Origin of the sequence: Salinibacterium sp. SWN167 (assembly GCF_015864665.1) — a bacterium.
In the GTDB taxonomy this organism is placed as follows: Bacteria; Actinomycetota; Actinomycetes; order Actinomycetales; family Microbacteriaceae; genus Rhodoglobus.
In genome coordinates, this window is record NZ_JADYWU010000001.1 from 1,197,219 (window position 1) to 1,254,889 (window position 57,671).

The 57,671-nt window shown below is 60.4% G+C and carries 48 protein-coding genes and 1 tRNA gene (2 of these 49 cut by a window edge); 36 read left to right on the plus strand and 13 right to left on the minus strand.

All coding sequences use genetic code 11. The features are described 5' to 3' along the window. Positions 1-756, minus strand: partial view of a sodium:proton antiporter gene (locus I6E60_RS05735; protein ID WP_197123860.1) — the 5' portion only. The gene continues 939 nt to the left of window position 1, outside the view; the window shows 756 of its 1,695 coding nt (coding positions 1-756); the start codon lies at positions 754-756; its stop codon lies beyond the left edge, outside the window. 150 nt (positions 757-906) lie between these two features. Here I6E60_RS05735 and I6E60_RS05740 point away from each other — a divergent pair, with 150 nt between their 5' ends. From I6E60_RS05740 to I6E60_RS05755, 4 genes are all read left to right on the plus strand, one after another. After that, positions 907-2,082 carry an ABC transporter substrate-binding protein gene (locus tag I6E60_RS05740; RefSeq protein ID WP_197123862.1) on the plus strand — a complete coding sequence of 392 codons (1,176 nt, stop codon included), beginning with the start codon at positions 907-909 and terminating at the stop codon, positions 2,080-2,082. A gap of 82 nt (positions 2,083-2,164) precedes the next feature. Continuing rightward, a complete protein-coding gene (locus I6E60_RS05745) occupies positions 2,165-3,040 on the plus strand; it encodes a branched-chain amino acid ABC transporter permease (protein ID WP_197123865.1) in 876 nt (291 codons plus the stop codon). Positions 3,041-3,042: 2 nt separating this feature from the next. Beyond that, positions 3,043-4,848 carry a branched-chain amino acid ABC transporter ATP-binding protein/permease gene (locus I6E60_RS05750; RefSeq protein ID WP_307784392.1) on the plus strand — a complete coding sequence of 602 codons (1,806 nt, stop codon included), beginning with the start codon at positions 3,043-3,045 and terminating at the stop codon, positions 4,846-4,848. Continuing rightward, positions 4,845-5,561, plus strand: a complete 717-nt coding sequence (locus I6E60_RS05755) for an ABC transporter ATP-binding protein (RefSeq protein WP_197123777.1) — start codon at positions 4,845-4,847, stop codon at positions 5,559-5,561. The genes I6E60_RS05750 and I6E60_RS05755 overlap by 4 nt, the downstream gene beginning before the upstream one ends. Before the next feature lie 104 nt (positions 5,562-5,665). Here the strand turns inward: I6E60_RS05755 and I6E60_RS05760 are convergent, their stop codons facing one another. The 3 genes from I6E60_RS05760 to I6E60_RS05770 all read right to left on the minus strand — a co-directional run bounded on the left by I6E60_RS05760 (position 5,666) and on the right by I6E60_RS05770 (position 8,693). After that, positions 5,666-7,360, minus strand: coding sequence for an MDR family MFS transporter (locus I6E60_RS05760; RefSeq protein WP_197123867.1), 1,695 nt, complete (start codon positions 7,358-7,360; stop codon positions 5,666-5,668). Continuing rightward, positions 7,357-7,983, minus strand: coding sequence for a TetR/AcrR family transcriptional regulator (locus I6E60_RS05765; protein WP_197123781.1), 627 nt, complete (start codon positions 7,981-7,983; stop codon positions 7,357-7,359). The genes I6E60_RS05760 and I6E60_RS05765 overlap by 4 nt, the downstream gene beginning before the upstream one ends. 74 nt (positions 7,984-8,057) lie before the next feature. Then, entirely contained in the window at positions 8,058-8,693 is a 636-nt protein-coding gene (locus tag I6E60_RS05770; RefSeq protein ID WP_197123869.1) for an MBL fold metallo-hydrolase, read from the minus strand. Positions 8,694-8,749: 56 nt separating this feature from the next. Between I6E60_RS05770 and I6E60_RS05775 the strand changes: the two genes are divergently transcribed. Continuing rightward, on the plus strand, positions 8,750-9,682 hold the full coding sequence (locus I6E60_RS05775) for a diacylglycerol kinase family protein (protein WP_197123871.1): 933 nt from the start codon (positions 8,750-8,752) through the stop codon (positions 9,680-9,682). Between the two features lie 21 nt (positions 9,683-9,703). Here the strand turns inward: I6E60_RS05775 and I6E60_RS05780 are convergent, their stop codons facing one another. Then, positions 9,704-10,171 carry a hypothetical protein gene (locus I6E60_RS05780; RefSeq protein WP_197123873.1) on the minus strand — a complete coding sequence of 156 codons (468 nt, stop codon included), beginning with the start codon at positions 10,169-10,171 and terminating at the stop codon, positions 9,704-9,706. Between the two features lie 79 nt (positions 10,172-10,250). Between I6E60_RS05780 and I6E60_RS05785 the strand changes: the two genes are divergently transcribed. After that, positions 10,251-10,323, plus strand: a tRNA-Glu gene (locus I6E60_RS05785). A gap of 459 nt (positions 10,324-10,782) precedes the next feature. On the opposite strand, the gene I6E60_RS05790 is transcribed toward I6E60_RS05785, so the two are convergent. After that, positions 10,783-11,604, minus strand: a complete 822-nt coding sequence (locus I6E60_RS05790; RefSeq protein WP_197123874.1) for an alpha/beta fold hydrolase — start codon at positions 11,602-11,604, stop codon at positions 10,783-10,785. A gap of 150 nt (positions 11,605-11,754) precedes the next feature. On the opposite strand from I6E60_RS05790, the gene I6E60_RS05795 reads away from it, so the two are divergent. Together I6E60_RS05795 and I6E60_RS05800 are read left to right on the plus strand one after the other, a co-directional pair. Further along, the gene (locus I6E60_RS05795) at positions 11,755-12,615 is read left to right on the plus strand and encodes a helix-turn-helix domain-containing protein (RefSeq protein ID WP_197123875.1); all 861 of its coding nucleotides are present in this window, start codon (positions 11,755-11,757) and stop codon (positions 12,613-12,615) included. Positions 12,616-12,680: 65 nt separating this feature from the next. Continuing rightward, positions 12,681-13,244, plus strand: a complete 564-nt coding sequence (locus I6E60_RS05800) for a hypothetical protein (protein ID WP_197123877.1) — start codon at positions 12,681-12,683, stop codon at positions 13,242-13,244. 22 nt (positions 13,245-13,266) lie between these two features. Here I6E60_RS05800 and I6E60_RS05805 read toward each other — a convergent pair whose 3' ends face one another. After that, positions 13,267-14,136, minus strand: a complete 870-nt coding sequence (locus I6E60_RS05805) for a helix-turn-helix transcriptional regulator (protein ID WP_197123879.1) — start codon at positions 14,134-14,136, stop codon at positions 13,267-13,269. 160 nt (positions 14,137-14,296) lie between these two features. Here I6E60_RS05805 and I6E60_RS05810 point away from each other — a divergent pair, with 160 nt between their 5' ends. Continuing rightward, positions 14,297-15,541 (plus strand): acyl-CoA dehydrogenase family protein, encoded by a 1,245-nt coding sequence (locus I6E60_RS05810; RefSeq protein WP_231601136.1) that lies wholly within the window; start codon positions 14,297-14,299, stop codon positions 15,539-15,541. A gap of 23 nt (positions 15,542-15,564) precedes the next feature. Here the strand turns inward: I6E60_RS05810 and I6E60_RS05815 are convergent, their stop codons facing one another. The 3 genes from I6E60_RS05815 to I6E60_RS05825 are packed head-to-tail and all read right to left on the minus strand — an operon-like array spanning position 15,565 to position 18,628. After that, positions 15,565-16,230 (minus strand): thioredoxin domain-containing protein, encoded by a 666-nt coding sequence (locus tag I6E60_RS05815; protein WP_197179260.1) that lies wholly within the window; start codon positions 16,228-16,230, stop codon positions 15,565-15,567. Then, positions 16,227-18,260, minus strand: coding sequence for a cation-translocating P-type ATPase (locus tag I6E60_RS05820; RefSeq protein WP_197179262.1), 2,034 nt, complete (start codon positions 18,258-18,260; stop codon positions 16,227-16,229). Before I6E60_RS05820 ends, I6E60_RS05815 begins: the two co-directional genes overlap by 4 nt. Further along, positions 18,257-18,628, minus strand: a complete 372-nt coding sequence (locus I6E60_RS05825) for a helix-turn-helix transcriptional regulator (RefSeq protein WP_197179264.1) — start codon at positions 18,626-18,628, stop codon at positions 18,257-18,259. The genes I6E60_RS05820 and I6E60_RS05825 overlap by 4 nt, the downstream gene beginning before the upstream one ends. Positions 18,629-18,902: 274 nt before the next feature. Between I6E60_RS05825 and I6E60_RS05830 the strand changes: the two genes are divergently transcribed. Next, entirely contained in the window at positions 18,903-19,868 is a 966-nt protein-coding gene (locus tag I6E60_RS05830) for a TerC/Alx family metal homeostasis membrane protein (RefSeq protein ID WP_231601343.1), read from the plus strand. 93 nt (positions 19,869-19,961) lie between these two features. Here I6E60_RS05830 and I6E60_RS05835 read toward each other — a convergent pair whose 3' ends face one another. Continuing rightward, positions 19,962-21,050 carry a Glu/Leu/Phe/Val dehydrogenase family protein gene (locus I6E60_RS05835; RefSeq protein ID WP_197179268.1) on the minus strand — a complete coding sequence of 363 codons (1,089 nt, stop codon included), beginning with the start codon at positions 21,048-21,050 and terminating at the stop codon, positions 19,962-19,964. A 210-nt stretch (positions 21,051-21,260) separates the two neighbouring features. Between I6E60_RS05835 and I6E60_RS05840 the strand changes: the two genes are divergently transcribed. From I6E60_RS05840 to I6E60_RS05960, 25 genes are all read left to right on the plus strand, one after another. Further along, positions 21,261-21,773, plus strand: coding sequence for a DUF3592 domain-containing protein (locus I6E60_RS05840; protein ID WP_197123892.1), 513 nt, complete (start codon positions 21,261-21,263; stop codon positions 21,771-21,773). 438 nt (positions 21,774-22,211) lie between these two features. Next, complete coding sequence (locus I6E60_RS05845; RefSeq protein ID WP_197123894.1) at positions 22,212-23,066, plus strand: PP2C family serine/threonine-protein phosphatase; 855 nt, start codon at positions 22,212-22,214, stop codon at positions 23,064-23,066. 6 nt (positions 23,067-23,072) lie between these two features. Continuing rightward, the gene (locus tag I6E60_RS14645; RefSeq protein ID WP_197123896.1) at positions 23,073-24,347 is read left to right on the plus strand and encodes an FHA domain-containing protein; all 1,275 of its coding nucleotides are present in this window, start codon (positions 23,073-23,075) and stop codon (positions 24,345-24,347) included. Next, positions 24,347-26,005, plus strand: a complete 1,659-nt coding sequence (locus I6E60_RS05855) for a serine/threonine-protein kinase (RefSeq protein WP_197179269.1) — start codon at positions 24,347-24,349, stop codon at positions 26,003-26,005. Before I6E60_RS14645 ends, I6E60_RS05855 begins: the two co-directional genes overlap by 1 nt. Then, a complete protein-coding gene (locus tag I6E60_RS05860; RefSeq protein WP_197123900.1) occupies positions 26,002-26,709 on the plus strand; it encodes a hypothetical protein in 708 nt (235 codons plus the stop codon). The genes I6E60_RS05855 and I6E60_RS05860 overlap by 4 nt, the downstream gene beginning before the upstream one ends. A 145-nt stretch (positions 26,710-26,854) precedes the next feature. Next, positions 26,855-32,455, plus strand: a complete 5,601-nt coding sequence (locus tag I6E60_RS05865; RefSeq protein ID WP_197179270.1) for an Ig-like domain-containing protein — start codon at positions 26,855-26,857, stop codon at positions 32,453-32,455. 41 nt (positions 32,456-32,496) lie between these two features. After that, positions 32,497-33,465: a MoxR family ATPase gene (locus I6E60_RS05870; RefSeq protein ID WP_197123904.1), complete on the plus strand. Its 969-nt coding sequence runs from the start codon at positions 32,497-32,499 to the stop codon at positions 33,463-33,465. Between the two features lie 18 nt (positions 33,466-33,483). Then, a complete protein-coding gene (locus I6E60_RS14650) occupies positions 33,484-34,863 on the plus strand; it encodes a DUF58 domain-containing protein (RefSeq protein WP_197123905.1) in 1,380 nt (459 codons plus the stop codon). 44 nt (positions 34,864-34,907) lie between these two features. Next, positions 34,908-37,205 (plus strand): transglutaminase domain-containing protein, encoded by a 2,298-nt coding sequence (locus I6E60_RS05880; protein WP_197179271.1) that lies wholly within the window; start codon positions 34,908-34,910, stop codon positions 37,203-37,205. Between the two features lie 25 nt (positions 37,206-37,230). Next, a complete protein-coding gene (locus I6E60_RS05885; protein WP_197179272.1) occupies positions 37,231-38,418 on the plus strand; it encodes an RDD family protein in 1,188 nt (395 codons plus the stop codon). Further along, positions 38,415-42,908, plus strand: coding sequence for an FtsK/SpoIIIE domain-containing protein (locus I6E60_RS05890; protein ID WP_197179273.1), 4,494 nt, complete (start codon positions 38,415-38,417; stop codon positions 42,906-42,908). The genes I6E60_RS05885 and I6E60_RS05890 overlap by 4 nt, the downstream gene beginning before the upstream one ends. A 141-nt stretch (positions 42,909-43,049) precedes the next feature. After that, the gene (locus tag I6E60_RS05895) at positions 43,050-43,337 is read left to right on the plus strand and encodes a WXG100 family type VII secretion target (protein ID WP_197179274.1); all 288 of its coding nucleotides are present in this window, start codon (positions 43,050-43,052) and stop codon (positions 43,335-43,337) included. Positions 43,338-43,433: 96 nt separating this feature from the next. Further along, positions 43,434-43,739 (plus strand): hypothetical protein, encoded by a 306-nt coding sequence (locus tag I6E60_RS05900; RefSeq protein ID WP_197131390.1) that lies wholly within the window; start codon positions 43,434-43,436, stop codon positions 43,737-43,739. A gap of 38 nt (positions 43,740-43,777) precedes the next feature. Beyond that, complete coding sequence (locus tag I6E60_RS05905) at positions 43,778-45,043, plus strand: hypothetical protein (RefSeq protein WP_197131393.1); 1,266 nt, start codon at positions 43,778-43,780, stop codon at positions 45,041-45,043. Between the two features lie 52 nt (positions 45,044-45,095). After that, positions 45,096-45,707, plus strand: coding sequence for a hypothetical protein (locus I6E60_RS05910; protein ID WP_197179275.1), 612 nt, complete (start codon positions 45,096-45,098; stop codon positions 45,705-45,707). Beyond that, entirely contained in the window at positions 45,704-46,354 is a 651-nt protein-coding gene (locus I6E60_RS05915) for a hypothetical protein (protein ID WP_197131399.1), read from the plus strand. The genes I6E60_RS05910 and I6E60_RS05915 overlap by 4 nt, the downstream gene beginning before the upstream one ends. Before the next feature lie 291 nt (positions 46,355-46,645). Then, a complete protein-coding gene (locus I6E60_RS05920) occupies positions 46,646-47,461 on the plus strand; it encodes a hypothetical protein (protein WP_197179276.1) in 816 nt (271 codons plus the stop codon). A gap of 163 nt (positions 47,462-47,624) precedes the next feature. Beyond that, positions 47,625-48,329: a hypothetical protein gene (locus I6E60_RS05925; protein ID WP_197179277.1), complete on the plus strand. Its 705-nt coding sequence runs from the start codon at positions 47,625-47,627 to the stop codon at positions 48,327-48,329. Positions 48,330-48,427: 98 nt separating this feature from the next. Further along, positions 48,428-49,183: an FHA domain-containing protein gene (locus I6E60_RS05930; protein ID WP_197179280.1), complete on the plus strand. Its 756-nt coding sequence runs from the start codon at positions 48,428-48,430 to the stop codon at positions 49,181-49,183. 97 nt (positions 49,184-49,280) lie between these two features. Continuing rightward, complete coding sequence (gene leuC / locus I6E60_RS05935) at positions 49,281-50,741, plus strand: 3-isopropylmalate dehydratase large subunit (protein ID WP_197179282.1); 1,461 nt, start codon at positions 49,281-49,283, stop codon at positions 50,739-50,741. After that, on the plus strand, positions 50,741-51,337 hold the full coding sequence (gene leuD / locus I6E60_RS05940; RefSeq protein ID WP_197123937.1) for a 3-isopropylmalate dehydratase small subunit: 597 nt from the start codon (positions 50,741-50,743) through the stop codon (positions 51,335-51,337). Before leuC ends, leuD begins: the two co-directional genes overlap by 1 nt. Positions 51,338-51,345: 8 nt before the next feature. Beyond that, positions 51,346-52,713: a UDP-N-acetylglucosamine 1-carboxyvinyltransferase gene (murA, locus tag I6E60_RS05945; protein ID WP_197125193.1), complete on the plus strand. Its 1,368-nt coding sequence runs from the start codon at positions 51,346-51,348 to the stop codon at positions 52,711-52,713. Positions 52,714-52,720: 7 nt separating this feature from the next. Beyond that, complete coding sequence (locus I6E60_RS05950; RefSeq protein WP_307784395.1) at positions 52,721-53,491, plus strand: lysophospholipid acyltransferase family protein; 771 nt, start codon at positions 52,721-52,723, stop codon at positions 53,489-53,491. Position 53,492: 1 nt separating this feature from the next. Then, positions 53,493-54,524, plus strand: coding sequence for an NAD(P)H-dependent glycerol-3-phosphate dehydrogenase (locus I6E60_RS05955; RefSeq protein ID WP_197123940.1), 1,032 nt, complete (start codon positions 53,493-53,495; stop codon positions 54,522-54,524). A 3-nt stretch (positions 54,525-54,527) separates the two neighbouring features. Next, complete coding sequence (locus I6E60_RS05960; protein ID WP_197123942.1) at positions 54,528-55,628, plus strand: D-alanine--D-alanine ligase family protein; 1,101 nt, start codon at positions 54,528-54,530, stop codon at positions 55,626-55,628. Between the two features lie 6 nt (positions 55,629-55,634). On the opposite strand, the gene I6E60_RS05965 is transcribed toward I6E60_RS05960, so the two are convergent. Further along, the gene (locus tag I6E60_RS05965) at positions 55,635-56,186 is read right to left on the minus strand and encodes a DUF3515 family protein (protein WP_197155011.1); all 552 of its coding nucleotides are present in this window, start codon (positions 56,184-56,186) and stop codon (positions 55,635-55,637) included. Between the two features lie 26 nt (positions 56,187-56,212). Between I6E60_RS05965 and thiL the strand changes: the two genes are divergently transcribed. Beyond that, positions 56,213-57,202 (plus strand): thiamine-phosphate kinase, encoded by a 990-nt coding sequence (gene thiL / locus I6E60_RS05970; protein WP_374189215.1) that lies wholly within the window; start codon positions 56,213-56,215, stop codon positions 57,200-57,202. 19 nt (positions 57,203-57,221) lie between these two features. Here the strand turns inward: thiL and rsmD are convergent, their stop codons facing one another. After that, a protein-coding gene (rsmD, locus tag I6E60_RS05975) for a 16S rRNA (guanine(966)-N(2))-methyltransferase RsmD (RefSeq protein ID WP_197179286.1) crosses the window boundary here: on the minus strand, positions 57,222-57,671 show its 3' portion. The gene runs 123 nt beyond the window's last position; the window shows 450 of its 573 coding nt (coding positions 124-573); its start codon lies off the right edge, out of view; it ends in the stop codon at positions 57,222-57,224.

The window sequence follows — 57,671 nt, forward strand, 5'->3', positions numbered from 1 at the left end:
CAGCCGAGGTGCCCAGATGCCCGTCACGATTCCGGCGACAACGGCCGCGACCAACCCTGAAGCACCCAACAGCTCCGCTGGCACTGACGCGATGAAAGGCACCGTGAAAGAGATTGCGGTATTGACAGTCGGGTCCGTGATGCGTTTGCGAACCACGAGATTAAGCCAGCCGACCGCTCCACCAACAACGAGAGCAATAAGAACCGAGTAGGAGAACGATCCGACGGCGCCCCAAAAGGAGAACGTCGCTGCGGTCGCCACGATAGCGGCGCGGAGCAGGGCGAGTGCGGTGGCATCGTTGAGCAAGCTTTCGCCGTCGAGCATCGCGACTACGCGTTTCGAGACCGGGGTCTTCTTGATGATGGATGCCGCGACAGCATCCGTGGGACTCACGATGGCTCCCAAAGCGACACCCCACGCGAAACCGAGCCCGGGAATTACGAGCATGAAGAACACGCCCAGTATGAGGGCCGTGCCGACTACAAGCACCACAGAAAGCCCGCCGATTGCGCCAAATTCGCGGCGGAAGTTCATGGTCGGCAGCGAGACGGCAGCTGAATAGAGCAACGGCGGAAGGATGCCCTGCAGAATTAGCTCCGGATCAATTTGCACCGAGTCAAACGCAGGCACCAAGCTCGCCGCGACCCCAATCGCGACCAAAACGAGCGGCGACGCAACGCCGAAACGGGGGCCGAGAAGCGTCGCCGAGGCGATCACGATGAGTGCGATCACGATCACGATGAGCAATTCGGTCATGGGGTTAGCCTTTCAGCCAAAATTATCGAAAAGCTGACAGCAGTGAGGGCTGACGATGTCTCAGCGCGGGGGCGAGAAAAGCTAGACTCACACGGGTGAGTTTGCCTAGGTGTTAGGTGGCTCATGCACCTTGGCCAAGGAGGTCCACTTATGAAAAGTAAACTGTTTTCTGCCGCTGTCTGCGGTTCCACCCTATTGCTTGCTCTTACCGCCTGCAGCGCTGCCGGAGAGTCGGGATCGACCGCTACCGGCGAATTGACCGGAACGGGTACTGGCGCAGAATGCGTCATCGATTCTGCAATTCCCATTGGTGCTTCCTTTAGCCTCACCGGTGCTGCTGCACAGTACGGTGCTGGGCAGAAGAATGCACTCGAACTTGCGGTCAAGACTCTCAACGAGGTTGGCGGCGTCACGTACGACCTCACTGTCGAGGACGACGCGACCGACCCTAAGGAAGCCATCCAGGTCTTCGATGGCTTCATTAGCGCTGGCGCTAGTGTCATCATCGGCCCGACGCTGTCGAACACGGCAAAGCAAACAGACCCGATCGCGCAGGATGCTGGCGTTCCCGTGCTCGGTGTGTCCAACACTGCAGCGGGCATCACCGAAATCGGTGACTACATTTTCCGCGACTCCCTCACTGAAGATGCCGTCATCCCGCAGACCGTCAAGGCTGCTGTTGACAGTCTCGGTGTGCAGAAGGTCGTTGTCATGTACGCCAATGATGATGCATTCACCGAATCTGGCTACCAAGCGTTCGCTGCCGCTCTCGAGGACCAAAACGTTGAGGTCGCCGAAACTCTCACCTTCTCCAAGGCTGACACTGACTTCCGCGCCCTGCTCAACAAGGCGAAGCAGTCTGACGCCGACGCGATCATCGTTTCTGGTCTCATCGACGCTGCAGTGCCGCTCGTGACTCAGGCCCGTGAAATCGGCATCGACACCCCCATCATCGGTGGAAACGGCTTCAACTCGCCCGCACTCATCGAAGGTGCTGGCGATGCTGCAGAAGGCGTCATCGTGGGAGCCGCGTGGAATTCTGCTTCAGACAACGAGCAGAACGTGAAGTTCATTGATGACTACACCGCCGCCTACAGCTCAGCTCCCGACCAGTTCGCCGCTCAGGCGTACGCCGGAATGCAGATCATTGACCAGGCAGTCCGCTCAGAATGCTCGGGCGAGCGTGACGGTATCAAGGCTGGCCTTGGCACAATCACGGATGTTCCTACCGTTCTCGGTAATGTGACTCTGAACGCGAACCGCGACGCTGAACATGACGCTCTCGTGCAGATCGTTCAGGACGGCCAGTTCGTCATTCTGAACTAGCGTCACCGCACCGCACCGCCACTACATGCAGACTGCGTGCCGCCTTCGGGCGGCACGCAGTCACAGAGCAGGGACTCCACCAATGCAACTCTTTCTGGACGGGATATTTCTCGGCTCGATCTACGCGTTATTCGCGATCGGGTTCACTCTGGTATTTGGCATTCTTGACCGGCTGAACCTCGCCCATGCGGCAGTGTTCACCGCCGGCGCCTTGGTCGGTATCGAGATCGTCACCGTCTTCGGAGTTCCGATCTGGCTGCTCATCCCCATCGTGCTGGTGATTGGCGCGATCCTGGGTATTGCTATCGAGCGCATCGCTTTCAGGCCGCTCGCCGGTCGCCACGATGCGCACTTCGCGGGGCTCATCTCTTCGATCGCGTTCGGCGCGATCATCCTCTCTCTATTGCAGGCGCTGTACGGGGCCGATACCCGTCGTTTTCCTGCGGATGCCTTTCCCACTACGCGCGTGGAAATCTTCGGCGCGACAGTATCCCTGCTTCAAGTCGTCATCCTCATCATCAGCGTCTCGCTCATGGTCGTTCTCACCTGGCTCGTGGCCAAATCCAAGCTGGGTCGAGGAATGCGCACGATCGCCGAGAACCCGCACGCCGCCGCTGTGCTCGGCCTTAACGTGGGCCGCATTAGCAGCACAACCTTCGCTCTCTCGTCTGCGCTCGGCGCGGTTGCCGGCGTGCTGTTCACCCTGAACGTGAACGCTGCATCCCTCGGTGTCGGCCATGCCGTTGAACTCAAGGCCCTCGCAGTGATCATCGTCGGCGGAATGGGATCCCTGCCGGGAGCACTCGTTGGCGGTCTGATCCTCGGTCTCGCCGAGGTGCTCGCCGTCAACTACATCGGCAGCTCGTGGCGAGACATGGTGGCGTTCGGGCTGTTGTTCCTCATCCTCATACTTCGACCGCAGGGCCTTTTCGGTGCTCGCAAGACGCGGGAGGTCTAATCGTGATCGCGGAATATTCGTCACTCATCACCCTGATCGCCCTCACGGCGATTCTCGCCTATAGCTTCTACGCCGTGCTCATCGCCGGCCAGTTGAGCTTGGCGCAGGTAGGGCTCGCCTCGTTGGCGGCCTTCACCTCGGCGCTTGTCGTACCCTCCGAGCCACTATTTGGCTTCATCCCGCCGCTCGTCATTGGCATCGTGTTCGGCATGTTTGTGGGTGCCTTCGCCGCGTTTATCTTGGGTCTGCCCGTCATTCGCCTTCGTGGCGTGTTTCTGGCGATCGCCACTCTCGCCTTCGGCGAAATGGTGCGGATCTTTCTGATCAACCAGACGTGGACGAACGGTGCGCAAGGGTTGAGCTTCGCCAAGCTCGTTGGCCCTGGCGTCGCCTGGATCGCGTTGATCGTCGTGGCGTACTGGTTCTGGCGCCTGTCTGGTTCCCGCCTTGGGCGAGCGTTCGCCGCAATTCGCGAAGATGAACTGGCCGCGACCACCATGGGCATCGACGTTCCTCGGTACCGGATGGCGTCGTTCGTGATCGCCGGAGCAGTTGCGGGCCTCTATGGCGTGCTTCTCGCGCACTTCTCCCGTTTCGCGGATCCGAACGAGTTCTCGTTTACCGCTGCGGTTGATGGGCTTGTCACGGCAGTCGTCGGCGGTGTCACGCTCTTCATTGGCCCCGTTCTTGGTTCCGCTTTCCTCAGTTTGCTTCCTGAAGTGCAGCGCGCGATCGGAATTGATGCCGGGTGGATTCGCCCCACGATTTCGGGTGTGCTTCTTCTTGTCGTGATCCTCTTTCTTCCCGGTGGCCTCTCGGGGCTTATCCCGGTGCGAAAATCGGCCAAGCGTCTGAACGTCGATCCGTCATTCCAGCCCACGCTGCCTGCCCTGCCCGCTGTTGGTTCCGAACTCGTCAGCCTGAGCGGTCTCGGCAAGTCGTACGGGGGCGTGCACGCCGTGCAATCTGTTGATCTCACGGTGAATGCCGGCGAGGTGCTCGGTCTGATCGGGCCCAACGGCGCAGGAAAGACCACCCTCGTGAACATGGTGACCGGCCTAACGCCGCCAACGACGGGAACCGGCAACGTTCTCGGCGTTCCTCTCACCGCCAGCACGAAAGCTCACCGCCTGGCGCAAGCCGGAGTGGCGCGCACCTTCCAGCAGATCAAGCTCTTCAACCGCCTCTCGGCGCTCGAAAACGTGCTCGTCGGCGGCTACCGCATCACGCAGGACACACTGTTGCGTCGGCTGTTCTTCTTGCCCTCAGCTCGGCGTCTCGAGCGTGAAGCCGTCGCGATGGCTTCCGCCCAGCTGGTCCGCGTGGGCCTCGGCGAGAAAGCCGCGAACGCCGCCGGTGACCTCTCCTACGGCGACCAACGTCGACTGGAGATCGCCCGCGCGCTCGCCTCTCATCCCTCTCTCCTCGTGCTCGACGAGCCCGCAGCGGGAATGAACCATGTCGAAGCAGCAAGCCTGTCGGAGCTCATTCGTTCGCTGGCGGCCGACGGCATCGCAGTGCTCGTCATCGAACATAATGTGCGGATGATGCTGGCCACGTGTGACCGCATCATGGTGCTGAACTTTGGTGAGATCATCGCCTTCGGAGAGCCGAGCGAGATCGCTCGGGACCCGCGCGTGCTCGAGGCCTACCTCGGATCAGCGGGCTCCGATGAGGATGTCGAGGCGGCATCCGTGCTCGCCTCCGAAACCCTCGCCCACGTTGTCGATGACCGTGCAGCCGAGCACCCCGAGCATGACGGTGCTGCTGCGGCCGACGACGCGACTACCCCGGAGGAGAACCGATGAGCGACCCGATTCTGAGTGTCACGGGCCTGCAGGTCAACTACGGGCGCGTGGAGGCCGTGCGCGACGTGTCCTTCGAGGTGCCGGTCGGCTCGCTTGTCACGCTCGTCGGCGCCAACGGTGCAGGCAAGACTTCGGTGCTCAACGCCGTATCGGGGCTCTTGCGCCCGCGCCAAGGTGTCATCACTTTCGAGGGCACAGACGTCACCAAGTGGCCGGCGCACCGCCTAGTGAAGGCGGGGCTCGTGCAGGTGCCGGAAGGTCGCGAGATCTTGGGCACCCTCACGGTTGCCGAGAACCTCACTCTGGGTGGCTGGCACCGCAGCAACAGTGCGATGCACGCAAAAGTGGCTGAAGTCTACGAACGATTCCCCGTGTTGTTTGAGCGTCGCAAACTGCATGCTGGCGCGCTATCGGGTGGAGAGCAGCAGATGCTGGCTATTGCTCGCGCTCTGATCGCTGAGCCGAAGATTCTCCTGCTCGACGAACCGTCGATGGGGCTGGCTCCGAAGATCGTCGACGAAGTGTTTAGGGTGATCGAAGAGATCCGGCAGACCGGCACCACGGTCGTTCTTGTCGAACAGAACGCCCGCCGTGCCCTCGCCGCCGCCGACTACGGTTACGTCTTAGAGACTGGTGAAGTGTCGCACTCTGGCCCCGCCCATGAACTGCTCGCTGACGAGAAGGTCATCGAGGCCTACCTCGGCCTCGACTAGGGCAGACAGCGAAAAGACCCGCAACACCCCTGTCCGTTGTGCGACGAGGATGCTGCGGGTCTAGCCACGCAGTGGGGCGACCTGTGCGGTCGCCGCCACCGCAACTACGGCTGACTGCGGATGATCGAAATAGGCCCCGACTGATCGCTCGCTGTCGTCAGTTGGTGCGAAGCGGCATTCGTTGCCTTCGCTTCGGCATCGTCGCTGTCATCGTCGTCCCCGAGCACGTTGAGCGATTCCGTGGCTTCTCCGCGGTCGATGCTGGTGGCCAACGGAACCTCTTTGAGGAACATCAGCAGCACGGCCGAGAGCAGAACCAGCGGCACCATGTAGAGGAACACCGGTGCCAGCGAATCGTTGTAGGAGCTGACGATGATCTCGCGCAGTGCATCCGGAAGATCGCGCACAGCAGCTGGCGTCAATGAGTTGGTGTCGCCGGTGGCGCCAGCGGCAGTCGCCGGAAGGCGGGTGCTCAGCAGATCGGTGAGACGAGCAACGAACAGGCTGCCGACGACTGCGGTGCCAATTGAGGCACCAATCTGGCGGAAGTAGTTGTTGGATGCCGTAGCGGTGCCGACCTGCGAGTTGGGGAACGTGTTCTGCACGATAAGCACCAGAATTTGCATGCTCATGCCGATACCGAGGCCCATCACGGCGAGGTACGAGCAGAGAATCCAGAGGGGGAGGTCGGGCGTCATAGTGGAGAGCAACGCCAAACCGGTAGCGAGAACAAAGGCGCCCGTGATCGGTAGCCACTTGTAGCGGCCGGTGCGACTAACCAGTTGGCCCGCCGTTACCGAACTCAGAAGAAGCGCACCCATCATCGGAATCATCAAGAATCCGGCCTGGGTCGCATTCACACCCGTCACCATCTGCAAGTACGTCGGCATGTAGGCGAGGGCACCGAACATGGCGATACCGGTAATCAGGCCGGATGCCGTCGTGAGAACAAAGTTGCGTTCCTTGAACATGCCCATGGGCATGATCGGCTCGGCGGCGGAGCGTTCCACCATCACGAAGGAGAAGGCGGCGACAACGGCGATGATGATTAGCGAGATGATGAGCAGCGAATCCCAGTCGTACTGTGTGCCACCCCAGGTTGTCGTGAGAACAACCGCTGCCGAAGCAATGGCGAGCAACACCATGCCGGCGACATCGATGGTCGGCTTGCGCTTGTTGTGTTTCGGGAGCTTGAGCAGGGTGACAGCAGCGAGGATCGCTAGGGCACCGAGCGGGAGGTTCATCCAGAACGCCCAACGCCATCCGATCGACTCAGTGAACCAGCCACCGAGTAGTGGCCCGGCGACGCTCGCGAGAGCAAATACGCCACCGATCGCGCCCATGTAACGGCCACGCTCGCGCGCGGGAATCACATCGGCAATGATCGCCTGCGACAAAATCATGAGGCCACCGCCGCCGAGTCCCTGAACGGCGCGGCCGACGATCAGCCAGGTCATGTCGGGGGCGAGCCCGCCGACAACAGAGCCAATCATGAAGATAGAAATTGCTCCGATGAACAGACCCTTGCGACCAATGAGGTCACCGAGTTTTCCGTAGACGGGCATCATGATGGTCGCAGCCAGAATGTAGGCCGTCGTGACCCACAGCATGTGGTTCACGCCATCGAGCTCTCCCACAATGGTGGGGAGTGCGGTGCTGAAGATGGTTTGGTCGAGAGCTGAGAGCAGCATCGTCACCATGAGACCCACGAACAGCAAAAGGATGCTGCGCTTCGTAGCGGGATCGTTGAAGGATTCGGGAGTGACGTCGGCGACAGGTGGTTCGTTGGTGGTTGTCATTGAAGTGTGTTCAGTGTTTCTCGTGTAAGTCCGATCGCGCGAAGGTACATGGAGTCGATGTCGGCGGTAGCGCCGGCAGCAATCCATTCCTTGACTGCGATTCGAACGGATGCGACGCAAGTGGCTACGGCAATTTCGGCGACGTGTTCGGGGTCGCGGGGGAGCGTAGTTTCTCGCTTATTGAGGAATTGGACGACGGCAGCAGCCATCGTGCTGTTCAGTTGCGTGAATTGGTGAATCTGTCGGCTCAACAAACGCGGGTGTTCTTGAACAAGAGCCATCCGCTGAGTTTTGAGCTGGGTACGAGCGGCCATCGGGCCAAAGATGTGAAACATGGTGGAGACGATCGCAACGACCAAGTCATCGGTTTCTGCGCCGGCGACTCCAGCATCAATCGCGCGCTGAACTTCTCCCATGTCCTGAGTTCCGAGGATGGCATCCTCTTTGCTCTCGAAATAGTTGAAGAAGGTGCGCGGCGAGATGTCTGCACGGTCGCTGATCATGTCGACCGTGGCGCCATCAAGCCCTTCAGCCGTGACGATTTCAACCGCGGCAGTTTCGATGCGCAGTCGCGTTTCGATTCGTTTGCGGTCGCGGAGACCGAGGGCAGGAGTATCAGGCACTCAGCAATAATTGCAGAGACTGCAAAAATGCACAACTGCAAAAAGCTGGGAGAGTGCTTAGAGCTCCGCGCCGGCTAGAGCGTGATGGATTCGCCCGGTTGCAGAATCGTCAGTTCGCCACCATGGCCAGCCATGGCATCCGTAATTCTGGCGGCCGAGAGGGCAAGTCCCTTGTCGGAGAGCACGGCATCGTGCGTCTGAATTGCCCGCTTCGGGGCTAGCTCCGTCACGTAATCCATGACCTCACTGATCTTCAGCCACGGAGCGCCGGCGGGGATCGCGGCGGCCGCCACAGGCTTCGGCGGCACTGTGAAGGAGTCTCCGCCGTACCAAAACTCGCCATTCACGAGCACTCCGAGGTTGTCGATCATCGGGATCGAGGGATGGATGACGGCATGCTCGCCGCCGAAGAATTCGAGGGTCCAGACGCCTGCAGTGATCATCGCGCCGTCAACGACTGTCGTGATGTTCCAGTTCGTGGCAGCGGCCGCGACTCCGGCAGGACCGAAGATGGGCGCGTCGGGATTGTTGTCGCGAATGCGCTCGAGTTGCTCGTCGGTCCAATGGTCGGGGTGTTGGTGGGTGATCACGATGGCGGTCACGTTGTCGAGCGCGGGAAGTGGCTCGGTGAACCCGCCGGGATCGATGACGAGGCGCTCATTCTGGTGTTCGAGAACGAGGCAGGCATGCTCATACTTGGTGACCTTCATGCTTTGAGCCTAAGCCTGTGGTGCGCTCGATGCGAGACAGTGCGACATACTGAAGTGTGGAGTCGATCAAACCCCTGCGTCTAGTTGTCGCGATCAATCCCACAGCATCGTTTGGCCGCGGCAAGAACGTGGGCCCGCGTGCTGTTGAAGCGTTGCGTGCGCTCGGGCATGATGTGACTGCCCTTGAGCAACCTAATTTCGCTTTGCTGTTGAAGCGCGGGCGAAAAGCGGTCGCTAAAAAGCCAGACGCACTGCTGGTGGTTGGCGGCGACGGCATGGTCAATTTGGGCACCAATTTGGTGGCAAAAACCAAAGTGCCGTTGGGTATCATTCCGTCGGGCACTGGCAATGACATGGCTCGAGGTCTCGGCATCCCACTGTCTGATGTGGATGCCGCTGTCGCGAGTATTGTGCGCGGCCTGGCGAGGCCGCCGCGCGCGATCGATGCCGGCAGCGTTACCTATGTGGATGACGCCACGGGGTCGGCCGCGACCCGCTGGTTTGCGTGTGTGCTCTCCGCCGGTTTTGATGCGATCGTCAACGAGCGTGCGAACCTCATGTCGTGGCCGCGCGGTGCCAGCCGCTACACGGTCGCGCTTCTCATCGAACTGTTGCGCTTGCGCCCTATCCATTACAAGCTCACCCTCGACGATGTGGTGATTGAAACCACGGCGGCGCTTGTCAGCGTGGGCAATAACGTGTCGCTCGGTGGCGGCATGAAGGTGACGCCTGATGCGATTCTGGATGACGGCCTCGCCGATGTTCTCGTCGTCGAAGCCTTGTCACGGTTGGCTTTCTTGCGCGTCTTCCCGCGCGTCTTCAGCGGCAAGCATCTCAGTGACCCGCGCGTGACGGTCTATCGGGCTAAGCGAATTCGTATCGAGTCCGAGGACATCATGGCGTACGCCGATGGGGAGCGCTTTGCGGCGCTGCCAATCGATATCAAGATGGTTGCCGGTGTGCTGAACGTGCTGGATCAGCGGCCGTAGCCAGCGCCTGCTGGTGTCTCGCTAGGCAGTAGGGGATGCGGCGTCGGTGGCGATGCACGCGTAATCAGTCATGAGCGTGCCATCGTCGGCGGAACGCTCGGAGATGATGAATTCCTGGTCGGGGCGCGCTGTGCCATCCGCGACTGTCTCTTTGAACGCGCTGAACGTGTCAGAGCAGGCTGAGGAGACAGCGTTCTGCAAGCCGCCGGCGTCAGTGATGGCACTCTTCTTGAGTTCGCCCTTGCCGATCACAATGTGGCTGTGATCTGTGGTGCACGGGGTCACTTCTGCTTCGCTGAGGTCGCTTCCCTCTACGAACGTAAAGCAGTCATTGACGAGTAATTCGGTGGAGCCAATGATGGTCGGCTCGAGCACTTGGCCACTGTCATCGCGGGGAATTTCAGGGGAGAGGAGTGAGCACCCCGTGAGGGCGGCGACAGCCGCAACAGCAATAAAAGTGGCAGTGGTGGCGCGCGTGAAGGCAGTCAAAAATGATCCTGTGATTATAAATTGGCAGAAGTGGGAAAAGTAGCGCCAAAGGTGTGGCATACTTTTCTAGTTGTTGTGAGGCCCCATCGTATAGAGGCCTAGTACGCCGCCCTCTCACGGCGGTAACACGGGTTCGAATCCCGTTGGGGTCACAGTAGCAAAATCCCGGTCTCGTTCGTGTGAACAAGACCGGGATTTTATCGTTAACGGGACACCCAATTCAGGGGGTCAATTGCGCCTTCATTGCGCGGTACCCGCGGTACCCGCGGTAGTGCCGAGTTCAGTGTTGAGCCGGCTTGGGCGAATCATCCGGCCGACGCAACCCTTGCTTCGTGATGAATTCTCGTTACGGTGGAGGGGTGCGTAACTTCAGCGCAGTCGGGATGTGATGGACATGTTTATGGGTGGAAACGGCCAGTGGGTTCGCGCCCGCAACGAGGCCGGAGCCAAACTTTTTCTTCAAGAGAAACAGCTGGAGGCCGAACGTCATGCGGCCTCTCGGGCTCGCTCCCGAGCATTCTGGAAGCGAACCCGTCGACGGGTGCGTGAATCGTGGCAACGCTGGCGAGCTAAGCGTCACTCACGCTGAACGCCAATCACGTTGAACGTGCTTACTCCGCGATGAACTCGAGAATGTCGCGGCCGAGTTGCTCCTGGTAGTCGCCATAGATGCCGTGGGGCGCTCCCGCATACACCTTGAGCGTTCCGTGTTTCACGAGCGCTACGGCCTTGTGGGCGGCATCGTTGATGGGCACAATCTGATCGTCGTCGCCGTGCGCGAGCAGGATGGGAACATCCAGTGCCTTCAGGTCTTCGGTGAAGTCGGTTTCGGAGAATGCCTTCACGCAGTCGTAGGCAGCGGCCAGATTGACGTTCATGCCTTGGCGCCAAAACTCGCGCTTAGCACCCTCTGACACGGCGGAGCCTTCGCGGTTGGCGCCGAAGAATGCCTCGGTCAAGTCAATGTAGAACTGCGACGCATCCTTCAATACACCCGCACGGATGCCATCAAATGCTTCCAGGGGCAAGCCATCGGGGTTGGTGTCACTGATCACCATCTGCGGCGGCACAGCACCGGCAGTGATGACCTTCGCGACGCGGCCGTTGGCGTGCTGAGCGGCATAACGGACCACTTCACCGCCGCCTGTTGAGTGGCCGATGACGACAAGGTTGCTGAGATCGAGATGTTCGACGAGCTCAGCGAGATCGCGGGCATAGGTATCCATGTCATTGCCGGTGTACGTCTTGGAGGAGCGACCGTGTCCGCGGCGGTCGTGCGCGATAGCGCGGTAGCCGTTGTCGGCGAGCAGTTTGATTTCGACTTGCCAAGCATCCGAGGAGAGAGGCCAGCCGTGGCTCAGCAGTACCGGCTGACCGGCACCCTGATCGGTGTAGTAAATCTCTGTTCCATCGGAGGTGGTGAAGTAGGGCATTGCGGGTTCCTTTCGCGTGGTGGGGAGAACTCTGTCTCAGGCTAGAAAGCCAATCGCTGTTGCGCGTGCCCCCACGAGTCCTAGTCAGCTACCCGCAGAGGCCCGCGCCGGACTAGATTTACTAGTGCGGGAATTGGGAAAGGACCCCTCGTGGCCGATCAACAGGGTGCGCTCGGTGAGTACTTGTGCGCTCGCCGCGGAGGGCTCACGCCCGAGCAAGTAGGGTTGCCTGCTGACCCTCAGCGCCGTGTCGCCGGGCTGCGTCGTGACGAAGTCGCCGCGCTCGCGGGCATCAGCCGCGAATACTACGTTCGGCTCGAACAGGGCCGAGATGATCGCCCGTCGATGCAAGTGATCAGTGCTCTCGCGCGAGCGCTTAAACTCGACGAATTTGCTGTCCGCTACCTCGTTCGATTGGCAACGCCTCAAGCGCCTCGACCGCAAGCAGCGGGGCCGTTGCCGGATGCCATCACCGGCCGTCTACTCGAACAGTGGCCAGATAGCCCCGCTCTCGTTCTCGACCCTAACCGCGACATTGTCGCTAGCAATTCACTGGCGCGAGCTCTTGTTCCCGAGAGTTTTCAGGTCGGAATGAACCTCATGCTCAATACCTTCTTGCCTGGGGCTCGCACGCGGCATCCTCATTGGAGCGGTCTCGTCTCTGATCACGTCGCGGCGCTTCGCTTCTACAGTGATCCGACGGATCCGCGTCGGCAAGAGATCGTCGCTCAGCTGCTGCGTGAACAGCCCGAGTTTGCTCGCTGTTGGGCGCGCCATGACGCTCGACCGTTCAGCGACAGGACCTTTCGTGTGCCGATTGCGGGGGTCGGGGAAGTGGAACTCAACATCCAACTCTTCTCGCTGCCGGTGCATTTTGGCTACGAGCTGATGGTGGTGTTTCCCACCCCCGGATCGCCCGCCGCCTCCGCTCTCGCGTACCTCGCCGCTCGCGGTACTGGGCCAGGCGTTACCCCCACACGTTTTAGCGAGCCAGACTCACCAACGCGCTAAATCGTCGTGGTGGGTGGCCCCACCGGGGCTAGGCTGCCGCGACCGTCGCGCCCTACGGTGAGCACATGAACGAAGATGTCGATCTCGCCATTGAGCGCCAACGTGCTCTGGCGACTGCGCACCTCAGGAACTGGCGCGAAGTGCCAGCAGTGCTGCTGGATCGGCATCTTGAGGTGCTCGCCTCGAACCCGCTCGCTCGAGCGCTCTCCGCCAGTTTTGAGAGGGGCGTGAACCTCGCTCGTTTCACCTTTCTCGAGCCCACTGTCGAGCGCAGCGGGGCATCCTTCACCGCGGCGGCAACCCAGATCGCCGGGATGCTCAACGACTCGCTCGCGCTTCATGAGAGCGATAGCGAATTTCGGGAGATAGTGGGTGAGCTTTCGGCCAAGAGCCCCACATTTTCCGAAGTGTGGGCGAAAGAGTCGATCGGAGCGCAGGTGACGGGCACCGTCAGCTTTACTGATACCGGCGTTGGCACGCTCAGCCTGGGCTATAGCCTCGTGAGAATCCCCGAAGACACCGACGACTATCTACTCGTTTTCTGCACGACCGATGATGCCGCGCAGTCGCATCTCGATTCACTGATAGCGCTCATTGCGCATGATCCTCCGTCTTGCGGTAAGGGCTGACGAGGCTCCACGTGAGAAGCAATTAGGCATCAGGTGATAACTGGTCGGAACGGAAAGCGGATGCCCCCGGCCGTCGAATCGACACGAGGTACGCGATCGCGGCAGCAGCGTGAGTGTCTGGCTCGACTAGGTAGGTCACGAGATATTGGCCGGGAGCATTCGAGACTTCGAGGGCTTGCCACCGAAATTCGACCCAGCCGATGGGATCAAGGAGCACGTGGAGTGTGCCTCCCGTATGAGGTCGCGCCTCGTGCCGAGCCCAGAGTGGTCGAAAGCTTCGGTAGGTCGTCGACAAATAGCCGACGACCTCGTGCAGCCGCGGATCATTGGGGTCGCTTGAGAATCGAAGTGCAGCGAGCATTTGGTTGAGAATAGACTCCCAGCCCTCCAGCACCGCGGCAGGCTGTTCCTCCTCGATCGCGCGGGCGTAGCCGCCGAAAGCATCGATGAGTTGATTGTGCCCCGGTTGTACTTCGGGACTGAGGGCGCGCATCAACTGATTGGAGGCGAGCACATCATGGTTGCGATCAAAGAGGTAGGCGGGGGTGTGCGACCAGTAGTCGAGCAATCCCAGTACCGACTCCGACAGCGGATGCGAACGCATCGTTTGTGACCCCGGGCGCGCTAGTCGAAAGAAATAGTCGCGCGCATCGTCATCCAAGCGCAGCGCTCGCGCCAGCGCACTGAGCACTTGGTCGGAGGGGTGCTGATCGCGGCCCTGCTCGATGCGCACGTAGTAATCGGCGCTGATGCCCGCGAGTTCGGCGACCTCTTCCCGACGAAGACCCGACACTCGCCGACCCGCCGCGGCGGGCAGTCCAACGTCGGTGGGCTGCAGCGAATCCCTTCGCGCTCGCAGATAGCTGGCGAGCGGATTCGGCTCGTGGGCCATCGGGTCTCCTCGTGCTCTCGGCAGCGTGCTCAGTGCTGAATCTAGTACACGATTCGTAACAGAAAGTAGCGAGAAGACACATGCTCGACGCGTGCCGCGATGAGGCTCAAGATAGGGCTCACACCCCATCCGGAATCCTGACTCACGAAGGAAAGCGACCATGCCGCATCTCACTGCCACGCCCACTGCGATCGAGAATCGCTGGGCGGCTAGCGCCCGCCCCACCACACCAGAGGGCTGGCTTCAGCGCGCTCAAGAAGTGTCTGACATCCTGGCCGCAGATGCGGTTGAGCGAGATGTCGCCAACCAGCCGCCGCACGCCGAAGTGGCGCTTCTCAAGAACTCAGGGCTCGTCACGCTGCTCGGACCGGCCGAGCATGGCGGCGGTGGGCAGGAGTGGGAGACCACCTACAAGGTCATCCGCACGATTGCGCGGGGTGACGGCTCGATCGGTCAACTGCTCGGCTACCACTACCTCTGGGCGTGGGCGGCGCGCCTCGTCGCCACCGACGAGCAGATCGTCGCCGTGGAGAAGCACTACACCGAGAACAACTACCTCTTTGGCGGTGCGGTGAATCCCCGCGATTCTGATTTGCTCGTCACGGACGAGGGCGACGGGATCGTCTTCACCGGCAACAAGTCGTTCTCGACGGGCGGTGTCGTTTCGGATCTCACCGTGCTCGAGGGAATCCTCGAAGGAACCGACACTCATGTTTTTGCTATCGTGCCGACAGACCAGCCAGCAATCGTGTTCAACGGCGACTGGGACAATCTTGGCCAACGACTGACCGAATCCGGCTCCGTACAGATCAATGGCGTGCGCACCGGATGGTCGTCAGCGCTGGGCTTCGTGAACAAAGAGTTTCAGCCGCTCACCTACGGCACTCTCAACGTGCCCGCGATCCAGTTAGTCTTTGCGAATTTCTATCTCGGCATTGCGCAAGGAGCGATTGAAGCCGCCTCGTCGTACACGCGCACCAAGAGCCGCGCTTGGCCCTATGGCGGTGACACCAAAGCGCACGCGAGCGAGGAGTGGTACATCCTCGAAGGCTACGGTGAGCTTCAATCGAAACTCTGGGCGGATGAGGCCCTGCTCAATGCTGTCGGCGCCGAAATCAGTGCGGTGCTTCACGCGCCGCGCACCGAGCTCACCGAACGCCGCCGTGGCGAAATCGCCGTGCGCATTGCAGCCGGGAAGCTGCGCATCAGCGACGACGGCTTGGAGGTCGCAACGAAGGTGTTCGAGCTGACGGGTGCTCGGGCATCCGCCAACTCAGTGGGCCTCGATATTTTCTGGCGCAACCTGCGCACCCACAGCCTGCACGACCCGGCGCCGTACAAGAAGCGCGAAGTCGGTCAGTATGTGCTGCTGAACGAAGTACCAGAACCGAGTTGGTACACCTAAGCAGCGTTGGGCGCTGAGTGCAATTAGCCCTTGACTGCGGCGTCAACAGCCTCCGGCAGATTTTCTAGACGACTCGTCTCGATGTATTCGTCGTTCACGAAGAAGGTGGGAGTGCTGTTGACGCCCAGCTCAACGCCGGCGTCGAAGTCGGCCTCGACACGAGCCTGAGTCGCAGGGTCGGCTACTGCGGCATCGTAGGCATCCATATCGAGCCCGAGTTCAACGGCGAGCGCACGAAAGGCATCCGTCTGTGGGGGAGTGCCGCCGGCCCAGTCGCCCTGAGTTTCGAAGAGGCGGTGGTACATGGCCTCGAACTCGCCCTGCTGGGCAGCAGCCTCGGCCGCGATGGCGGCATCCATCGAGTTGAGGTGGCTCGGCAGCGGAAAGTAGCGAACGACGTAGTTGATATCTCCGTCGTACACTTCGCGCAGGGCCTCAACATAGGGGTAGAACTGACCGCAGGCACCACATTCGAAGTCGAGGAATTCGACAATGGTGACCGCATCGGAGCCGACATCGTCGATGTAATTTGAATCGCTCGCTACAGCGGAGGCGAGTTCGGAGGAGTCCGAGCTGGTGCTTGCTGTGTCGGTATCGGCGTTCTTCGCCGTCACGTACACAAAGACGAAGGCGGCGACGAGAGCGAGGATGCCCAGTGCAGCAAAGGTGGGCAGGAGGGCTTTCTTCACACGAGACTCCGAACAGGCTGGGATTGACGGCCAGCGCCCATTGCTGAGCGCGAATCAAGGCTATGCGAAAGTCGAGCCGCGCGGAGGCCGTTTAGGATGACCACCAGCTCGGCGAGCTCGTGCACGAGCACCACACCGGCCAGGCCGAGAACGCCCGTGAGCGCCAGCGGGAAAAGACCCACGATGATCGCAAGCGACAGCACGATGTTTCCCGTCATGATGCGACGCCCGCGCCGAGCATGAAGCAGCGCCACCGGAATGAGTCTCAGGTCGCTGCCGGTGAAGGCGACATCCGCAGACTCGACCGCCGCTGCCGAGCCTGTCGCACCCATCGCAATGCCCACGTCGGCGGTGGCCAGTGCTGGTGCGTCGTTGATACCGTCACCGATCATTGCCGTGGGGGACTCCTGGGAGAGTGCGGCGATCGCGTCGGCCTTGTCGGCGGGAAGGAGTTCGGCGCGCACATCGCTGATCCCAGCTTCGGCTGCAATCGTCGTTGCCGTTCTGGAATTGTCGCCGGTGAGCATGAGGGTGCGGATGCCCGCGCTCGCCAATTGCGAGACAGCCTCCGCAGCGTCGGGCCGCAGTTCGTCGCGGATGCCGAGTAGCCCGATCACGATGCCGGAGCGTTCGATGGCCATCACGGTCATGCCGTCGTCGGCGAGGCGAAGGGCGGCTGGCGAAAGCTCGCCGGCGTCCATCCAGCGGGTGCTGCCGGCACGCACGGAAACGCCGTTCACGGTGCCGGATATTCCGCGGCCGGCATCCTCTCGTACCTCTAGTGCTTCGGGGTGGTCGGGACATGCAACCAGGACCGCGTGAGCGAGCGGGTGGGTGCTGTGGGTTTCGAGCGCAGCGGCGATGCTCAGCACCTCGTCACGCGTCACCCCATCGACGGTTTCGACGGCAATAACGGTTGGCTGGTTTCGCGTGAGCGTGCCGGTTTTGTCGAAAGCAACGGTGCGGATGCTGCCCATGCGTTCGAAGGCGGCGCCCGATTTCACGATGATTCCGAGCTTGCTCGCGGAGCCGATCGCCGAGATGACCGTTACAGGAACGGCGATCGCGAGGGCGCACGGCGATGCGGCCACAAGCACGACGAGCGCTCGTTCAGTCCAGAGCTCGGGGTCGCCGACGAGGAAGCCGAAACCAACAATGGCGGCGGCGACTCCCAAAACGATCGGCACGAGAGGACGAGCGATTCTGTCGGCCAGTCGAGCACGAGCGCCCTTGCGCCCATTCGCTTCTTCGACAAGGCGCACGATGGTTGTCAGGGAGTTGTCGGTGCCAGCCGCAGTGGTGCGGATGCGCAAAGAACCTTCACCGTTGATCGAACCGGCGAGCACAGCGTCGCCGGTGTCTACCGCGGCGGGGAGCGATTCGCCCGTCACGGCGGAGGTATCGATGCTGCCTCGGCCGCTCACCACGATGCCATCCGAGGCGACGCGCTCACCGGCGCGCACGACAAGAACGTCACCGATCACGATGTCGCGAGTCGGTACGCTCAGCTGGGCCCCTTCGCGCTCGACCACTACCGCGTCGGGAATAAGCGCGAGAAGAGCGCGCAATCCTTGGCGTGCGCGATCCATTGCACGATCTTCAAGAGCTTCGGCGATGGAGAAAAGGAAGGCGAGGGCGGTAGCCTCGCCAACATGACCAAGGAGTACAGCACCGATGCCGGCAATTGTCATCAGCAGCCCTACCCCGAGGGAGCCGCGGAGCAGGCGACGCACTGCACCGGGCACAAACGTTGTTGCGCCCGCGAGGAGGCTCAGAAACTGCAGGGTGAAGGTGACCCCGTCAGTGACTCCGGACCAACCCACAATGACGGATGCCGCGAGAAGCGCTCCCGAGGCTGCAGGCAGCGCGAGGGCTCGGTCTTTCCACCACGGCGCGACGGCAGCGTCCACTCGACGTGACGCTGGAGCTGCGTCAGGCGTGGTGCCGGCGGTAGCGGTGCCGAGCAGGGTTACGGACTCGGTGCCGCGTGACTTGAGCGGAGCATCCACGCCACAGCACTCTTCGCTCATGCGGTCACCTCGGCGGTCGTGTTGGGGGTGCAGCAGAACGGATCGTTGCAGTTGTCGCCGGCGCACGGTGTGCCGTCGTCGACGGCGAGCACGACGTTGAGGAGGTCGTTGAGGGCGTGGGCAAGGTGGGGGTCCGAAACGTCATAGCGGGTCGAGCGACCTTCGGGTGTTGCGACGACGAGCCCGCAGCCGCGCAGACAGGTGAGATGGTTGGAGACGTTGCTGCGCGTGAGCTCAAGGTCGTGCGCCAGTTGCACGGGATATCCGGGCTTCTCGAGCAATGAGAGCAGAATGCGGGCACGAGTGGGGTCAGTCATGGCTCGGCCTAGGCGGTTCATGACATCGACACGAGAAGCAATGGTCAGCATCCACTGACCATACAGTGACCGCTGACCATATGTCCACGGGCGAAACTGTGAACTTTCCCGTATTGAGCGAGCGCGCGTCGGCTATCATGGGCCATGCGAAGGGGAGTATCCCACCTCGTTGTACTCGTCAATACGAACCGCTCAGTAGCGGTTCCGGGGCAACGGCATCCACGTCTCTGGCGGATGCGGGAGAGACTTTCGAGTCTTGCTACGCCTCGAAACCCTTGAACGGATTCTTTTGACTACTCTGCCTATTTGGTTTGAAGTGACGTCGATGTCAGTGCTGCTGATCATTTTGACGGCCGATCTCATCATGGCTTACAAACGCCCGCACATTCCGAGCACCAAGGAATCAGCATTGTGGGTTGGCTTCTACGTGAGCCTTGCCCTCGTTTTCGCCCTCATGATGTTCCTGCTCGGCGATGTTGAACAGGCCGGCCAATTCATTGCCGGTTGGGTCACGGAATACAGTCTCTCGATCGACAACCTCTTTGTCTTCGTGATCATCATGGGCCGTTTCTCGGTGCCGCGAAAGTACCAACAAGAGGTGCTGATGGTCGGCATCCTGATCGCTCTCGTGTTGCGTGGAATCTTCATTCTGCTCGGTGCGCAATTGATCGAGAACTTCAGCTTTATCTTCTACATTTTTGGTGCGTTTTTGCTCTACACAGCCATCCGTCAAGTGTTCGAAGACCACGACGACATGGAACAGACCGAGAGCGGCATCATCCGCTACTTGCGCAGACACATCAATATTTCCCCGAACTTCGACGGTGGCAAAGTGCGCACCGTGGTCGACGGCAAAAAGGTCTTCACGCCGATTCTCGTGGTCTTTATTGCGCTGGGAATTACGGACCTCGTGTTCGCGATCGACTCGATTCCGGCCATCTTCGGAATCACGACCGACCCCTTCATCGTGTTCGCGGCCAATATCTTTGCTCTGATGGGCCTTCGCCAGTTGTACTTCCTTCTTGGCGATCTCATCGACAAGCTCGAGTACCTGCACTATGGCATCGCCTTCGTGCTGGCCTTTATCGGTGTCAAGTTGTTCTTCCACGCCATGCACGTCAATGAGCTGCCGTTTATCAACGGCGGAGAGCCGATGCTGTGGGCACCCGAGATCGGCACCTGGACCTCGCTCATCGTGATCCTTGCCGCAATGGCCGTTGCCGTCGTGGCGAGTCTCGCCAAGATGCGCCGCGACAAGAAGCGTGAGCTCGCCGAACTCTCGGTCGACTAAGCGGTATTTCCTGCATACGCGAACGCGCGGTGGGGCACCTCGAGCATGAGCTCGCCGGTGCACCACCGCGCGTTTCGTTTGCGGAGCGGTGAGTTATCCCGCAGTAATAAGGCGCGACTGCGCGAGGCGTTCTGCGGCGTCCAAGGTGGTGATGCCCTGGGCCGCAGCATCGCGGAAGATCGTGGTCACGGTGTCACCGATGGCCTCGACGCGCTTCGCAATGGCGTCGGCATCCGCATCCGGCTCCGAAGCCATATCGAGGTAGATCACACCGCCACCGTTCACGACGAAGTCAGGTGCCCAGAGGATGCCGCGTTCAGCAAGGGCTTCGGCGCCGTCGTGCTGGGCAAGCTGGTTATTCGCGGCTCCGACAACACCGCTGACGTTGAGTTCGCGGATGACGCGGGGGCTGAGCGCGCCGCCCATGCCACACGGGATGTAGAGGTCGGCAACCACGCTGTGCGCTTCGTCGGCGTCAACCCAGTTGGCGTCGAGTTCTGCCGCGAGCAGCTTGCGGTCGAGATTGACATCGGTGACGGTGAGCACGGCGCCGGCTGCGGTGAGGGAACGTGCCAAGCGGCCGCCGACCTGGCCGAGCCCAGAAATAACGAGGTGGCGACCGGCAAGATCGCGCGTACCGAACAGTGCTTCGCAGGTGGCGAGGATGCTCGCGTGCACGCCTGCAGCAGTCGCATCCGCCGGCTCGCCAGCGCCGCCCTGATCAGCGGGAAGGCCGCAGACGTGCTCGGTGCGCTCAGCAACAATTGACATCAATTCGGCACTTGTGCCGACATCTTCCGCCGTCATGTAGGCGCCGTTGAGACTCTCGATGGCGTCACCGAGATCGAGCATCGCATCGCGCTTCTGGTCCGCCGTGAGGGTGACACCCATTGGAATGTGGATGACCGACTTGCCGCCACCACGGTTGAGGCCAGCGGCAGAGTTCTTGAGCGTCATTGCGGCGGAGAGGCGCAGGGAGTCAGCGACCGCGTCGGTCCAGTGCGGATAGTTCCACATTCGGGCACCACCGAGGGCTTGGCCGAGAACGGTGGAATGAACGGCAACGGTAATGACAAGCCCCGAGCGTTTGCCTGTTGAAATCAGAACGTTCTCGTGCGTGAAATCCGCATTTTCGAGAGCGGATACGGGGGCTTCTAGCGTCGTTGATGCGTGCGAAATCATGAACTTCTCCTGCGTGTGGGCCTTGTGGGCAAAACAACAAAATGGCAAGTGGTGGTAGCGCGAGGGTGGTGCGCTCTGGTCAGCATACCGCCGGGTTTCCGCGGTGTCGCCTATTCGTTGCTACCTTTTGATTTGGCACATGCTTGAGCGATCGGGCCCGGTCGTCACTGGCCCACATTGTGCGCCAAGCAGCGACAGAGAGACCAGTTCATGAGCGACACTTCGCCAGCGCCTGAGCCGAACAAACCAACGGCTCCGCCGAACAAGCCAACGGCTCCGCCGAACAAGCCAACGGCTCCGCCGAACAAGCCAACGGCTCCGCCGAACAAGCCAACGCCTCAGGCGAACAAACGCAGGCCCGTCTGGAACCTCGTCAAGTTCTTCGTTATCCCGCTCGCGATCATCGCGATCATTGGCGTGCTGACGACGCAAAAGCATGATGGGCGGGCAGAGATCATCGAAAACGGTCTCGTCACGCAGGCCGTGCCGACCGGTAATACTGTTGACGAGTCGAGCCGCTCCGGCCGTCACACGGTTCAACTCGTGCGCCTTGAGTTCAGCTACGAGGTTGACGGCAAGACATACATCGCTCTCGGCGACCACAGCTACGACGAAGGGTCCTTCGACAAAGAAGCTGCGCTCGCCGCAAATTCCACAGCAGAGGTGCACTACGTCGAGGCCGACCCTGCTACGGCAATCGTGCTCGACACCGACTACCGCTAATCGAGCGTTAGTTCGCAGAATGCATTTGCCGCTCGGTTCAGACTGAATAGATTGAGCAGCATGTGTGTCGATAACGCCGAGATCGCATCGTCGAGGTCGAGCCTCGCATCGAGTTGTGTTCGGGCGTCAACGCCATACCGCTAGGGATCTGGATGACCGACTTCCGTGCACCGCCCAAGCCTTGTCTGAGGACGGTCGCATGAACGGCAACGCTCATAACACGACCGGCGCGCTCGCCGGTCGGCACGGGAACAATCTCGTTGCGGGACTTGGCATTTCCGAGAGTGGATATGCGTGCTTCTCACGGCGTTGGGTCCGCGTAATCATGAACTTCTCCAGCGCGAGCGACGTGCGTTGTGGATAGCATGCCACTGGGTATGCGCGGTGTCGCCCATTCATTGCTACGTTGATATCTGACAAATACTTGGGGGCACAGCGATGGTTTCGAATCAGTACACGGTTGTGCTGCCTAACGGGCCTCTGAGCGTGACGGCGTATGCCAATTCAGACCGCGGATCAGTGCGCACTTTGAACGAAGACAGCATGCTCGTGTTGCCTCGCGTCTACCTCGTTGCCGACGGAATGGGCGGGCATTCATTCGGCGATCGCGCGAGTCAGTGCGTTGTTCAGAGCGTCGCTCGTGCAGTGGCGCAGCACGACATCCTCACGCCCGAACACATCGTTCATGCCATCTCAGAGGCCAACCTCGCCGTCATCGCGCTTCGTGGAGAAGAAGACGGAGTATCGGGAACAACCCTGTCGGGCATCGCTCTGGTCTCTGTGGGGGCCGACGAAGAAACTCGTTGGATGGCGTTCAATGTGGGGGACTCCAGAATTTATGGTTGGGATGGGCGAAGCCTGCAGCAGCTCTCCGTCGACCACTCTGCCGTGCAAGAACTCATCGACCTCGGGCACATCACCTCGATCGAAGCATCCGTTCACCCCGATCGCAACGTGATCACGCGAGCCCTGGGCATCCACTCTCACGTCGATCCGGATTTTTGGTTATTGCCAGTTGCGACGCAGCAGACTTTTGTTGTGTGCTCCGACGGCCTCACGAAAGAACTCGACGACGACCTTATTGCAGGCATTCTTGCTGACCGTGCCGCTCTCAGTGACGACGAATCGATCGCCGATCGACTCGTTGCGGCCGCCATCGCGGCCGGCGGCTCAGACAACGTCACGGTTGTCGTAGTCGACGCTGCGCGTGCCGCCGACAATGACGCAACCGATGAAGACACTGTCGACCGCGTCATTCCGCAGCACCTCGAACAAACCCGACCCAGGAAGTAGAACGCAGTGGTAACGAAGTATCTCTGTGAACCAGCCGCTGATGCCGCATGGTCAGCGGTCGTTGGCGAGCAACTCATCATTCTTGTCGACTCATCGGACTCGGCGCTTATCGAGCGGCTCTGGACTAACCGGATTGCAGGAGCGCAAGCGGCCGTCGAGGTGCTGAGCGCCCGCGGTCTCTCGGCTACGCCGTCATTTGCCCTCGTCGAGTGGACGGCGGATGACACCACTTCGGCGGGTGCCCGCGCTATCGTGCGCGGAGCAGCGAGCGTGGTTTTCAGCACCGCCACCGGTTCGCACACCGTAAGCGGAACACGTGTGAGCACATGGGCAGAACACCATTTTGATGACGTTCGCGACTGCGTGATCGCGATCGACGGCCGCGCCGCTGGACGGAGCGATGAGACGCGCCATGAGGTATTCCTCCCGATATTCGCGGGCGTTGTAAAGACGATGAGCGTCCACTCGTCACGCAGCAGCAGCCGCAGCACAGCGACTCCCGCTTCGCTGGAGTCTCCAAGGCTGACTCCCAGCGCCCCCGAGTTGGCAGACGCATTGCCGCCAGCCGCCGCAGTGTCGGAGGCGACGATGGTCGACCGACCAGATCAGTTCTCCGACATTCCGCCGGGAGTGAGCGCAGCATCCGCCGCCCGCAAGGGCGATACCGCCGTCGACGACGCTCAGGGATACGACTTTCTCTTCGGAGAAACCGTCATGCGCAACGTCTCGGAAGCCGCCAGCGGCAACGAAAATGACGTGAGCGCCGAAAACGCGGATGTCGCGCCGCCGCCGGCCCCAGAAGCTGGCTCAGAGTTCCTGGGTGCAGAGCAACCGGCGGCAGAGGGCGACCACGATGGTTTGACGATCATGACGGCGGATCTTGCGAGTCTGCGAGCCTCGCAACCGAAACCCTCGACGGTGAGCGATTCACCGCCCAATCAGCCCACGCTCTATCTCGACCTCTCGACTGGTGCCCGCGAGGTGCTTTCTCAGCCGATTTTGGTTGGACGCGCACCAACCGTGGCCAAGGTGTCGAGCGGAGCGCTACCTCGACTCGTCACGATCCCCGGCGATAAAGACATCTCTCGCAATCACGTTCAGATCGTTGTCGAGGGCGGAACGGTGGTCGTTACCGACTTGCATTCTCGAAACGGCACTCATGTGACATTGCCGGGTCGAGCCTCTCAACGGCTGCGTGCCGGGGAGCCGACAGCGGTGATTATAGGCACCGTGATCGATCTCGGTGGCGACGTCACTCTCACCGTGAGTGAGGGGGCGTAATGCGTCGGGCTCCCTCAACGCCGCCCGAACTCCCGGGCTACACGTTTGTGAAGCTGTTAGGTTCGGGCGGCTTCAGCGACGTCTTTCTCTATGACCAGCACCTTCCTAAGCGTCGGGTCGCAGTGAAAGTCCTCCTCACCGAAGACTTAGCGCCGGCTACTCGCGCATCGTTCGTGGCTGAAGCCAACCTGATGGCGCAGCTCTCGGCGCATCCGTATATCGTTTCCATTTTTCATGCGGATGTTGCCTCTGACGATCGACCCTATTTCGTCATGGAATACTGCTCGGGCCCGAGTCTCGCTGAGCGATACAAGAGCGCTCCGCTCGCGGTGACCGATGTTTTGCGGGTGGGCATCCGAGTGAGCGGCGCGGTCGCCACTGCGCACGGCGCTGGCATTCTGCACCGCGATATCAAGCCCGCCAACGTGCTCACTAACGATTACGGTTGGCCGGCTCTCACCGACTTCGGTATCTCTTCGGCGCTCGATGACGAGATTCCGCTGCACACGAGTTCGCGCTCGCCACTCATCGAAGAGAGCGGCTCAACGACCGGGGCGTCGATCGGTATGTCGATACCGTGGTCGCCGCCCGAGATGTTCGACGACGATCCGAATCCGGATGTTCGTGCCGACGTGTTTTCGTTAGCGGCCACGCTCTACACTCTCCTCGCCGGGCATACGCCGTTCGAGGTGCGTGGTCGATCTAATGGTGCTCTTGACCTCATCGGCCGCATCGAACGTGGACTCATCACTCCGCTCACGCGGGAGGATGTGTCGGCCAGCTTTCTCGCCGTGTTGCGCAAGGGTATGGCATCTCGTCGCGACGATCGGTTCGCGAGCGCACTTGATCTGGCACGAGCATTGCAGCGCGTTGAACTGGAATTGGGTTACGCCCCGACGACCGTCGACGTGCCGAACCTTGTCGTCGATCAGGTCGCTCCGGCCGGAGCCGAGGATGACGACGACGCCACGCGTGCGCGAGGGGTTGCAACGATCGAAGCGCAGCCTTCGGCTGCCGCTCCCGCGGCTGATCGCGTCGCAGACGCTCCCATTGCGGGCACTGTCGCCAGCGCAGACGAGACTCAGCTCCGCGGTGCTCCCCAGCGGATCGCCCAGCCAGGGGGAATGGAGTTGGGCGAGACCGTGGTCCGCCGCAGACCGCCCGCGAACGAGGCCGCTGACTCGACCACAGAACCTTTTGAGATGGCGACGACGCGCGAAAGCGAGCTGAAGACGCGAACATCGTCTCCCCGAAAGCCACTGCCGTGGATCATCGGAGGAGTCGCAGCCGCCGTCGCGATTGCCGTCGGCGTAGCGGTCTTCATCACGAATCCGGTTTCCACAGAGGTTCCCTCGGTTGCGGCTCCCACCACGGCTCCCACCTCCGCAATTGTGGAGAGCGTGCCAACGCCGGTGCTCGTGTCCGCATCCGAAACTGCCGGTTCCGTAATTTTTACCGTCGATAACCCCTCGGGCGACGACGACGATCGCATCATCTGGCAGCGGGTGGGGCGCGACAGTGAGCCGGTTCGACAATCGGAAGACGGCGTCATCACCGTCGACGGTTACGCTCCGGGAGTCACACTTTGTATCGACGTGAGGATCGTGCGCGCCGGCACCGAATCTGCTAATCCGTTGGAGGCGTGTTTTCCCGAATGAATCCGCTTCGAGTTGAGTTCTGCGGCGAGTGGTACGACATTGCTCACCCCAACGATTTTCATGTCGGTCGGGAATCCGACCTGGTCATCGACGACAACCCCTACCTGCACCGTCGTTTTCTTCGGATATATGAAGATTTTGGGATGTGGTGGCTAGCAAACGTGGGCAACCTGCTGACAGCGACCGTGACTGATGCCACCGGTCAAGTGCAGGCATGGCTAGCGCCCGGAGCACGGCTGCCGATCGTTTTCCCCCAAATGCAGGTGCTGTTCAGCGCGGGGTCTACGACGTACGAATTCACTATTCACGCGGGTGATGACTACTACAACACGTCGACGGCGTTAGCGGGAACGGGTGGCTCGACGACGATCGGTCCGATTCCCCTGACGTCGTCTCAGCGGTTGCTCATCGTGGCTCTTGCAGAGGGAGTACTGCGTCAGTCGACGGCAGGCCGAGGGGATATTCCGACCTCTGCCGTTGTCGCGGCGAGACTCGGCTGGTCGATCACCACGTTCAATCGCAAGCTCGATAACGTATGCGAGAAGCTCGACAAGCGCGGTGTCGCGGGTTTGAGAGGGGGCAAGGACAATCTCGCCACCAACCGAAGGTTGCGACTCGTGGAGTTTGCCGTTGCGACCAGACTTGTCGATAAAGACGACCTCTATTTGCTTGATCGCAATGACGAGGAAGGCCGCACCCCATGATTGGGGCCGCGGCAGGGGAGAACTACCCATACACTGCCCTACTGAGAGAAGTTGAAAAATGCTACGGTAATTGCCAGAAGTGATCGAAGAAATGTCAGCGTGATCGTGTGCACGCAAGCTGTGCCGAGTTCGGGAGTAGTGCAACGTGAAGCTGTCTATCGGTACTACGCGCCAGCGTAAGACAATCGCCTCAGCGGTCGTAGTCTCGCTCGTTGTCGGTGTGCCTCTGACATTCGCTGCATTGCACCCAGGGTTTCCCGTTTCCGATGTCGACCTCACCGCCAGCGATGTCTGGGTGACCAACGGCGAACAACTGCTCGGCGGTCGGCTTAATCGCCAGATCGACGAACTCAACGGGTCAGTTATCGCCTCGAGCGCACAATTCGATGTGCTCCAGGATGGCGACGCTCTCTTCATGAGTGACCCCGTCGCCAACCGCATTGAATCGGTTGATCCCGCAACGACAGAAGTAACCTCGGCCATTGACGTCCCCAGCGACGCCGACATCTCTTTCGGCGGCTCGAACTTGGCTATCGTTTCGCCCAAGGGTGAGCTGTGGATTGTGCCCGCCGTCGGCGACCTGCAGTTCAACTATGTTTCAGACCCCGCTCTGATCGAGCTTGGCGATGGCGGCCGCGCGACGGTCACGGCCGAAGGCGTCGTCATTGCTGTCTCGCCAGAGAAGAAGGCGATCTATCGCGTCGAGACGATTGCCGACGAACCCGTGAAGTCAGAATTCCCAGCGGTGGGGGAGTTTCAGATAGCGGCGGCTGGCGATTCCGCGGTCGTGTTCGATCAGTCAACGAACGAACTGATTCTGGAATCGGGGCGCAGCTATCCGCTTGAGAAGCAGGGCATCCGTCTTCAGCAATCGAGCACCGAATCGGAATTTGCGCTGGTTGCAACCGGCGACTCGCTCCAAAGGCTCGAGCTCGGCAACGGTGCTCTCAGCGACATTCCCGCCGACATGGCAACCCCGGCGCAGGCGGATGGTGTCTCTGCTCCCGTCGCGCTTGATGGGTGCGCGCATGGGGCGTGGGCTTCTGCGCAACGGTACGTCCTGGCCTGCACCGGCGGCGACGCACAGACGTACGATATTGCCGAGCCGACGCAAGGAAGCGAACTAGAATTCCGGGTGAATCGCTCAGTGATAGCACTCAACAACCTTTCAAACGGCAATGTTTGGCTCATCGACGAGAACATGCGTCTCGTCGAAAACTGGGAGGACGTGACTCCTCCAGAAGACCAGGAGTCAGAAGAAGAGGGCGACGAGAAGTCATCGATTCAGTCATTCGAAGACACTCTTGCTGAGCGAACCGACTCCAACCGAGATCCGGTAGCGGCCGATGATGATTTCGGCGTTCGCCCGGGCCGCACCACCGTATTCAGCGTGCTCGACAACGACACTGACGCTGATGGCGATGTGCTTGTAATCTCGGACTATGACCGAATCGCAGAGTCGACGGGACGACTCGACCTGATCGACGGTGGCCGTGCGCTCCAATTCACGCCGGTTCCCGACTTCGTTGGTGGCATCGCTTTCAACTACACGATCGACGATGGTCGCGGGGGAACTGACCAGGCCCGGGTCTCGGCGACAGTTGTTCCCGAGGGGCGCAACGAACTCCCCGTCAGTGTTCGCGAAACCGGTATCAGCGTTGAAGCGAACCAGACCGTGAGCTATAACGTGCTCGCGGATTGGAAAGACCCCGACGGTGACGATCTCTACTTGATCGCGGCTTCTCCGAAGTCCGGTGACCTCGTGAGGTTCACGCCCGATGGCTTCGTAACGTTCACACACCAGACCTCAGAACTCGGCGAGAAGGTCGTGACCTTCTTGGTGTCTGACGGCAGCGATACTCCAGCTCAAGGCGAACTAGTCGTGACCGTGGAGCCCGCCGGAACCCTCAATCCCGTTGGTACTCCCGACTTTGCTTCGGCGTTCGAATCAGAGACCGTGGTTATCGAACCGCTGCTTAACGATCTCTCGCCGTCAGGAGCACAGCTCACTCTGATCGCGATGGACGAGGCAGACAACGGCGCCGTGGCTTCCTTCGACAGCGATCGCGGCGAGATCACCTTTAGCTCGTCATCGGCCGGGGTCTTTTACTTGACCTACACCTTGAGCGCCGGCGCGAACACGAGCGTCGGGATTGTGCGCGTTGACGTCCTTCCCAAGCCCGCATCCGCGCAGCTTCCCCCCGTCGCGGTGAAGGACACGGCGTATCTCCGTGGGGATGAGCCAACGACAGTGTCGGCGCTGTCCAACGATGTCAGCCCCAGCGGCAATATTCTCGCGGTGCAATCGATCGACGTTGATCCCGCTCTCGTCGCGAAAGGCCTCGTTGTTGAGTTGCTAGAAAGCACGCTCATCCGAGTTACCTCGCCAGCTGCGCTCACGAGCCAAGTCAATTTCACCTACACAATTTCAGATGGCGTGAACACCGCTACGGCCGGCGTCACGGTGGTGCCGGTGCCAGCGTTGACCAAGCACCAGCCGCCCGTCGCTCTGGATGACTCCGCCAAGGTCCGTGCTGGAGACATCATCACTCTTGATGTGCTCAACAATGACTTCCATCCCGACGACAGCCCAATGTCTCTTGCCCCAGAACTCGTAACTCAGCCTGTGGCTGGCGTTGCTTTTGTCAGCCGCGACAAGCTGCGGTTCCAAGCACCGACAGCTCCCGGTGCGTACACCGTCGACTACCGCGTTATTGACCCCTTCGGTGAGACTGCTGCGGCGACCGCTACCTTCACGGTGACACCGATCGACGTTGACGCCAACCAAGACCCGACCCCTATTGCTCTTATCGCGCGAGTTCTTGCTGGGGGCGAGATCAAGGTCGAGATTCCGCTGAGCACCGTCGACCCCGATGGTGACTCAACGCAGTTGCTCCGATTCCCGACAAACCCCACGCTGGGAGCGGTGACGGAGTTCGGCACTGACTACTTCATTTACGAATCCTCGACTGCAACATCCGGTACTGACTCGTTCAGCTACGAGGTAGTCGATGCATTCGGGGCGACGGGAGTCGGTGACGTCAAAATTGCGGTCATTCCAGAACCTGACGAGCTGCGTGATCCCATCGCCGTTCCCGACAGCGTCGCGATTCGCCCCGGCCGCACGGCACAGCTCGACCTGATGGAAAACGACTCGGATCCTCAGGGCGCCCCCATCTCCGTCTCGCCAGAGCTCATCGACGTGCCTGATGGAGTGTCTGCCGAGGTAGTTCGGGGCCAGTTCTTGGTGATCGAAGCCCCCGACACCGAACAGTCATTCTCATTGCGCTATCGCCTAGAGAACAACAGAGGTGGATCAGCGGTGAGCTACGTGCTCGTTCAAGTGACGCCGGATGCCCCGATCTTGCCACCCTCGGCTGAGGACCTCAGCGTGCTCAAGAAAGACATTGCTGGCAAGAAGTCGATCTCGGTCGATTTGTTCGACGGCTACGCGTTCAACCCTGCGGGCCGAACCGAAGATCTTGTGATTGCTCTCGAAGGGCCTAACGCTAAGTCGGGCGTGCTCAACGAGGTTAACGGCCAGATCGAAGTCACCCCCGGGGCGACGCGTCAGGCAATCACCTACAGCGTCACGAATGAGATCGACGGGCTAAGTGCCCGAGCCTTCATCCTTGTGCCCGCTGCCGTCGACGAAGACTTCGACGAGCCGCCAGCAATTGATCCTGACTTGCCCACCCAATATGTGGGGATGAACGAGACGCGTGAGTGGAAACTCTCCGACATTCTCGACGTGCCGTCGGGGCGTGACGCGTGGATTCCCGAAGCGACTTCGGTGAGCGCAGTTCAGGGTGATGGCTCGCCCAACTTCGTAGACAAAGACACCATCACGTTCACGCCAGCGTTGGACTACCGTGGGCCGGCATCCGTCAGCTTCACTGTCACTGATGGTGCCTCTAAGAATGATCCCGCCGGCAACTCGGCCGGACTGCGGATGAACATCGTTGTCGGCGACCCTGACTTCAAGGACACGCCGCCAGAGTTCACGACTCCCAACACCCAAGTTGAAGTGGGGGAGACGACGGTTATCGACCTGCGGAGTTCAACCGCGCATCCAAACCCGACCATTCTTGGCCAGGTCAGCTACTCGAACATCACCGGCGCCAGCGATGGCCTTGAGGCAAACCTCAGCGGTTCTCAGCTGAGCTTGAATGTGCCACGCAACACTCCCAAGGGCACAACGATCACGCTAGGCGTCACCCTCCGGTGGGATAAATTCGAGGTTCCCGGCACGATCAATGTGACCGTCGTCGGATCGACCCGTCCTTTGGCCGTAGCAGTGTCGGATGCTGTTGAAACACAACGAGGCGATGGAGCGGTCACCGTCAACCCGCTGACGAACGACTCGAACCCGTATCAGACCACGGGTGAAGCGTTGGAGATTGTCGACGCTAAGGTGCAGAACACGGGCGAACCGGCCGATGTGACCTTCACGGGCACTACGGTGACTATTCGCCCCGATGCAGCTCTGAAGAGTGGCGTCATTGAAGTCGTGTACACGATCGCAGATGCGACGGAAGATGCGGATCGACAGGTCAACGGAACCATCACTCTGGTGGTCAGCGACATTCCCGACCGGGTGCAGAAGCCAACGCAGGATGCCGGCTCCGCCATCGGCGGCGACAAGTCCGCAACCTGGAGGTTCGTCGCACCGGCCACGAACGGCAAGCCCATTACAAGCTATGAAGTGCGCACCACACCGGCTGTTTCTCCTGTGCCGACAGACTGCACCGCTGGAGCGCCCTGCACGATCACTGGCCTCCAGAACGGAACGCCCTACACCTTTGGTGTGCGGGCGATCAACGAGCACGGTGCAGGCGAGTGGTCGTCGACGAGTGATCAGATTACTCCGTACGGCACCCCTGCCGCTCCAACGGTAACAGCGACGGTGGCGAGTAGCTGGGCGCCGAATGGTCAAGTATCCGCGACCTGGCCTGCCGTCGGTGGCACCGGAGGTACCACGACGTATTACTGGTCAGCAAGCAATGGCCAGTCAGGAAACACGGCGGGAACGTCCGCAACAACAACCGCCAATCTGGGCGCGGGAAACTACACCTTTACGGTGTACGCCCAGAACTCTGGCGGCAAGCGCGGACCCGACGGCACCTCGAATGGCGCTCAAATTCAGAATCAGACCGTGCCGGCCCGGGTGGCAGGCATCACGGGCAACGTGACGAAGAGCACTACTGCCGGCACGATCGCGTGGAGTTGGAGTGCGAGCACCGGTGGTGCAGCAGTGACGGACAATCTCCGTTACCGCTGGACGCTCAGCAACGGAACGACCGGCGTCACTGCCTCCACGAGCGCGACGACTTCGGGGCTGCCAGCAGCCACGAAGTACACGCTCACCGTCGAGGCTTACAACAACGCAGGAACCGGCGCCGCCGGGTCCGGAGACGCTGGCCCGATCGTGACGCCGCCGCCGCCGGCTGTGTCGCACCTCTGCCTGGCACCGTATCCGGCTACTTCACGAACCGATGACTACCTCTTGGGGGTCAAGTGGAGCGGCCAGGGTACTGGCTCGCACACCATGGAGGCACGCGACGAAGAAGGTAGCTACAGCGGCAACACCTACACCCGATCTGGCGCAAGCGGTACCCAGATCACCGCATCGTGGAAGGTTTGGAATGGCCTGCGCGGAAACATCGATGGTCTGTACAAGGTGTGGGAACGCTTTGACGGCTCCGATGGGCCCCACGTGTCAATTCAAGATCTGCCCGCCTGCTAGCGCAGCCCGAAATCACCAGTAAGCACAAAGGACACTTCAGAATGCCCGTTACACAAGAGCAAGCGACCTGGTTCGCTAACGCGTTTCAGAAACTGATTAGCAACGTCGACAAGGCCATTGTCGGCAAAGATCACGTGATTCGTCTCGTGCTGACAGCGCTGATTTCTGACGGCCACGTTCTGCTTGAGGACTACCCGGGAACGGGCAAGACTGTTCTGGCAAAGGCACTGGCGAACACGCTCGACGGCACCACGTCGCGCATCCAGTTCACTCCTGACCTCCTGCCTTCGGACGTCACGGGTGTGCAGATTTTCGACCAGTCGAAGGGCAAGTTCGAGTTTCACCACGGGCCGATATTCGCCTCGATTGTTCTGGCGGATGAGATCAACCGCGCGAGCCCCAAGACTCAGAGCGCGCTGCTCGAAGTGATGGAAGAGGGCGTCGTCACGATCGATGGTGAAGGGCACCCCGTGGGGGCGCCGTTCCTCGTCATCGCGACCCAGAACCCCGTGGAGCAAGCCGGAACGTACAAGCTTCCCGAAGCCCAGCTCGACCGCTTCCTCATCAAAACGACGCTGGGTTACCCCGACAGCGCCACCGCGGTGTCGCTGCTCATGGACTCCGGCACTCGGGCTCGAGCTTCGCTGGTGTCACCCATCATCAAGCCAGAATCGATCGTCGCCATGGCAGCGCTGGCCGCGGAGGTGTTCGTCGATGAGTCAGTGATGAAGTACCTGAACAGCATCGTCGAAGGCACTCGCACAGACCGTGACGTCGTGCTCGGCGTGAGCATGCGTGGGGCAATGGCCCTCGCTCGCGCGATCAAGACCTGGGCAATCACCCAGGGCCGCACCTACGCAACCCCGGATGACGTGCGTGATCTTGCCGTTCCTGTTCTCGCTCACCGTGTCATCCTCGACCCAGAATCGGAGTTCTCCGGGGTGCTGGCCGAAGACGTGATCAACCGCATTCTGGTCGACATCGAACCGCCCGCCTACCGCGCTTCCTAAGCACGGCACTCTCTTCCTGTGACTACCGACTCTGCTGTGAGCTCCGACGCCCGTGCCGATGCCCGTGCCGACGCTGAGCGCGCCCGGGCAGCGGGCTCGCGGGCGACGGAGCGTGAACCAGCCCGAGCCACGGCCGCGACGCCGGGCTTCGTGACGCGCGCGAGCGAGTCGATTCGCCGAGTGTTGCGGGGTGCCGCCGCGGTGCTCTCGCCCGTTATTCGGGCAGTCGTTCGGGCTCTCGCGCCCGTGCTCGGTGTGGTGACGCCACTCGGTTGGTTGGTCCTGATTCTCGCGACGGCTGCTTTGCTCCTCAGTATCGGTTTTGGCTGGCAAGAGTTCACCTTCCTCGCTGCTGTGTTGTTCGCAGCAGTGGTCGTGAGCGTTGCGTTCTTGTTCGGGCGAGCATCGTACGGCGTGGTCGTCGAACTCAACCCTCGCCGCGTAGTCGTTGGCGATCGAGCGCTGGGGCGCATGGTCGTCACTAATGTTGGTGCACGACCTCTGCCTCCCACCCGCATGGAGCTTCCCGTCGGTAAAGGTGTCGCAGAGTTTCAGCTTCCCGCGATGAAGCCGCAAGCCGAGCACGAAGAATTATTCGCGGTGCCCACGGCTAAACGAGCAGTGATCGTCGCCGGCCCGGCAGAGTCCGTGCGGGGCGATCAGCTGGGGCTGCTGCGTCGGGCTCTCAAATGGGCGGATGCCGTCGACCTGTTCGTGCATCCGCGCACGGTCCGCCTTGTTCCGTCAGCGGCGGGTCTGGTGCGCGACCTCGAAGGTCAAGTGTCGAACAAGATCACCAATAACGACATCGCTTTTCATGCTCTTCGGCCCTATGTTCCGGGCGACGACCGCCGCTATGTTCACTGGCGTACGTCGGCGCGCATTGGGCAACTGATGGTGCGTCAGTTTCAGGAGACTCGGCGTTCACAGCTCACGATCATCCATTCGTCTCGCAGCGAGCTCTATGCGTCTGAGGCAGAGTTCGAGCTGGCAGTCTCGGTGACGGCATCCATTGCAGCTCAAGTGATTCGCGACGGCACTCAAATGAATGTGGTCAGCGAGACAGGGTTGTGGAAAACCCAGACCGTAACGTCAATGTTGGATGCCTCGTGTCGTATTGAGCCGAATGTGGACCGTTCCGAGACCATGCGGAGCTTCGCTCGTGGGCAGACGCGACGTTTGCCAGCCCCGAGCGTGGTCATGATTGTGGCGGGATCACAGATGAGCACCGCCGATTTCCGCAGCATTCAATCTCTGTTTGGTCAGGACACCAGCCAAGTGGCATTCCATGTTGTCGACGGCGCTGATCCGAAAATTTCAGCGGTGGCCGGTCTGACGGTCATCACCATTGGCGATCTCAATGATCTGTCGCGACTCGTTCGGGGGTTGGGCGGTTGAGTACACAACAGCAGCGTCCACAGCAACAGCCACGGCGTCGTCCGGTGAGCGCACGAACCTGGGCTGATAGTGGCATCGTGCTGGCGCTCACCGCTATTGGGCTCGTAGGTTTCGAGCCATCGTTTGGCGGGTACAGCTTTCTGTTGCCGGCGATCGGCGGGCTAGTGCTTGGCGCGACGACCGCAATCGTTGCAAGTATTTTCCGACTCAATGTGGTCACCACGGTTACGGTTGCCGTCGTGGCGTACTTTCTGTGTGGCGCTGCCATTGCGGTGCCCCAGCAGGCCCTCTTCTTTGTGCTCCCGAGTCTTCAGGCGTTGTCGACGATTGCGATCGGCACGGTCTATGGCTGGGCAGATATCGTCACGCTGCAAACTCCGATCGAAGCGCCGCAGCACATCACGGTGGTGCCGTACTTCGCAACGTGGGTGGTTGCGCTGGTGTCAACCTCGCTGGCGGCACGCTGGTTACCGAGCACATCACGCTCGGCCTGGCGCTACGGCGTCGTGCTGCTGGGGCCTTTGGTGATTTATCTCGCGAGCATCCTGATCGGTACCGACGACCCGTACCAGGCTGGTGTTCGTGGCATCGGCTTCGCTGTGCTGGCGCTCATATGGTTGGGATGGCGCCGCTCGAGCGACAACGTTGCTCAGGCCGGATCGCAGCGGATTCGCTCGCGCAAAATCGCGGGCACGGCGGTCGTGCTGACAGCAGCCGTTCTTCTTGGTGGGGGAGCGGGCTGGTGGTTCGCGCCCGCACAAGACCAACGATTCGTGTTGCGGGATGAGATCGAGCCGCCGTTCGATCCGCTGCAGTACCCGAGTCCGTTAGCAGGGTTCCGTCACTACACGAAGCAGGTCACGGATGACGTGCTTTTCACGGTCTCGGGGCTGAAAGCGGGCGACACCGTGCGCCTCGCAACGCTCGACTCGTTCACCGGCAAACTCTGGAATGTGACCGGCGCCGAATCGAGTGCTGAGGGCTCAGGCACGTTCAGCTTGGTTGGTCGTGCTCTGCCCGAGCAGACCTTCGTTACTCCTGAAACCCGCAACGACGTCACTTTCACGATGGGCGAGTATGCGGATGTCTGGATGCCGAGCATCGGATACCCGACCGATTTGGTCTTCACCGATGGTGCCGCGCTCGATGCCAGGGACAGCCTGCGCTACAACGCGGCGACGGGCACGGCGGTGCTCACCGCCGGCCTTCGAGAGGGCGATTCGTACACCATTGACGCGACCGTGCAGCAGGTGCTCACCGTCGAGGAACTTTCCGATCTTCCGGTCGCCGCGGTGGAACTTCCTCCGGTCACGGCGAGCCCTGACGTCGTCACGGCCAAGGCTCAGGAGTATGCCGCGAGTGCCACTACGCCGGCGGCCCAACTTGAAGCTATGCGGCTGGCGCTCACGACGACGGGCTTCCTGAGCCACGGTCGAGCATCCGACACCGTTGCCTCTCGAGCGGGGCACGGTGCTGACCGCATCACCGACCTCCTTGAAAGCAACCAGATGGTCGGAGACCAGGAGCAATACGCTTCAGCGTTCGCGCTGATGGCGCGCAGTTTTGGCTACCCCGCACGCGTCGTTATGGGGTTCGCGCCCGAGATTGTCGACGGCCAGGCTGTCGAGGTGACGGGTGATGACGTCACGGCCTGGGTTGAGGTCGCATTCGATGATGTGGGGTGGGTTGCTTTCGATCCGACTCCGGATGAGACGGACATCCCTCAAGACCAGACGCCGAAGCCTCAGAGTGAACCGCAACCGCAAGTGCGTCAACCTCCGCGGGCCGAAGCTGATGCTGAAGATTTGCTCACGCCGGTCGAGCTCGAAGAGAGCGACGAAGAAGACGATGGGCTGGCATTCTCCATTCCGGGTTGGGTTTACGTGCTCGGCCTCAGCATTCTCATTCCCGCGCTCCTGCTGCTGGTGCCGCTGCTGATCATCGGGCTCCACAAGGCCCGTCGTGCTCGGCGCCGCCGCGCGGCCGCCGCGGCCCACGATCAGGTCGCCGGCGCCTGGGAAGAGCTTGTCGACCAGTACTCCGAGCTTGGCTACAGCGTTCCCTCACGAGCCACCCGCGTGATGGTCGCCGACCAGCTCGACGGGCAAGTGGGCGAGGGAACCCTCGCGCTGCGCACGATTGCCGTCACGACCGACGACGCAGTGTTTTCTGGGCAAGAGGTCTCACCAGAACGCAGTGACGAGGTGTGGAGCGCTACCGCGGCGGCGATCGAAGCGGGCCGCGCCGGCCTGACGAAGCGACGTCAGTTCGTGAGCCGCTACCGCATCCGCTCAGCCCGCGACTGGGCCGCAAAAATCTCATCGAAGAGAGAAGACTCATGAAACTACCCTGTGCACAGGAGGCCTTGTGAGTATCACTCTGGACGACGAAGAGAACCTGATTCTTGGCCTCGATGACACAGGCCGCCCCGACCCCGGCTACGCACAATCGTTGGGTCTGGTAGCGGCATCGGCGGGCTCGCGCTCACTTGCCTTCACTATCGATGCTGCAATAGTCCTGTTACTCACCCTTCCTCTTAGCTTGGGCACGCTCCCTCTCTGGATGGGTGTTTTTCTCACTACATCTTTCACGTCCCCCGAGGCGTTGCTCCGTAACGATGAGTTCATCACTGGACTCGTCTACTACGGAATTGGTCAGGGCTTGCTGTGGCTATTCGTCTTCGTCCAAATCATCGTGCACGGGCTTCGTGGGCGCACTGTCGGCAAGGCCATCGTTGGCATCCGCTCGGTGAAAGTATCGACATTCGAGAAGCCAGGATTCTGGCGCATGTTTCTGCGGGGAATGATTTTCTGGATGGCTCTGGCGATTGTTCCGATACTTGGCGGCATCCCATTTTTGCTCTCGCCGCTCTGGGATCGAGAACATCGTGGACGGGGATGGCTCGACAAGATCGGTCACAATTGGCTCATTGACGTGCGGCGCGGACTGGATCCGTTCGATCTGAAAGCGCTTCGGCATGCACGGAGAAAGATCAGCGCTGTGGCGCATTCCCCGCAAGAAGAGTTGCCCTCGCTCGCTACGGGGGCTGAAGGAGCGGTGACTAGCTTCGTGCCCGCTAGCCGATCACGGTCAGGGGTCGTCTCGCCGCCCACCTTCGGCAGCGACCAGATTGAGCCGTGGCAACCCCCGCCAGTGGGGGCTTTAGTCGAACCGCCGAATCAACCCGCGCAGGGAACTGAAGCGAAAGTCCTGCTTCTCTTCGACGACGGCACCGTGATCGAGGTCACGGGCGATGGCCTCATTGGCCGCTCGCCGTCGGGGAAAGCTGATGAGAGTTTCTCGACGCTCATTCCGCTTGTCGATGAGTCGATGCGCATTTCTAAGACACACCTTGCGTTGGGCGTGGATAGTGTCGGGTTTTGGCTAATAGATCGGGGTTCTTCGAACGGGACGCCCGTTTCACCGCCCGAGGGCGAGTCGTTTTCGTTGGTGCCGTGGGAGCGCCGCTATATCCCTTGGAATTCGGTCGTTGAAGTTGGTGGTCGCAGTTTTACTGTGACCGGAGGATCACAGATGAATGGGCGTGAAGCGTGAAAATTAAGCTCTCTCTCCGGCGACAGTCAGGTTCGTTGGTCGATATTGTCGTGACCGCCGATTCAACGGCGACCATCGAAGATGTAGCTCGTGCAATCGCGGAAACCGATCCCATGTCGTCGAGCTATTCACGTGCTACAAGCGCGGTCATGACTCTCTCTGTCGCGCCACCGACGACGGGCGAATTGGTCGCGCTGCATCCAGATGCGCTAATCGGCGAAGCGGAGATCGGTTCTGGTTTTATCGCCTCCGTCACTGCGGCGGAGAACCGCAGCAATGCACATGGCGATTCCGGAATCCAGCAGGTCGCTGCGATTCTTCGTGTGTTCTCGGGGCCGGATGCGGGTAGAGAAGTTCCGCTCTCGGCCGGCCACAGCATTATTGGGCGCGGTGTGGGCGCTGACGTCGAACTGTCAGACCCGTTGGTCTCGAAACGTCACGCGCGGCTCGAGGTCGGTCAGGTAATTGAGTTAGTGGACCTCAACTCGGCCAATGGCGTCATGGTTGACGGCGGGATGGTTCCGCGACTCAAAGTGGTCTCCGGGCAGATGATTACGTTGGGGGATACAACTGTCACGCTGACCCCCGTCGCTTCTCAAGAGAGCACCGTCGACCCTGTTCTGGAGCGCGGGGGCGCTCTGATGTTCAACAGATCACCGCGAGTCGAGATTCGCTATCCCGGGACGGTATACCCCTACCCCAAAGTGCCGACCGAGTCTCAACCAAAAATGTTCCCCTGGCCGATGGTGGTCGCCCCGATCATGCTCGGTATTGCGATGTACACGATTACACAGCGGCCAGCCTCCCTGCTCATGATTTTCATGTCGCCAATGATGATGCTCGGAAACGTGATCAACCAGAAGCTGCAGGGTGGACAGAAGCTTAAGCAAGAAATCGAGACGTACGAGGTTCAAATAGAGGACCTCGAAGAAGAACTCGCGGAGCAAACTTCGGTTGAACAGGAACGTCGGCGTGCGGAAGCCCCGGCGGTGGCTCAAGTGTACGAACAAGCGATGAAGCTTGGTCCGTTGCTCTGGACGAGACGCCCGGAGCATTGGAATTTCTTGACGCTGAGACTCGGCGTTGGCCGCGCGCTCAGTAGAAACTCAATTGCGGAGTCGACAGACTCCAGCGGTATTCCGAAATATGCCCGTCAAATTGAGAAGCTGCAACAACGACATAAGTGGATCGATGATGTTCCGTTGGTGGAAACTTTTCCGAGTGCTGGCGCCATCGGAATCGCCGGTTCGCGCGAAACTGCGGCTGACATCATGCGCGGTTTGGCAGTGCAGCTTTTCGGTCTCCATGCACCCAATGAGCTCATAACAGCCGCCATCGTCGACCCTTCGTGGACCCCCGAGCTGGAATGGATGAAGTGGCTGCCTCACACCAGCAGCGCACAGTCGCCATTCGCCGATATAGCGCTGGCCGATAGCCAGTCGGCGGGTACTGCTCTGCTCAATGCGCTCGAGGAAGCAATCTTGCAGCGCACCACCCAGCAGGCTTCGCATCGGGGACCGCTGAAGAGCGGTGAGGGCTCAATGTCTCTCGGCTCGACCGTGGGGGAAGGGGCGGGTGCTCGCAGCGAGCTGGGCGGCGATCTCGTACTCGTATTGTTCGTTTCTGCGGATGCCCCAGTTGATCGACCGCGTCTGACGCAGGTTATCGAGCGCGGCGCTGATTCAGGCATTTACACCATCTTCCTTGCGCCAACGGTTGAGTCGCTTCCTGCCGCTTGCCGCACGTTCATCGATGCAACTCACGGTCTCGACAATGCCACGGTGGGGTTTGTTCGCTCCGGCGAAGACTTCGCGTCAGTAAAGCTCGAAGGAGTGTCGAGTTCGTACGCTCACGTCTTCGCCAAAAGGCTTGCTCCCGTTGTCGACTCGAGCTCAGTCGAGACGGATGCGAGTGATATTCCTCGCAGCGTCAACTTGCTGAACTTAGTGGGAACCGAGGCAGCAGATTCACCGAGCTCGGTTCTTGAGCGCTGGCGTCAGAACAATTCTGTTCTCGACAGGAGTGGGGCGCAGCTCGGCAGGCTCAAGCGTGCCGGGACGCTCAAAGCGTTCGTCGGTCAGGGAAGTCCCGATGCGATGACGCTCGATCTGCGCACCCAAGGCCCTCACGCGCTTGTCGGCGGCACAACAGGTTCGGGTAAGTCGGAGTTTTTGCAGGCGTGGGTGCTCGGTATGGCAGCGGAGTACAGTCCGGATCGCGTCACTTTTCTCTTTGTCGATTACAAGGGTGGTTCAGCGTTCGCAGATTGTGTAGCGCTGCCGCATTGCGTCGGTCTGGTGACTGACTTGAGCCCGCACTTGGTTCGACGGGCACTGACGAGCTTGCGTGCTGAGCTTCACCACCGTGAGCATTTATTTAACCGAAAGAAGGCGAAAGACCTTCTCGAATTGGAAAAGCGTCGGGATCCAGAAACACCGCCGGCGCTTGTTCTCGTGATCGATGAGTTTGCGGCTCTTGCTGGCGAAGTACCGGAGTTCGTAGACGGGGTAGTCGATATTGCCCAGCGCGGTCGCTCTCTTGGAATCCACCTCATTATGGCCACGCAACGTCCGGCAGGAGTGATCAAAGACAACCTTCGAGCGAACACGAACCTCCGTGTTGCGCTTCGAATGGCCGATGAGTCTGACTCGAAGGATGTTGTTGGCGATCCGATCGCGGGAACGTTCGATCCCTCGATCCCGGGCCGGGGAATCGCGAAGACTGGGCCGGGTCGCTTGGTTTCGTTCCAGTCCGCTTATGCTGGCGGCTGGACCGGAAGCGCCGTAACGAAGGCAGAAGTGCGTGTCGCTGAATTACGATTTGGAGCGCTTGTCTTGTGGGAGGCGGACGCGGAGCCCGAGTCTGAGTCGCATGATGAGGACCTGGGGCCCAATGACCAAAAACGTATGGTGAGCAATTTCATTAATGCCACAGGTCTTGCGCGCATTCCCTCTCCGCGGAGGCCGTGGCTCGATGATCTCGCCACAACCGTGGACATCGTCAATTTGCCGGTGCAAAGCGACTCACAAATCGTGCTCGGTAAAGCCGATATGCCCGAACGCCAGTTGCAAGACGCTGTCTACTTCTCCCCAGATCGAGATGGATCGATGCTGGTCTACGGAACGAGCGGATCGGGTAAGTCGGCCACATTGCGGTCGATCGCTGCGGCATCTGGCATGCGACCTGAACTTGGTGACGTCGAGGTCTACGGCCTTGACTTCGGGTCGGGGTCGCTCCGCTCGCTCGATGCCCTACCGCACGTCGGGTCGATCATCACTGGCGATGATGCTGAGCGAGTTCAGCGGCTGTTGCGCACTCTCGGCGAAATACTCGACCGCCGCGGCAAGAAATTCAGCGAAGCTAATGCGGCCACCTTGAGCGAATATCGCGACATCACCGGGGAGCGAGAGCCACGCGTCCTGCTCCTCATCGATGGGTTCGGGCAGTTCAAAGCGGACTGGGACGCCACAACAGCTCGCTTGCCGTTCTACAACGTCTTCATGCGAATCTTGGGGGAGGGGCGCCCACTGGGCGTTCACGTCATTGCGACCGCTGACCGCTCCGGTAGCGTGCCTTCTGCGGTGAGCGCGAATGTGACGAAGCGTATCGTGCTTCGTCTCGCGGATGAGTCTGCCTACCAAACGGTGGGGGTGCCGAAGGACGTGCTCGATGAGCATTCACCAGTGGGTCGAGCGATTGTCGATGGGTTCGAGACCCAAATCGCTATTCTTGGCGGTACATCCAACGTCGCAGAGCAATCGAAAGCACTCGAACGGCTCGCCGCCCATCTTCGCCAGCGAGGAGCTCGTGAGGTGCCAGAGATCGGCGCCCTACCGACGGCGCTGTCTCAGCTCGAACTTCCTTCGGAAATTGCGGACGAGCCAGTGCTCGGGATCGCAGAAGACACTCTCGCGCCGCGTGGTTTCGAACCGGTCGGCACGTTCTCGATTTCTGGTCCGCCCCAGAGCGGAAAGACCAACGGGATGAAGTGGATGATCACATCGATGCTCCGCTACGACCCATCCGTGAAGCTCTTCCACTTCGCCGGACGCCGGTCGCAGCTGAAGGAATTTGTGCCGTGGGTGCGGAGCGCCACCAACGTCGAGGACGCCCGTGCTCTCGCCAAGGAACTTGTTGATCTGGTTCCTGATGAGTCAATTCCTGGTCGAATCATGATCGTGGTCGAGGGTGTTACGCAGTTCGCGGATACGGATGCGGAACGCGCGATGAAAGAGCTCTTCCAGGCGATAAATCGCAGCGATCACTTTCTTATCGGCGATGCTGATATTTCATCGCTGTCGAGCGGTTTCGGCTTTATCGGCGATTTCAAGGCGGGACGCAAGGGAATCGTCATGAAACCAGACTCGTACGACGGAGACTCGGTATTTAAGACTCCGTTCCCGAAGGTGAAACGCAGCGACTTTCCACCAGGGCGAGGCATTTTTGTGCAGAACGGTCGTACTGTCACCGTGCAGACACCGCTGATTTAGCCGCACCATGCTGCTGACTTGAGGTTCGAGAATCGGCATGGGTAGTCCTGCCCATTGAACTAAGGTTTCGAGCATTGCTAACTTATACTTCAGGTGGTCCACCAGACGGGCCAATGCAGGCAACGAGGAAGGTTCATACCAATGGCAGATTTCGGCGCATCATATGGCGAGATGGAAGCAATGGCCGGCAAGCTCAAGGACGCGAGAGAAGACATTCAGGGTCAACTTGATGTTCTCAAGAACTCGGTTGACACGCTTCTCGGCAACGACTTCAAGACGCAGCACGCCTCGGGCAAGTTCGGCGACGGCTACAACGAGCTCACAACCGGGCTCAAGAACGCGACCGATGGTCTCGGCGACATGGGCGACGCGCTCAAGGGCATGATGCAGGCGATCCAGGAGCTCGACCAGAAGCTCGCGGGCGCCTAAGACACGCTTAACGCGGAGGGCCAGCACACGCCGGCCCTCCGCCTTCTGTCTCAACGATCTCAAGCAGCGATTCTGCACTAGTGAAGGGTGTTCGCCGTGGGCGACGGAGTTCTCATTAAATACACTGAGCTTAAAGCCGTCGGTGATCATCTGAAGAACATTATTGAAGAGCTTAAAGAGGCGTCTAAGCGCTCCAACGGGTTGGAGGCTGCGATCGGCAATCCCTTCGGCCGAACCAAACTGCGCGAGGCTGCACAAGAGTTTGAAGACGGGTGGGATGACCGTCGCAAGGCTCTTCTCGAAGACATCGAAAAAGTCGAGCAACATGTTGTCGGCGTTCTCGAGGGCTTTGAAGAGTGGGATAAAGATACGTCCAAAGAGATGGAATCGGCTTCAGAATAGGCCGGATTACCCACTCGCTCGGGAGATAGAGAAAAGACATGGAAGCTTCCCCTCAAGGACGCGAGATCACGACGCTCGACGGCGACGCCGGAGCCATTGTGTCTCGCGCGAAGGACATCACGACACTCGGCGGCCAGATGATTTCATCGGCAGCGATTCTGAAAGACATTGCAGACGGCGCTGCCGGTCAGCAGGGTCTCGCCTTCGACAAGCTCCAAGAAGTTGTTGGCGATTGCTATGAGGAATTGAAGTTGGCCGGTGAACGCTACCGCCCAACAGGCTGGGTACTCAAAGATTACGGAACGGTCGTTGCGGAAGTTCAACCCCTCATCAAACGCGCGGTAGAAAACTGCGAGACCGAATGGGCCGCGTATCGATCGCGGTCTAACGAATTGGGTCTTGCGCAGATGCCCGTGGACACGCCGACGGTTTTTGTTCTGCCTGGTGAAGCTAGCCCCGATACGGAGCAAGCGCGTCAAGAGGGAATTGATACCGCGCGATCGCTAGCGAATTCCGCGTACGACGAGTGGGCCTCGGAAGCGCAGGCCTTCGATGCTTATTACGAAACGTGGGAAACTGCGTTCAATCAAGCCGCAGAGCTTATTGGTGATGCGACCGAAGGCGGAATCCAAGACTCCAATTGGGACGACCTCGACGGTGCCGTTGCTGGCGCTCTCGAAGTGCTCAAGTGGGTCGGCATTGCTCTCGCGGTTCTGGGTGTTATCGTCGGCGGTCCCTTCATCGCGGCCCTAGCAGCCATCGTCGCGATCGCGACACTTCTATTGACGATTTACGCTTTCTCTCGCGGAAATGCGAGTGTTCTCGACCTGGTCTTGGCCGGGGTCTCGGTCGTACCCTTCGGGAGCCTGGGAAAGCTATTTGGCGGAAATAAGCTGGGGTTCGTTGACGACATGGCGGGCGGCCTTCTTACCTCTGGAGGACGTGCGAATATCGTGGGTGACTTTCGGGCGATAAATTCAGGGTTCAACGCTGGTTTCGGATTCGCACAGGGCGGGGTTGCTAAGCAAGTTTTCGGCGGCCTTCGGGGTAGCTTTGCTAACTGGGCGACACACAACGGAAGCGGATTAGGCAACGTCATGTCTCGCTTCATGGCGGGAATAAGTTCCGATGCTCTTGAAAATCCCAACTTCATCGGGTCGGCCGTCGATGGTATGGACGGCTTGAGTCTTTTCAGCGGAGCTTTCGTTACACACCTGAGTCGAGCTGACCAAATTCTAGGCTTGTCGCCTCGTATCGAGTCCCCGTCTCTGGCCGAGCCATTGTGGGGGACTCCGACCCGGTGAGAACTTTGCTGACTGATAGTGTCGACCCGATAGCGGATGGAGAAGGTCCCCGATGATGGCGAATCTTAAGGCTGAGCTCCGAGGAGAAATACTCCCGAGCTTCACACTGCTTCTTCCCCTTGGCTGGGAACGACACGAGCCGAGCGATGTTGTCCGAGACGAGATGCTTGCCTCGGCGAAGCGGCGTCTGATGCAAGCTCACCGCCCGGACCTCTATGGGCAAACAGTGGCGCTCATGAAGCGACTTTTCTCTGAAATGCGTCGTGTTGAGACCGTCGCCTTTTTCGCCCCAGGTGACAGCGCTCCTGACAGTTCGCGACTCCCCGCCACCCTCACCGCATCGGTGAGACGTGGCCAGAATGGTGAGTCGCTTGACAACACCATTGCGGGCCTTATTCGTCGAGATGGTGCGACAGCGCTCGCCGATGACAAGCGGTTTCTCCGGTGGGAGCGAGATTCGATTGAGAGGATGGAGGGCACGCAAGTGGCAACGACTACGGTCGTTTACCTCACCCCAGTTCCCGACACCGGTCGAAAACGGGCGCTTCAATTCACTCTCGTGATCACCCACAACCCCGATGAAGTCGGTGACGAAGAATTCGTCTCCGCGCTTGGTGCCCTCTTCGACGCGCACCTTTCGACATTCTCATGGAGCGCTGCGTGAAGATTTCAGTGGATGTTGATACGGCGAGCTGGTTGGAACTGCCACGATTTGACGAGGGGGCGCCTGAAGCCAGCACATGGGAGGACGACGTCGTCGAGGGGATGAAAAAGGCCTGGCGCGGTGCGCTTGACGCCTCGAGCGAACACTTCGTACGTGAAGCGCTGCGTCACGGCCTCCGTCGAGTCTCTGACGACGACTCAGTCACGCTTCAGTACTGGCCAGACGCCTCGATCGTGAATGCAATAGTGCACATCGTTGCCTCGCCGTTCGCGCCCGGCGAGGAGAGAATGCTACAGCCTCTCGCGGACATGCCTTACGTGACTGAGCCGGTCGCCGTAGCGTTTGAAACGGACGCTCTTGGGGTCGGCATTGAAGCTCGCTATCTGACGACGGTGGGAGAAACGTCGACGATACGCGCGGGTGGGGTTAACTATTTGTTCCAAAACGACTACGGTTTCGTCGCCATAGGAGTCGACGCGACACTACCCAGCCTCATTGGCATTCTCTTGGATCCACTTCGTGAGATAGTTCGAAACATTCGAGTTGTTGACGATATCGAGACAAATTGGAATTTTGCGACGATAAGCGACTCCGATCTTTCCCCGCGCGGCGAAGATTGGTCGAGCGAAAGCCTAAAGCCTGTTTGACAGGAGGGCGCAGGGGGGCATGCATGCTTAGGCTGGGTTGTTTGCGAGCTCCCGTTCATTCGCCGACCTGTCGTACGCGAGGCTGGGTGCCACGCTAGTGAAACGAATGACTCGACGAAATTCATGGACATAAGTGTTCGAGGCGGCGTGAGACATCGTCAAATACCGTTATTCTTTTGGGGATGAGAATCTGATGACGGCATCTACCAGAGAGTCCGTTCTAGCGACGCAACTCGACCGCACTGAGTTTGCCTGACTACGTAAGCGTGCCCAGCACGCGGGAGGCGTTAAATGAATGCTCGTACGCTCGCCACACAGCTGCAGGACGGCTCAACGGTAAGTTGGGGCAAGCTGGAACGAGCTGCGTTCGATGAACACCTTTCGGTGCTCGACGGGCGTTTTGGTCGCGCCATAAGTAGTGACAATAAATTTACGTTTGTCATAGCTTTGGTCATTGGTATTGCGTTGGCGCTGGTTTACTTAGCGTGTTTTTTTTCACCGGTTTGGGGTCTTGCATCGGTGTACGACGGGATCATTGCGAGAGCCGCTGATGCCCCCGATCCAGAAACTGCCATCCCCCAAGCTGGGATTTTTTATAGCATCGCAGCTGTTTTGATGATCGTCAGCACGGGGCACTGGCTCATCTCAGGGCGGCCGCGCATGGGTTTCTATCAGATTCAAGCGGGTCTAGCACTGGTACCTGGCCTCACCACGGCCTTCGCAGTGATGAGACTGGGCTTGGAAAACGAAGTAGAAGATTGGGGATTGTGGATCCTTCCGATCGTTGTTGCTGTCGTTTTCGGAGCTCTATTTCTAATCCTCCACTACGTCGCCTCGCTCGAGCCGGCGGGCCCCGCGGAGCTCGAAGACAACGAAGCTGAACAGAATGCTGTGGAGCGCAAGGACCGCGTGCTGCTCGCGAGACGCCGAAAGCGTGTTGCTCGTCTCTCCGAAGCACAACGGTCGCAAATTCGCCGTGACCTCGCTGATTCATTCGCCGATCTAGCGGACCGAGGACTCATCACCGCTGACGAATCCCGCCTCGCCGGAGAGGTCGAACTGGGTGGTCTCGCGATCTTGGGTCCTCGCATAGCTAAAACCGAATAACAATCCGGCCGGGATCTGTTTTCCTTATCCCTTCCCTTGGCGAATCATGGACGATAGGGGGAGTGACCCTGTGACGGCGAGAGCGTTGGCATCTAAGGTGCAACCAGGTTCGAGAGTGCGTTGGGACAGGCTAGAGCGTGCCGCATTCGCCCGACATCCGTCGGTGTTGCAACCCGTTAAAAAATCCGGGGGATTCCTTACAAACAACTGGAATCTTATCTGGGGAATTCCGCTTACGATCGTCTATCTCGCGAGCTACTTTGCGCCAGTTTGGGGATTCGCAAATATCTCGAGTGGCGGCAGATTTGCGACCGCAGCACCTGACCCGAATCCCGCACGCGCCATACCCATAACCGGCATATTTTTTATTATTGAGATAGCGCTGCTTCTCGTCAGTTTGGGGCACTGGCTCGCGACTGGGCGCCGTAGAAACGGGTTTTATCAGGTGCAGGCCTGGCTCGCACTGGTGTTCGGTATTCTGAGCGCGATATCGGTGTCGAGCAAGGGCAATGCTGATCGCGTTGAGAATTGGCAATTCTGGTTGATGGTAATCGTTTCTTCCGTCGTGCTCGCAATCGTGGTCCTCATTTGGCACCTGGTGATAGACCTCGGACGCAGCGCCCGCAGGGAGTTGGGTTCGGTGTCGGCAGACGAAGCTTCGTTGCCGAATAATAAGGTCGCGCTCCTGAAGCTGCGCCGGCAAGCGATAAAGGAACTCTCTGAGAACGAACAGACGCAAATCCGGCACGATTTCGATGCCGCCATCGATGATCTGGAGCAGCGAGGATTGGTACCCAGCGATCAAGCGAATCGTGCTCGCAGTGTTGACCTCGGGGCGCTCGAAATGTTGATGACCCGGCCCCGATAGCCGTTTTCTCTCGGGCCGGGGCCCCGTCTGAACTCCGCGCGGGACGAGATACCCTGCGTTAGCATTGCTGCGAGTAGATAGCTGAGGAGGAATTTCTTATGAGCGTTGATGACGAGAACCAGTTCATCGTTCCACCTCCGGGGATGGTCCCTCCAGTAGAACTAGCGAAGCCAGCCGCCGCCGAAACCCACGAAGCTGCTGATCTCATCGACCTGCCGCCAGGGATCGTCGACTCTGGCGCTTATCGGATGGCCGTGACGAAGGCCGCACGACCTAGTCATTTAGATGCTGCGCCCGCGTTCTTTCCCGCTGGCGCACACATCACTCCCATCGCGGATGATTCCACGGCGCTCCCCGCATCGGTTGAGCTGGTCGATGCCGCTCCGCCCACGGAGCCCACGCGTGTCGTCAATGCTCCTGATACCCCCGACGACTCAGTAGCAGATGACGCCGTACCGTTCGATGCCATAGAAGAAGCGACGACGATTGCGCAGCAGCCTCGCAGTGCCCCCCACTGGTATCTTTCGGTGCCCCATGGGGATTCTGTTGTGGTTGAGCGCACTCTGTTGATAGGCCGCGACCCGTCAGAGAACACGGATTGGCCCGATGCCGCCCGATTGTCGGTCGTCGACCCGGAAAAATCAGTGTCGAAGACTCACGCTGCGTTGGAACTTACCGCGGACGGGCGATTGTTTGCCCACGACCTCCACTCGACCAACGGCGTCTATCTGCGGCATCCGGAATCAGCGGAAATACTGGTAGAGCCGAATCGCGCGCAGACCGTTCGGGTCGGGACTGAGCTGAGGTTGGGCCAGATACTGCTCATGATTGGTCAGCGCCAGGAGCCTTCTTGAGCCGCTAAATAGCCTGAGGGCATGGCTGCGCGGCGTAGACTAGAGAGATTGAGCCGCGCTTATTGCGGTGCGATCGTTGATTCGAAAGAGGTGCGCTATGGGCAAGACCCTGGCAGAGAAAGTGTGGGATGACCATCTGGTCGTTAAGGGTGCCGATGGCACGCCCGACCTTATCTACATTGATCTTCACCTTGTGCACGAAGTCACAAGCCCCCAAGCATTCGACGGACTGCGGATGGCCGGCCGCCCCGTTCGCCGCCCTGATCTCACGATCGCGACCGAAGACCACAACACCCCGACGCTCGCGATCCACAAGCCGATCGCTGACCTCACGAGTCGCACGCAGATTCAGACGCTGCGCAATAACGCCAAAGAGTTTGGAGTGCGCCTGCACTCGCTCGGCGACATCGAGCAGGGCATCGTTCACGTTGTCGGCCCGCAGCTCGGGCTGACAATGCCCGGCATCACCGTGGTCTGCGGCGACTCGCACACGAGCACCCACGGTGCCTTCGGTGCCATGGCATTCGGTATCGGCACGAGTGAAGTCGAGCACGTGCTCGCCACTCAAACTCTTCCGCTGAAAGCCTTCAAGACGATGGCGATCACCGTCGAGGGCGAGCTGCGCCCCGGCGTCACCGCGAAAGACATCATTCTTGCCGTCATCGCGCAGATTGGAACCGGCGGAGGCCAAGGTTACGTCCTCGAATTCCGCGGCAGCGCCATCCGCTCGCTCTCCATGGAGGGCCGCATGACGATCTGCAACATGTCGATCGAGGCTGGCGCTCGCGCCGGCATGATCGCGCCTGACCAGATCACCTACGACTACCTCAAGGGTCGCGCGCACGCTCCCGAAGGCGCCGACTGGGATGCCGCCGTTGAGTACTGGAACACCCTCGCCACCGACGATGATGCCGTCTTCGATGCCGAAGTCTTCCTCGATGCGAACACACTCGAGCCATTCGTCACGTGGGGAACTAACCCCGGCCAGGGCGTCTCGCTCAGCGAGAACGTTCCCGTGCCCGCTGACATCGCCGACCCCAACGAGCGTGCGTCAGCCGAGCGTGCCCTCGAATATATGGCGCTTGACGCTGGCATGGCGATGAAAGATATTGCCGTGGATGCCGTCTTCATGGGCTCGTGCACCAACAGCCGCATTGAAGATTTGCGAGCATTCGCGTCGATCATCAAGGGGCGCAAGAAGTCTGATCACGTGCGCGTCATGGTCGTTCCCGGGTCTGCCCGCGTTCGTATCGAGGCTGAAGCCGAAGGCATCGACAAGATTGTGGAAGAGTTCGGCGCCGAATGGCGCTTTGCGGGATGCTCAATGTGTCTCGGCATGAATCCCGACCAACTGGCTCCGGGAGAGCGTTGCGCTTCCACTAGTAATCGCAACTTCGAAGGTCGCCAAGGCAAGGGAGGGCGCACCCATCTGGTGTCGCCCCTCGTTGCCGCCGCAACCGCCATCCGCGGAACGCTTTCCAGCCCCTGGGATTTGGAGAACAGCCCGCTGCCCGAGCAGCTCGTTTCAGCCAGCACCACCGCAGAGGAGTCGCGCTAATGGACAAGATTACGACTATCCGTGGCAACGCTGTTCCGCTCAAGCGCAGCAACGTCGATACCGACCAGATCATCCCCGCCGAGTTTCTCAAGCGAGTAACGAAAACCGGCTTCGAAGACGCTCTCTTCTTCCGCTGGCGCCAAGACCCTGACTTCATCCTTAACCGTGAACCTTATAGCCACGGCAAGATTCTCATCGCAGGCTCAGACTTCGGCACCGGCTCTAGTCGGGAGCACGCCGTGTGGGCGCTTCGTGACTTCGGCTTCCAAGCCGTTCTCAGCTCGCGTTTTGGCGACATTTTCCGCGGAAACTCGGGCAAGCAGGGGCTTCTCGCCGCGCAGCTCGCCGAAGAAGATATCGAGACCTTGTGGGCGCTCGTAGAAGCCGACCCCGAACTCGAAATCACCGTCGATCTTGAGACCCGTTCGGTGTCTGCCGGTTCAGCACAGTTCTCTTTCGAGATTGATGATTACACTAGGTGGCGTTTGCTCGAAGGGCTCGATGACATCGGTCTCACTCTGAGAAACGAATCAGATATCACGGAGTTCGAAGGGCACCGAGAAGCATGGCGCCCGACAACCTTGCCAGCGAAGTAGAGGTAACGATGAATCCATTGGCTCAAGACGCAACAGCGGCAGCCAAGCGATCCGGACTGCATTCCAACCAAATCGTCATTAATGGTGGAAAGCCTCTTCGTGGACGCATCAACGTTCGCGGCGCGAAGAACCTCGCGACAAAAGCCATGGTGGCAGCACTTCTCGCTGACACCCCGAGTGTGCTCAAAGACGTTCCGGCCATTAGCGATGTTGGTGTTGTTACCGGAATGCTTGAGGCCTATGGCGTCACTGTCACTGAGACGGGCGACGGCGAGCTGACCCTCGACCCCAAGAATGTGCTCAAGGCACACTTCGCCAAAATTGATGCGCTCGCGGGCTCTAGCCGCATCCCGATCCTCTTCTGCGGACCGTTGCTGCACCGCCTCGGCGAAGCGTTGATTCCTGACCTCGGTGGATGCCGCATTGGTGACCGCCCTATCGACTTCCACCTGGATGCACTGCGTGCCTTTGGTGCCGTCGTCGACAAGAGCTATGAAGGCATCCGTCTCACCGCTCCTGACGGCCTCCACGGCGCTGACATCGATCTGCCGTACCCGAGCGTGGGAGCAACCGAACAAGTGTTGCTCACCGCCGTTCTCGCCAAGGGCGTCACCGAGCTCAAGGGCGCGGCTATCGAGCCCGAGATCATGGATCTCATCGCCATCTTGCAAAAGATGGGCGCGATCATCAATGTCGAGCCCAACCGCGTCATCTTCATTGAGGGCGTCGAGAAGCTCACCGGCTACAACCACCGCGCACTCTTCGACCGCAATGAGGCCGCAAGCTGGGCATCGGCAGCTCTCGCCACCGGCGGAGACATCTTCGTTGAGGGTGCGCTGCAGCAGGAACTCATGACGTTCTTGAACATCTTCCGCAAGGTGGGCGGCGCGTTCGATATTGCTGAAGACGGCATCCGCTTCTGGCATCCCGGTGGTGCGCTCAAGCCCGTTGTCATTGAAACCGATGTGCACCCGGGTTTCATGACGGATTGGCAGCAGCCCCTGATCGTTGCGCTCACTCAGGCCGAGGGTCGTTCCGTGGTTCACGAGACGGTGTACGAGAACCGTTTGGGCTTCACCTCAGCGCTCGTTGAGATGGGTGCAAATATCGAAGTCTTCGAAGCAGGAATTGAGTCGGTCAGTCGCCGCGTTCCTCGTCGCCCTCTGGAGCAAGCTGCCGTCATTATTGGCCCGACGCCACTGCATGGTGCGGATGTTGAGATCCCTGACCTTCGCGGTGGTTTCAGTCACCTCATTGCAGCGTTGACCGCTGATGGTCAGTCGACTGTCAGCAACATCGGGATTATTGCGCGCGGTTACGAACACTTCATCGACAAGCTTGAATCACTCGGTGCCGACTTCGTCTACGAAGGATAAGTCGCCGGTGTCATCTGGCTCTAATGGCCCCCGACGCGTTAAGTCTGAGAAGACTGCCGCGTTCCGTGTGCTCGCATTCTTGTTGCTTCCCACGATGACCGTCTTGGCGAAATTTAAGTTGCATGACTCACACAATGTGCCCGCCGAGGGTGCGTTTGTGATCTCTCCCAATCACTACAGCAACATCGATCCTGTCGTGATTGGTGTTGCCATGTGGAAGATTGGGCGGATGCCGCGCTACATGGCAAAAGCATCGCTGTTCAAAGTCCCCGTAGCGGGATGGCTGTTGAAGAAATCGGGCCAGGTTCCGGTCGAACGTGTTCCGCGCGGCCGGGAGAGTGGCGACCCGTTGAAGGCCGCCCGTCAGATTGCTGATCAGGGGCTTGCTGTGGTGGTGTATCCGGAAGGTTCGCTAACGCGGGAGCCCGATATGTGGCCCATGCGAGGAAAGCACGGTGCTGTGCGCACCGCGCTCGAGGCCGGCATCCCGTTGATTCCGGCGGCGAGTTGGGGCGCCCAAGAAATTCTGCCCCGCTATTCAAAACGTATTAGTGTTTTTCCCCGAAAGACTGTTCACGTTCGTTTTGGTGAACCCCTAGATTTGTCTGAGTTCGAAGGCAGAAATCTGGATTCGCGATTGCTCGCTGAGGTAACGGAGAAACTCATGACTGCCATCACGTCGCTGCTCGAAGAAATTCGGGGAGAAACTGCTCCCGCTGCGCGGTACAACCCCGCAGACCATGGTCAGAGCGAGACCGGCCGATTCGAGAGCAAGTAACGTGCTGAGCGGTAGCGCCGGAGCGCCAGAAACCCCTCGTCGCGTCGCCGTTCTTGGTGCGGGCTCCTGGGGCACCACTTTCTCCAAGATTTTGGCCGACGGCGGCAACGATGTTGCGCTCTGGGCTCGCCGCCCCGAGTTGGCCCGCGAGATCACGCAGTCCAAGCGCAATAGCGACTATCTTCCAGGCATCAACCTCCCGCGCTCGTTGTGGTCCAGCGACAAGCTGCATGAAGTTCTGGATGGCGCCGAGCAGGTGTACCTCTCGGTTCCGGCGCAGTCGCTGCGGGAGAATCTGCGCATCGTGCGCGAACTCATCCCCGAAAACGCCATTATCGTCTCGCTCATGAAGGGTGTCGAAAAGGGCACCGGAGCGCGGATGAGCGAAGTGATTCTGCAAGAACTCGGCGTCGATCCGAATCGTGTTGCCGTGGCATCCGGCCCCAATCTGGCTCTGGAGATTGCCAAGGAGCAACCGACCGCAGCGGTTATGAGCAGCGCAAGCCTCGAAACCGCCACCGCCGTCGCGGTCACGGCCCGCAACCGCTACTTCCGTTCCTTCGTGAATACCGATGTCATCGGTACCGAATTTGGCGGAGTGCTCAAGAACCTCATCGCTGTGGCGATCGGAATCGTGGATGGTGTTGGCTACGGCGAGAACACCAAGGCGTCGATCATTACTCGAGGCCTCGCTGAGATGACAGACTTCTCCGTCGCCTTCGGCGCCCGACCCGAAACGCTCGCGGGGCTTGCAGGCCTGGGCGACCTCATCGCAACGTGCGAGTCATCGCTCTCGCGCAACAACACTGCCGGTCGACTTCTCGGCCAGGGCTACAGCTTCTCTGAAGTCATCAAGCAGATGAACCAGACCGCTGAAGGCCTTTCCTCGGTGGCACCTATCCTTGAGCTTGCCCTTTCCAAAGGCGTTGATATGCCCATCGCGAGCCAAGTAGCTGAAGTCTTGGCTGGCACGCTCGCCCCGCGCGATATCGCCCCACATTTGACCACAGACGACCTTCCTCAGGGGGAGTAAACGATGACGGCCCAGCCCACAACAACCGTGGTTTTGCTGTTCGGTGGTCGTTCTTCGGAACACAGCATTAGCTGCGCAACCGCCGGTGGCGTTCTTTCGGCGATCGACCGCGACAAGTACACGGTCATCCCGGTCGGCATCACACGCGAGGGTGCCTTCACTCTCCAACCCGACGACGCAGAGATGTTTCGGCTTAACCCCGACGCGATGCCCGAGGTGGTCGACAACGGCACGCGAGTGCACTGGCCGGAATCAGCTGCCACAAACGAGCTGACGATCACGGATGCCGATGGCACCACGCGCAGCCTCGGTGATGTTGATGTGGTGTTCCCCATCCTGCACGGCCCATTCGGTGAAGACGGAACAGTGCAAGGACTCATCGAGCTCACCGGTCTGCCGTATGTCGGCAACGGCGTGCTGGCGTCCGCTATGGGCATGAACAAGCACTTCACGAAGCTCGCCCTTGAGGCGGCTGGCGTTGCAGTGGCCCCCTGGGTGACGGTGTCGGCGCAGCAGTGGCAACGCACTCCGGATGTGTGGCGTCAGCGCGCATCCAGCCTCGGTTTCCCTGTCTTTGTAAAGCCTGCACGCGCAGGGTCCTCGGTCGGAGTGACCAAGGTCTCGAGCGCCGAAGAGCTAGATGCTGCTTTTGCGACCGCCTTTGCCGAAGACTCGACAGCGCTTGTTGAACAGGCGATGACGGGCCGCGAGATTGAGTGCGGCGTGCTCTCGGGCCGCGACGGTGGCGAAACTCGCGTGAGTGTCGCCGGTGAGATCGTGGTGACCGGCCGCGACTTCTACGATTTCGACGCCAAGTATCTCGACGTCTCTGCCGCCGAACTGATTTGCCCAGCACCTCTGCGAGATGGCGAACTGTGGCAAATGCAGCGCACCGCTGCGCGCGCCTTCGAATCCATCGGCGGAGCGGGGCTCGCCCGAGTCGACTTCTTCTTTGACGGCACCGAATTTGTGGTCAACGAAATCAATACGTTGCCTGGCTTTACACCGATCTCGATGTTCCCCAAGTGCTGGGCTGCAAGCGGCATGAGCTACCCCGAATTGATCAACGAACTCATCGAGATCGGGTTGGAAACCGTTCGCTAACGCGAGCTATTCGGATTCGTCGTCGCTGGGTTCAGCGGTCTCGCTCGGCGCAATGGTGTCGGAGAATCCGACGCAGAAGCGGTCGGCTGGCACCTGACTGACGGCGCCAGCAAGCTGGCTGAGAGCATCAAAGCCCGAGACCTCGTCGCCATCGACGTCGGGGTCACCATCGCTATCGACGATTACCTGTACGGCGGGATCGCGGCCGTACGAGGTAAAGACGTAGTTGGGGGCGTCGCTGTCATCGCGCAGCCAGTCGATGCCATCTTCCGGGGCAGTAACGCAGGCGAGTTCGGCGGTGGGATCGGGCACTGCTACGCCACAGCGCAATAAGATCATGGCCGGTTCGCCCCACGCTCCCGTGCCCTGAGCATTGGTTTCGCGCTTGTCGAGACCCGCGACAGTGTCGGGGAGGCGCACGATGACGTCGGCGCAGGAAGGGTTGGCCGCATCATCCGCCGGCTCGAGCGGAACGATTGCCGCGCATCCGCCCAGCGTTGCCAGCAGAGGAACTATCGCGAGCATCGCGATTATGGGGGTGCGGGTCGTCGTTCTCATCGCCTTCAGGCTACCGTGAGTTCATGATGATTGACCGCGCGAGCGAGACCCTTGACACTCTCGGCGGCGTGGGTGAGCTTGCCGCGCTGAAGCGCATCTTTCCGCGACTGCCTTCTGCTGCGGCAGAGCTTCTCGGGCCGGGCGATGACTCTGCCGTGTTGGCAACGCCAGACAAGCGTGTCGTGATCACGACCGACATGATGATCCATGGCCCTGACTTTCGGCTCGCGTGGTCGTCTCCGTACGATCTCGGCTGGAAAGCAGCTGCCACAAACCTCTCGGATATCGCGGCGATGGGCGCGGTGCCCACGGGCCTGGTTGTGGCGATTGCTGCCCCCAACGACACCCCTGTCTCGGCGCTTGAAGCAATCGCCGACGGGCTCCGCGAGGGCTGCGACACGCTCGCTCCGGGAAGCGGAGTAATCGGCGGTGACCTCTCGGTGTCCACAGTGCTCACGATTGTCATCACGGCCTTTGGCGATCTCGAAGGGCGCGCCCCGGTTCTGCGTTCTGGTGCCCAGATCGGGGACATTATTGCGGTCTCGGGCACGCTCGGCCTCGCGGCGGAGGGCCTGCGGTTGTTGTTCCGCGAGGGCGTCGCTGATGGCGAACCGGATGCCGCAGCCGCCGCAGCCCTCGCGACAACGCATCCCGATGCCATCGCCGCCCAACTCAGGCCAACACCCCCGATCGCGGACGGCAAAGCCGCCGCTCTCGGAGGAGCCACGGCCATGCTCGACCTGAGCGACGGGCTCGCGATTGATGCTCGCCGCGTTGCCACCGCTAGTGGCGTTGGGCTTGATTTGTCATCCGAAGCGGTGGGTGGTCGGGCGCAGCTCGACGGTGGGGAAGACCACTCATTGCTCGCGACGTTTCCTGAAGCGACTCCACTGCCAGCGGGCTTCCGCGCTATCGGTCGCGTCGTCGAGGGCGAGGGCGTGCTTGTTGATGGCGTTGCGTACACCGAACGTGGCGGCTGGGATCCCTATGCGGGCTGGGACGGCGCCGTCGGCTGATCGCCGAAGTGCCGGCAGGCTATGCCTCCGTCGGCTGAACCCAGTAGAGCGTGGTGTCGCCGTAGTCTTTGCGACGGTCGAGTTCGAGCCCAGCGGGCCATTCCGGTTCGGGGTCGCGAGAACTGCGTTCCACGATCACGACCGCGTCGGGGCTGAGCTGGTTGGCGAGCAGTTCGAGCGCCACGAGCAGTTCACCGTTGCCGAGTTCGTAGGGCGGGTCGATGAAGACGAGATCCCACTGATCACCGGATGTCTCTAAGAAGGTGTGCACGGCGCGAGCGGCGGTCAGAATGATCGGCTTTGAGCCGCGCGGAGCCTTTGCCGCGATGAGGGTCGCGTTCTTGCGGCAGGTGGCTGCGGCGCGAGCGTTGTTCTCGACGAGGGTGACGTGGGGTGCGCCGCGCGAGGCGGATTCGAGCCCGAGCGCTCCGGTGCCGGCGTAGAGGTCGAGCACGCGGGCGCCCTCGAT

What these genes read in the sequence shown, in the direction of transcription:
- I6E60_RS05740 (WP_197123862.1), top strand. Translation starts at nt 907, where the DNA reads ATGAAAAGTAAACTGTTTTCTGCCGCTGTCTGCGGTTCCACCCTATTG.
- I6E60_RS05745 (WP_197123865.1), top strand. Translation starts at nt 2,165, where the DNA reads ATGCAACTCTTTCTGGACGGGATATTTCTCGGCTCGATCTACGCGTTA.
- I6E60_RS05755 (WP_197123777.1), top strand. Translation starts at nt 4,845, where the DNA reads ATGAGCGACCCGATTCTGAGTGTCACGGGCCTGCAGGTCAACTACGGG.
- I6E60_RS05760 (WP_197123867.1), bottom strand. Translation starts at nt 7,360, where the DNA reads ATGACAACCACCAACGAACCACCTGTCGCCGACGTCACTCCCGAATCC.
- I6E60_RS05770 (WP_197123869.1), bottom strand. Translation starts at nt 8,693, where the DNA reads ATGAAGGTCACCAAGTATGAGCATGCCTGCCTCGTTCTCGAACACCAG.
- I6E60_RS05790 (WP_197123874.1), bottom strand. Translation starts at nt 11,604, where the DNA reads ATGCCCTACTTCACCACCTCCGATGGAACAGAGATTTACTACACCGAT.
- I6E60_RS05800 (WP_197123877.1), top strand. Translation starts at nt 12,681, where the DNA reads ATGAACGAAGATGTCGATCTCGCCATTGAGCGCCAACGTGCTCTGGCG.
- I6E60_RS05805 (WP_197123879.1), bottom strand. Translation starts at nt 14,136, where the DNA reads ATGGCCCACGAGCCGAATCCGCTCGCCAGCTATCTGCGAGCGCGAAGG.
- I6E60_RS05810 (WP_231601136.1), top strand. Translation starts at nt 14,297, where the DNA reads ATGCCGCATCTCACTGCCACGCCCACTGCGATCGAGAATCGCTGGGCG.
- I6E60_RS05820 (WP_197179262.1), bottom strand. Translation starts at nt 18,260, where the DNA reads ATGAGCGAAGAGTGCTGTGGCGTGGATGCTCCGCTCAAGTCACGCGGC.
- I6E60_RS05825 (WP_197179264.1), bottom strand. Translation starts at nt 18,628, where the DNA reads ATGCTGACCATTGCTTCTCGTGTCGATGTCATGAACCGCCTAGGCCGA.
- I6E60_RS05830 (WP_231601343.1), top strand. Translation starts at nt 18,903, where the DNA reads ATGTCAGTGCTGCTGATCATTTTGACGGCCGATCTCATCATGGCTTAC.
- I6E60_RS05835 (WP_197179268.1), bottom strand. Translation starts at nt 21,050, where the DNA reads ATGATTTCGCACGCATCAACGACGCTAGAAGCCCCCGTATCCGCTCTC.
- I6E60_RS05840 (WP_197123892.1), top strand. Translation starts at nt 21,261, where the DNA reads ATGAGCGACACTTCGCCAGCGCCTGAGCCGAACAAACCAACGGCTCCG.
- I6E60_RS05845 (WP_197123894.1), top strand. Translation starts at nt 22,212, where the DNA reads ATGGTTTCGAATCAGTACACGGTTGTGCTGCCTAACGGGCCTCTGAGC.
- I6E60_RS05855 (WP_197179269.1), top strand. Translation starts at nt 24,347, where the DNA reads ATGCGTCGGGCTCCCTCAACGCCGCCCGAACTCCCGGGCTACACGTTT.
- I6E60_RS05860 (WP_197123900.1), top strand. Translation starts at nt 26,002, where the DNA reads ATGAATCCGCTTCGAGTTGAGTTCTGCGGCGAGTGGTACGACATTGCT.
- I6E60_RS05870 (WP_197123904.1), top strand. Translation starts at nt 32,497, where the DNA reads ATGCCCGTTACACAAGAGCAAGCGACCTGGTTCGCTAACGCGTTTCAG.
- I6E60_RS05895 (WP_197179274.1), top strand. Translation starts at nt 43,050, where the DNA reads ATGGCAGATTTCGGCGCATCATATGGCGAGATGGAAGCAATGGCCGGC.
- I6E60_RS05905 (WP_197131393.1), top strand. Translation starts at nt 43,778, where the DNA reads ATGGAAGCTTCCCCTCAAGGACGCGAGATCACGACGCTCGACGGCGAC.
- I6E60_RS05910 (WP_197179275.1), top strand. Translation starts at nt 45,096, where the DNA reads ATGATGGCGAATCTTAAGGCTGAGCTCCGAGGAGAAATACTCCCGAGC.
- I6E60_RS05920 (WP_197179276.1), top strand. Translation starts at nt 46,646, where the DNA reads ATGAATGCTCGTACGCTCGCCACACAGCTGCAGGACGGCTCAACGGTA.
- I6E60_RS05930 (WP_197179280.1), top strand. Translation starts at nt 48,428, where the DNA reads ATGAGCGTTGATGACGAGAACCAGTTCATCGTTCCACCTCCGGGGATG.
- leuC (WP_197179282.1), top strand. Translation starts at nt 49,281, where the DNA reads ATGGGCAAGACCCTGGCAGAGAAAGTGTGGGATGACCATCTGGTCGTT.
- leuD (WP_197123937.1), top strand. Translation starts at nt 50,741, where the DNA reads ATGGACAAGATTACGACTATCCGTGGCAACGCTGTTCCGCTCAAGCGC.
- murA (WP_197125193.1), top strand. Translation starts at nt 51,346, where the DNA reads ATGAATCCATTGGCTCAAGACGCAACAGCGGCAGCCAAGCGATCCGGA.
- I6E60_RS05960 (WP_197123942.1), top strand. Translation starts at nt 54,528, where the DNA reads ATGACGGCCCAGCCCACAACAACCGTGGTTTTGCTGTTCGGTGGTCGT.
- I6E60_RS05965 (WP_197155011.1), bottom strand. Translation starts at nt 56,186, where the DNA reads ATGAGAACGACGACCCGCACCCCCATAATCGCGATGCTCGCGATAGTT.
- thiL (WP_374189215.1), top strand. Translation starts at nt 56,213, where the DNA reads ATGATTGACCGCGCGAGCGAGACCCTTGACACTCTCGGCGGCGTGGGT.